The following is a 57,671-nucleotide window of genomic DNA, read 5'->3' on the forward strand; positions in this document are numbered from 1 at the left end:
CGTTTTCCAGTTTGGTGTTGAAGTACTCGACTTCCTGACCGGCATCGTTGATTTTGTACCACTTGAACTCGGCAGATTTCAGGGTCTGGCCGGTGGTGACCGCCTTGTACAGGTACGGGCTGGAGGAGTCGATTTCCTTGGTAAACAGGAACGGCGTATGGATACGCGTGCCGGTCAGTTTGCCGGTGTTGTTATCGGTCGGGATGTACAGGTTATGTTCCTGTGCGACAACTTCAATGCTGCCTTCACGATCTTTCACATCCACGGAACCTTTGATGTCCGCGCCGCCATCATCCTTGAGCCAGAGATAGACTGGTATTGCCATGTTAATTACTCCATTTCATTTTTTGACGCGCCATCATCCTGAGATGGCGCAGGTGTGTTGTCTGACGCCAGACAGGCGGTCGCCTGTGGTACCAGACTGATTTCGACACGACGGTTCAGCGCCCGGCCTTGCGGCGTGTCGTTGCTGGCGACAGGACGGCTTTCGCCATAACCCTGCACCGCAAAACAGCTCTCCGGCACATCGCCGGTGTCACGCATCCAGTTGCGCACAGATTCCGCACGTTTCAAGGACAACGCCCGGTTTGCAGCATCATGTCCGACGCTATCGGTATGTCCGGCAACTACGATAAGCCAGCCAGGTTTTGCCTTAATATTCACCAGTGAATTCACCAGCAGCCTGGTGGAGCCGGGTTTCAGCGTCCATTTGCCAATGTCAAACAACGACATGCTATTGAGACGGATAGTTTGTGGCCCTTGTATAATCTTTTTGATTACTGGCCGGGGCGGCGGCGGCGGCGTCCAGTTATTAATCGCGGTTTCAAGCAGCGGTATCAGCCGTGCCCCAGGATAGAGTCCGAGCCCGTAACGCAGCGGCTCGCCGCGCCGCTGCCAATCGTCCAGTAAACGGCTGTCGGCCTGCAGACGCCGTTGCGCCAACAGCTTGGGCGCAGGTGGTGTTCCACTAAGCTGCTGATACGCAGCCAGATGGTCGCCAATGCTATCCAGCAGCCGCTGGTTATTAATAAAAGATGCCAGCATTGCCAGCGCCAGAAAGAGGAAACATGCCCCCCCAAACAGGCGCGCGTCCTGCATGCGGCGACCGATCCCGTGATTGCGGGGTAAATAAGAAAGAAGGAGATCCGGAAGCGGTAATATTCCGCTTGTTTTAGCGCATGCCGGGGAGAGCGAGGTCACCTCAGCAAGCTGCTGTTGCCACATATTCCCGGCGCATGCCGCTACCGGCGTAAGGCAGATACCAACGGCGGAGAAGCCCAGGGGAGGAAGCTCTCCCTGCCGGACGGACAAAGGTTGAAATATATGCTTCGCCATTAGCGCCAGGATACTGTCTAACCAGAGTACGTGCCCAAGAGCTGACGCGTCATGTCCGTTTGCCCGCTGCCATTCGGCAATCGGTACCGCCACATCGTCATTCTGTCGCACCTGCATTCCCGCTAGTTCAGGCGTTACCGTGAACCAGCGGTGCTCGTCTGCGTTCTCGAGGCTTGGCGGCGAAACCCAGGACACGCACCAGACCGGCGGTTTGCCATTCAACCATGTCCGACACAGCCCAATACTACGACGCCATCCCTGCAAGAACTGCGTAAAGCGCTCAGCGCAGTCGTGAGATTCCGGGGTGATTGCCAATAGTACGGAAACCTGCGATACCAACGCAGGACGCGCCGCTGACAGACGCTGCGCCAGCAGGGGGAGCTGTTCCGTATTTGCCGCCCGTAAATACCAGGCTTTTTGAGTTTCGCGGTAAGCCGTGTTAGCTGGAAATAAAGTGAGGTTATCGCCGCAAACCAGCACCACCGCCCCCAGGAAATTCTCCGGCGGCAGGTCAACTACGCAGATCTGTCCCGCTAGCAAATGACGTCGACGATGCTGGCGCCAGAGCTCGGCGCCGCATATCAATAAAATACCGGCGCAGAGCACCGCTCGATTACCGGCGGAAAATGAGCAGAAACCCAGCACCAGCCACAGCGCCAGTATGGCGGCAACGACCGTGAGTAGACCACGGAATCCAATGCGCATGCCTTAACCTCGCCCTGCTATCTGTAATACCATTTGCGATAACACAGACGAGAAGGTGAACCATAACCCAGCCAGTACAACGATGCCCGCTACCCAGCCCAGCCAATAGCGGCGGCGACCGCTGCGTAGCCCCGCGGCCCGAACCACTACCGGCGCCTCCTGCGTCAGTGAGAATGGCGGTACCCGCTGGCTGAGCATCCGTACCACATCCTCCCGCCGTTCGTCGTCAACTGCGCGATATGCTCCGACAAAACCGAGTTGTAGCGTTCTGAACAAGCAGGTTAGCACCATGACATCAGCGGCAGGCTCACGCAAAATCGCACGAATGCGATCCCACAATTCTTCTCCGGCATTCAGAGTCCCGAAGAATTGCGCCTGCAGAGGGTCCTTGCGCCAACGGCGATAGCCGTCATCCTGTAGGTCGCGGTTCAACACGCTTTCATCAAGCAGTGCGCAGTAGGCATAGAGCATCCGTTCGCTGTTTGTCGTGCTAACCCCGGCCTTCGTCAGAGACTCGCGAGCCTCAGATATCCACCGACAGGCGCGGCGATACAGCGCATCCCCGTCTTTAATCTGCTGACCGTTACGTAACTGGCTAACCATCAACCAGCCAGGATAAAAGACTCTATTGATCATATCGATATCAGGCGTTTTCATGAGCGCAGCACCGCAAACAGTTCAAGTTTCACTTCACCGAGAGACTCCGGGGTATAAAACGTACAGTTTCCAGCTTCCAGCATGGTGCGAGCCGCATCTGTCGACAGATCCAACGCAAAGTATTGGTTTTCCAGCCGTAAGGGAATTGCAGCAGGCACATGACTCAACGGTTTTATGACTATGCCGCTGAGAGCAACATTCACGACTTCTGACACATCATCATGGCTACCAGCCTTACACAGCTGCGGAAAACGATTCTGCAACTGGTAATTTGGCATCGAAGAGCGTACGGACAGATAGAAGTCCGCGCCTTCGCGCAGCCGCGGATCGTGTAATTTCCCACGCCAAATCTCCCTGTCCGCGCCCTGCTCCAGCGCGATGGCGATGACACGGGACGGCAGGCTGGCCTCAAGTAAGCTATCCAGTAGCGCAAACAAAGGCGGGAAAACTAGCTCCGGAGATTGGTGCTGGTAAAGGGGAATATCCTCCACGTGGTGTTCGAGGGAAAATGTCAGCAAACTCCCCGCAAGTCTTACTAGTTCACGGTATAACAACTCCGGATGACGCGAGGGCGTTTGGTGTAATTCGGTCAGCACCGGCGCCATGCTATTCAGCGCGTTAAGCAACCAGAACAAAGCGACGTCCGCTACCGCAAAATCAGCCATCCGTTCGTTACTTTCCCGGCGCATAGCCATCAGGCGCCCACGCCGTATCTGCAGGCGATGCAGTAAATCGCCAAGTTCGCCGACCAAGGTTGGGCAAGCGGATAGCGCCAGCATCGGCGGAATAAATCGCCGATCGAGAGTCCATACTCCCTGCGCATTGCGGATGAGCCTCGCGACCGGGCATGTCAACCATGTGTCGTTTTCCTGAGTGGAAACACGTAGCGTTAGCCCATGCCGTAATACCGCCAGTTCGCTACGTTCGTGGCCCGCAAGTTCCTGTACGATTACCCTCTCGGATCGCCAACGATACGGACGAACGCTCTCTTGTCCGTCGTCGAGATTACCGCCGCTGGCACTGAGCAGCGGTAAGCACAGTAAAACATCAACGCTTTCCTGTTGCAGACCCGAGAGATCGCAGACCGGCGGCAAGGTATCGGCCAGATCGGTGTCAATCAGCGTACCGTCCGTAAAACGAACCACCAGACGAGTGGCATTGAGTCGGGATAACGCCAGCGCACCTTCATCAAACTCAGCCGCCAGTACCCCCCAGGGAAAACCTAGCGCCATCTTTGAGACCGTATCCGCAACATGAGCTTCCCAACGAGACTGCTGCTGGAACTGTTGCGGCGTCAGAAAGGCGCCATCACTCCATAACGGACGGTAAATCTTCATCACACCTCCTGTACGTTACGCTTTTGCCTTCGGCATCTGGCTAACCAGCGACAAATTGACGTCCATACCTTCAACCTGGAAGTGCGGTACCGCATACAGCTTCACGCGGAAGAAACCTGGATTATCCTCAATATCTTCCACTACCACTTTCGCGTCTCGCAGCGGGTGAGAAGCCTGCAGTTCATCGCCCGGATCGGTCATCTCAGTCACCAGGCCACGAATCCAGGTGTTGAGCTCGAGCTCAAGCAGGCGTCGGTCCTTAGTGGTACCGATGTTTTCACGTTGAATCAGCTTCAGGTAATGCGCGATGCGAGACAGCAAGAAAATATACGGCAGGCGCGCGTTGATACGGCTGTTGGCGGTCGCATCAGCGGTGTCATACAGCGCTGGTTTTTGAGTAGAGTTAGCCGAGAAGAAACAGGCGTAGTCATGGTTCTTGTAATAAGACAGCGGAATGAAGCCCAAATTAGCGAATTCGAACTCGCGAGTTTCCGGGATCATCACCTCAGAGGGGATTTTCACCTGGTTGCCCGTGCCGAGGTCGTAGAGGTGAATAGGCAGATCTTTCACCGCGCCGCCCGCCTGCGGGCCACGGATTTGTACGCACCATCCGTTCTGGATGAAGCTGCGGACCATATTGGAGGCAAAGGCGAATGATGCGCTGGTCCAAAGGTATTTTTCGTGATCCGGACCTTTAACCTGTTCTACGTAGTTAAAACTGCGTACCGGTACGGTATCCGGACCATATGGTAGTCGACCCAATACGCGCGGCATCACCAGCCCGATATAGCGGGCATCATCAGTTTCGCGGAACGATTTCCACTTTATATATTCGGCACGATCGAAGTAGTTGCCGATATCTTTAATCGCCGCCACTTCTTCCATGGTATCTTTCATAAAGAACGCAGGCCCAACTGCGCCGATAAACGGCATATGGGCAGCCGCGGAGACTTTAGAAATATTGCGCAGCAGCGTCATATCCTGCGGGCTGGCATCAAACTCATATGCCGAGATGACCGAACCGATTGGCTCGCCGCCCGGGGTGTCATATTCCGCCGTGTAGGTATGCCAGTACAGACCACTCTGAATCAGCTCAGGCGCGTCTTCGAAGTCCTGGCGGAGATCATCCTTTGAAACATCCAGAATTTCGGTTTTTACGTTCTGACGATAATCAGTGTTGTCCACCAGCTGTTTTAATCCCCGCCACAGAGATTCCACTTTCTGGAATTCCTGATGATGCATGACGACATCAAGCTGACGGCTAATTTGATAATCCAGTTCGGCGATATGGTGGTCTATCAGCGTCTTGTCGAGCTTTTCCACCTGTTTGCCAGATTGGCGGATGCAGTCCATAAAAACCTGCATCGCAGCCGTCAGGCGTTCGCCTGCCGTCGCATCTGACAGCACGGTATCATCTAAAAAGGCATTAATATCTCCCAGGCTTGATGCTGGGCTAAGATTAATTTTTTCAAACAGGGAAGCATATACCCCCTCTTTGTTCAGTACGGTCGTCTGCCCCTGAACGAGGCTTGTTTCAGTATTTACAGACATCAGCATATTCCCGGTTAATCCATTAAAAGAGACGATCCAGATTATTTCTCGGCAAGCGCATTCATTTCAGCGCGTAATTCGTCGGACAGTGCCGGATCTTTAAGAATTCGCTCAAGCTCTTTTCTGAAAGTTACGTTATCAAGTAGGTTTGATTTGAGATCACGCAATAAATTACGCATCGCCAGCATGGCACGGAGTTGAGGTATTTGCCGGGCCACCTGCTCTGGTTCAAAATCTTTTATATTGGAAAAGCTCAGTTTAATGCCTTCCTCTGAACCGTCTCCCGATAGCGTATTTGCAACAGTGAGGTTGACCTCCGGGTTTAATTCCGAAAGTACGTTGTTAAAATTATTTTTGTTGATATCTAGCTTCTGGCGCTCAGCTAGTGGCCGATGTTCTTTGCCATTGCTGAAATCGCCAACGGTCAGGAGTTTAAGCGGCAGCTCAACTTTCTTCTGCGCCCCTCCGGTATGTAACGCCAATTTTAAATTGATACGTGCCTTTGGCACCTCATTCTGGAATGAATCAGCCATAACGCTCCCTTTTCCTTAAGGAATGAATGTGGAGGAAATCTCATTTGGTCAAAAGTCATGTTTGAAAAAACCCGCACAATATAACAAGCGCGTCATTCTAAAATCCAGCGCAAATAAGATTACCAGTAATTTAACACAAACACTCACAGCACCAGACGCTATAAAGTAGCGACACTTCACAAAAGAATGTTGACGAATAAAATAAAGACAACATAAAAACCCAAAACAATAGTGAAAGGCAGTTTTTTATATAAACTCATTGTTTTTATTGGCACAGATCAATATTCCCATTGAGAAATAATCATGATCAATGCATTAAGTCATCACAATCTTTAAATCAATAAACATCGCAGAAAATATATAATTAAGGAAATTATTAAAACGCAGAGTTATAAAATTATTCGATGGAAACGGATTGGTTGAATTGGAGTCAGAAAAAGAACGGCCATCTAGTCCGTATAAGATAAAAGAATTAATGAACAGGCTGGCATAGGCCAGCCTGATTTTTTGTTAAATCCATCAATTTTTAGAACCATGCCTCAAACATACCGCCGATGTTCAGCGAATCCAGTCGCTCGTCGCTGGTGCCGTCTACTTTCGCGGTGTGCTCGTTATTCACCTGACCGCCGGTCACATAGAAGCGCAGCATCGGGCGGAACTCCGGCCCCATACCGATGGCGATGTTCTGCGACAGCGTCAGCTTCCAGCCGTGGTTATCCCCGCCCTGGTCGTAGTCCACGCGCTGGTAGCCCGCTTCCAGCCAGGTCGAGTGCACATCGTTCCAGAAGTACATTGGCCGGACGATCGCGCCGTAGTTTTTACGGTTATCGGTATTATCCTTGCCGTTGTCGTAGTCGTGGAAGGCCAGCAGATACTCGATCTGCGCCTGCTGAGTGAACTTATGGCTGCCCTCGAAGCTGGCGTAGACCGTGGTCAGGTCGTCGGTTTTGTTGTAGACGCTGTTATCCGAGTTGTCGGAGTAGCGCAGGATCACCTTATTCACCCCGCTGTCGTTGGTGTGGCTCAGCACCAGCCCGCCCTGCCAGGCATCGAGGCGCGCGTCGCTGTCCACCGCTTTTGAGTCAAAGCCATAGTTGGCATATACCTCTACGTCGATCGGCCCGGCCTTGATGTTGTGGGTTTTGGTGGTCAACGCGTAGTGGCCGTTATCGCCGGTATCTGAGCTGCCGGTACAGGTGATGCGCGACGGGTTGGTCTCATCGGCCATCACTTCCGGGCTACAGGATTTCACCTGCGACACCGTCGCCACGTCGAACTGCACGCCGCCGATATCGAAATTCTTCACCCCGGCGCCCTGGCCGTCGTGGTTCATCCAGAAGTAGTCGTTGATCCCCTGTTGCGGGCGCTGGTGGAAGTCGCGGCCGGCCCAGATATAGGCGTTGGGGTTGGATTCAAGGACGTTGGTGACGCCAACGTAGGCTTTTTTCAGGTTAACCTCGTCGCTCCAGTGGTCAAACATGACGTTGAGATCCCAGATGGCCCCCTGCGCGCTTTTGAACGCTTTGCTGATCTGGAATTCGCCGCCGTTGCTTTCGTTGCCGAGACGGCCAATAGCCGAGGCGCCGTTATAGGAGCCGTCGACGCCGACATATTTCTGGTCGCCGGTCTGGAAGTGGGCGCCATAGCGGGCGTAACCGCTAAATTTCAGGCCGAAGGGGATCGCCAGGTCCGGCGAAGCGGCGGTGGTTTGCGGGTTGGTAATAACATCGACCTTTTTATTGGCCGCGGCGTCGATTTTCGCCTGGCGGTCGGCCAGCGCTTTATCAACCGCTTTCGCGACGATGGCGTCGATCTGCTCCTGGGTAAACTCTTGGGCTGTTACAGAGGTAAACGGAGAAAACGCGGCGATGACCGCCATAGTTAATGGAAGCTTTCTTATCATTGTCATCATTATCTCAATAGAGGTTAATTTTATTCAGGCAATAACAACCTCACTCTGGCCACGCAGAATATGTTGCTACTGTGAGAACAATTTAATTTTTATTTTGTACGGCTACAGAGGTTTTATACGAATAACGTTCTCCTTTCCCACAATTAAATTAATGATTAGCGCTAAAACAAGCAACGCCGCAGAGACTTGCCGCATGGATTTCATTGTATGGTGAACAAAACCATTAATCGTGCTGCACTTGACCTAAGATTGCATGAACGCTCCAATATTGGTGGATGTAAGAAATGTAACAACTATGACACATCCTGTATTCTATAAACCGGTTGCTCAATTACGTTATTTCACTCAGCGATTGAGAAAACACTCAAATGTGAGCCATCTCGCAAATATCACTTTCATATAATCAACATCATAAAATCCATATAGAGTACAGAGATAATGCCAAACGACCTTTGCTTTGAGGATCACAGAAGTAAAAAAACATAATTAATTAATTTAAAAACGTAATAGATTCTTCGAGATCATTTGTGTCAGAAAGTGTTTCACATTCACACAACAAACCGGAGTCTGCTCAGAATGAGTAAAAACATAATGCAAAATCGCAATGATGAATATCATAAATTAACTCGCGGGGAACGTATTGGCTACGGTATGGGCGATTTTGCGCAAAACCTGGTTTTTGGCACGATCGGCGGCTTTCTTGCTCTACATATGTTGACGGTAAATACGATCAGTACAGCCACTGCGGGGTTCATTTTTCTTTTTGTCAGAATCATCAATGTTTTTTGGGATCCGATGGTTGGAACCTATGTGGACAAAAGGACATCCGCGGCAGGGAAATATCGTCCCTGGCTATTAAGAGCCGGCGTGCCGCTAGTGATCCTTTCCGCTTTGCTTTTTGCCCCTATTCCGGGCGTCAGAGGCTCCGTACCGTTTGCTTTTATCATCTATTTAGCGCTGGATTTAGTTTATTCCCTGGTCAATATTCCTTACGGTTCTCTTAATGCCTCGCTAACAAGAGACCCGGAGTCGATTGATAAATTAACCAGTACGCGAATGATGCTTGCTAATAGCGCCAATCTTCTGGTGTATACCCTGTTCCCAATGTTCGTGCAAATGGCGTCACCAAAAGATCGTAGCCTAAAGGATACTGGTTTTTTTGGCATAGAACTCAATCTGGGAAACTATACCGACCCATCCGCGAATTACGCATGGTTCGGCGTCTACTCCGTTTATATGTTATTAGGCGCGGTGGCACTTTTTATTTGCTATAAATTCACTAAAGAACGTGTCGTTGCAACCGCAGAGCAGACGGCAAACGTCAAAACAACCGATTTGTTTCTTGAGCTCAAAAATAACCGTCCCCTTGTTATTCTTGGATTATTTTTTATGCTGGCCTTTACCTTCATGTTCTTTATGAACACGGTTAATGGCTTTTTCAATCAATATGTGGTTGGTCACTCTGAGTGGATGGGTGCCGTTGGCCTGGTCGCCTCAATACCGGGTATTGCGTTCCCCATTTTTTGGCCAAAACTCAAGAAAATTTTTGGAAAGAAAGGCTTCTTCCACATTTTCCTGGGGATGTTTATTGTCGGTGAGTTATTAACGTATGTCTGGTCACGGGAAGGTATGCACGATGCGCTGTGGCTTGCTTATATCGCCACATTTATTAAACAGTGGGGCTTAACCTCAGCCACCGGATTTATGTGGGCACTGGTACCTGAAGTTATTGCCTATGGCGAATTAAAGTCTGGTAAGCGAAATGCGGCAATCATCAACGCCATTATGGGACTCTTTTTCAAGATTGGCTTTACCATCGGCGGGGCCATTCCTCTGTGGCTGCTGGCCGTCTATGGTTTTAATGAAACCGGCGCACAACAAAGCGCGAGCGCTATCGACGGGATCATGATGACAGCGGTTTGGATCCCCATCGCCTTAGCGGTTGTCTCGATGATCGTCATGCAAATTTATCCTATCTCAGACAAACACGTCGGCGACATTAACCGCCAGCTTGATGAGATTCGAGTGTAAAACCAATACGAATTAAATTTTAAATTTATAAAGGTGTAATGATATGTCTCTTATCCAAAACCCTATTTTGCGTGGTTTTAATGCCGACCCCAGCATTATCCGTGTTGAGGACACCTACTATATCGCCAACTCAACGTTTGAGTGGTTTCCCGGCGTCCGTTTGCATGAGTCAAAGGATCTACAGCACTGGAATCTGCTGCCGTCACCATTGTCGACCACTACTCTTTTAGATATGAAAGGCAATCCGTCTTCAGGCGGTATCTGGGCTCCGGCGCTCTCTTACGCGGATGGCAAATTCTGGTTAGTGTATACCGATGTGAAAGTCACCGAAGGTGCCTTTAAAGACATGACAAACTACCTGACTACCGCAACAGATATTCGCGGCCCGTGGAGCTCGCCGATAAAACTGAATGGCGTCGGTTTTGACGCTTCACTTTTCCATGACGATGATGGCCGTAAATATATCGTGCAACAGACGTGGGACCATCGGGAGTACCACCATCCTTTTGATGGGATTACCTTAACAGAACTTGACACAACAACTTTAAAATTAATGCCGGAAACTGCGCGTACCATCTATCGCGGTACCGCGGTGGCGCTTGTTGAGGGACCGCATCTCTACAAACTGAACGGTTATTACTATCTCTTTGCCGCTCAAGGGGGGACGGTATTTACTCATCAGGAGGTGGTTGCCCGTTCCACGACGTTAAACGCGGACAGCTTCGAAACTGAACCAGGAGAAGTATTTTTAACTAACGTTGATACCCCGGACAGCTATATCCAGAAGCAAGGACACGGCGCTTTGGTTTCGACGCCCGAAGGCGAGTGGTATTATGCTTCGCTGTGCGCGCGTCCGTGGAATCGTCCTGGGGATTCAATCTATGATCCTCGCGGCTGGTCCACGCTTGGCCGGGAAACGGCTATCCAAAAAGTGTACTGGGATGAAGATGGCTGGCCGCGCATTGTAGGCGGTCACGGCGGTAAAACGTTTGTCGAGGGGCCAAAAGACGCCATTTATACCGAAAGCGCGAAAGATAATAGCCTGCACGATGAATTTACAACGCCAACGCTTAATCTTAACTGGAATACCCTGCGGGTCCCTTTTAGCAAAAAAATGGGTACTACAGGCGACGGAAAGCTCACCTTAATCGGCCAGGGATCATTAGCGAATACCCATGATCTGTCGTTGATTGCCCGCCGCTGGCAAGCCTTTTATTTTAATGCCCAGGTTAAAATCGCCTTTAATCCTTTCAGTTACCAACAGATGGCCGGATTAACCAATTACTACAACGATCGCCACTGGAGCTTTGCTTTTGTTACCTGGAATGAAATTAACGGAAGAGTCATCGAGGTTGCCGAGAACAATCGCGGAAAATATACTTCGTACCTGAAAGATAATGCGATTAAGGTCCCTGACGACGTCGAATACGTATGGTTACGGACGAAAGTCAGAAAGCAGACCTATAGCTATGAGTATAGTTTTGACGGCGTCGGGTTTATTGAAATTCCGGTAGTTTTAGATGCCGCCGTTCTTTCTGATGACTATGTCCTACAGAGCTATGGCGGTTTCTTTACCGGGGCATTTGTAGGGCTTGCGGCAGTAGACTACTCCGGCTACGGCGCCTGTGCTGATTTTTATGATTTCAATTATCAGGAGCTTGGCGACTCGTTAATTGGCACAGATGTTTATAGTTGGGAGGCCGGGGAACGACGAGCTAATTAACCAGCACTGCGGCGGTTTAAAATCACTACAGGCAGGAACTGGCCTGGCAAGCCGGTTCCTGACCGACTGTGACACCGCCTGACTCCTCCGGCGTAAACCTGTCACCTCTGTTGCCCGTTTTGTAGGCGGGCATTAAAATTCTCCCGAGCGGAAGATCCGACCGGGAGGGAGGCTGTTTTTATTATCAGAAACGATAGCCAATGCCAACGTTAAAGCCATTAATTGAGTAATTACCTGCCAGGTCGGCCTGAGTTCCTTCATATCCGATATTAACGGAAAGGTTCTCCACAGGATTAATAATCACACCGGCGCCGTAAGCCAAAGAGGTCGATTTTTCAGAGATATCTTCATAATTAGCGGTAACATCTCCTGCATTTATCCATTTCGTCGAGCCTGTAGCTTTAACATAGGCCGCACCGCCCAGCGCATATAACGAGACATAATTGTTAATGCGGTACGCTGGCCCCACGAGTAAGGAGTAGTATTTCACATCGACACTATTTTTTATTGAGTCGCCATAGTATAAATAATTCTGCTCACCGTCGCCCTGCATATAAGAAAAAGAGGCAACGACACTTAACGTGGAGTTAAACTCATAACGATATTGCAGATTTACACCATTGATATCATCAAAGTCCTGCACGTTACTTTGCGCATAACCGATTGATACCGTATGATTATCAGCCAACGCCATGCCGCTTGCCATCGCCGTTGTCAGTAATACCGCCACACAGATTTTATTCATATGTATAGTCCCTTAACATTAATCCTTAATTATAATATCAGCAAATACATTACGCAGTACTCAGGCTTACTATTTGCGCTATGCATACTGAAATAAAACCACAAACAATTCTATATCTTTTCTCGAAAATAATAAAAATTAGGATTTCGTTTAGACGGATCTGACTATATAAAAACCATAAACAATGACGTTTTATATATTTTCGGAAGCCTGGTACTCTTCTTATCCCCTGCATTTTTTGCTGTTTTTTTAATCCCCACACGGATATCCGTAGCGATGCATTTTTTGGCTTCCGGCTGCTTTTTCTCACTTCAGCAACGTTAGTTTGAATCAGCCATGCCACGGTTTTAATCATCCGTTAATGGTTTGATGCAAAACCGCGCTGCTCCACTCATAAAAAGCGCGTACCGAAGGAGGAAGATAGCGGTTTTGCGGATAAACCAGCGAAAGCGGTAAATCAAAAGAGAGGTGCTCCATACAGAGAACGAGCGCTCCGCTTTGCACATAGGGCGCAACCAGATAGCTGGCGACACGAATCAAACCAAAGCCTTGTATTCCTGCCTGGATGTAAGCGTCAGTATCATCAACGATCAGCGTCTCTTTCATACGGAGCGCGCAGTCACCATCATCCAACGTAAAAAACCAGTCGGTGGTACGCCCGGTGCGATGATTCAGGTAGCCAACGGCATGATGTCTTTGCAGGCTGTCTACGTTATCCGGTTTACCATGGGCGGCAATATAGTCTGGCGAAGCCAGAACCATCCATCTGAAGTTCGCGAGCGGGCGGGCGACCAGCGTCGTTGAATCTTCGATCCTGCCGGCGCGGATCACGCAGTCATATCCCTCCTGAATGATGTCTTCGACGTTATCACTGGAACAAAGTATCAATTCCAGCTCAGGATACTGATGCAGAAATGCAGGCAGCCGGGGAAGTATGCAATGGCGGGCGAGCGACTGCGGCATTCCTACTTTGAAACGGCCTCTGGGTTGTGCAGACCTGCCGGGAAACGAAGACTCCATCGTCGCAATATCAGCCAGCACCTTTTTACATTCATGATAGTAACGTCGGCCGTCGGCGGTCACGCTGAGTTTGCGGGTGGTGCGTTGTAATAGTTGAATACCCAGGTACGTCTCAAGTTCCTTAACGACCCGCGATACCGTTGAACGCGGTAGTCCCAGCACTTCTGCCGCCCTTGCGAAGCTATGGACATCTACCACGCAAACATAGACCTGCATTGATTCCAGCTTATCCATATACCCACCGCGCCTGAACGCATTGATTATCCCATTTATACGAACAGTCTAACCTGCATTCATTGTCTTATCGAATACAGAACACTGACATAACCTCTCTCTACTCGCTAGTAACCGGCGATTTACCAAAAGAGGTTCAATATGAAAGAGCGTGATATTACAACGGGTGAAAAAGTATTAGTGCTTGGCGCGGGACAACTGGGCGCTGCTGTGCTGCACTATCTGCTTCCAGAGGTCATAGCGCGTAATGGCAGCATCTGCGTTATTGTGTCGCCAGGCGCCATGGATGAACAGGGCAAATTGTTTTCTGATGTTCATCAAAAACTGGCTGACGCGGGAGCTGAGTTTATCTCTCTTGATGTCGCCGCCAGCACGACTGAAACGTTAACAACCTGCTTTATGAATTTTGAGACCATTATCAACTGCATGGGCTTTGTCGCCGGTCCCGGAACACAGATAAAGATCGCACACGCCGTCGTGGATGCTGGCGTTAACCGCTATTTCCCCTGGCAGTTTGGCGTAAATTACGATGTGGTAGGTAAAGGCAGCGGTCAGCCCGTCTGGGATGAACAGTATGACGTCAGAATACTGCTGCGGGCACAGAAGACAACGGAATGGGTCATTGTTTCAACTGGCATGTTCACCAGTTTTCTCTTCGATCCCGCATTTGATGTGGTGAACCTATCTGAAAAAACCATCAAGGCATTAGGAGGATGGGAAACTCAAATCACTGTGACATCACCGGAAGATATTGGTCGGCTAACCAGCGAAATTTATTTGCATCAGCCGCGGATCGCTAACGAAGTGCTCTTTATCGCAGGAGAGACGACTTCTTATGGAAAGCTGGCTGAAACGGTTGAACGCGTGACCAAACACACCTTTGACAAGAGCGTATTAACACTCTCAGGCTTACTGGACGCCCTGCGTTTAAATCCTGACGATCCGATGCTTCGTTATCGCGCGGCTTTCGCGCGAGGAGATGGCATGTGGTGGTCGATGAGCGACACCTGGAATGTACAGCATCATATAGCGACCCAGGATATTGAAGCCTGGCTTAAAACCGTTATTTAACTCACACAATACTGTAGCTGTAGCCTGGTCCGCGACAACACCGATGCTCACGCGCAGTTTTGCGCCCCGCAGCGAGGTGTCGCGCGGACAAACCTTCTCACCCGCAGAAGCAAGGCCTGTATCACCGTGAAAGTATTTGCCGCAGCGCCAGCCCCGCCAGGCGCACGGTTTCCAGTAACCGCTCCAGGCTATCCCCTGCCCGCGCTTTCGCAGAAAGGCCGGACATCAGCGTACTCATAAAGTCAGTTAAGCGAACGGCATCCTGCGGATATTGCTCCGCAATATAGTTCCGAATACTCTCTTCGGCAGCAACATGCAATTCACAAGCCGCTTCACGTGCCTCAGGATCGTTGCAATGGGTTCCTTCCAGCACCAGGCAACCAGCAGCGCTCCGGTCGGCAACGTAGCGCCTTGCCGCCTCATGCAGAACATCAATCAAACATTCAACCACCGGACGATCGTCACGTAAAAGCGTCGCAAAAGGGATTGCGCCGGTGCGGCTATAGCGATCCAGTACGCAGGTATATAACCCAAGTTTACTGCCAAAAGCGGCATAGAAGCTGGGCGGGTTAATCCCGAACGCTTTTGTCAGGTCGGCAACGCTCACCGCGTCATAACCTCGCGAGTGGAAAAGGTGTTGCGCCGTTTCCACCGCCTGCATTGGATCGAACTTACGTGGGCGCCCTGGGGTTCGATTCGCTTTCGTCGTGCTCACGACAGTACTCCTTGAAGACATGATCTTTCGAAGCATATTGTAATCGTTATTACAATATCATAAGAAACAGGTCTACGGTCATCCAACGATACAGATGCCCTGAAGAAGTGGTGGGTTGGTTTACAACGTTCGGCTTACTTTTTCTCCGCGTTTTTGGCTGCGGTTGTCGCATTATTGCAGGCAGCCACTTTTGTACAGTGGGATAAATAGTACTCCGCTATCCGATCTCGCGCCCTTTTCTACCCGCTCAGTCATGGATTTTAACCCCCAGACAACCGCGAACAAATTCAGGATTAAAATGTTTCACCGCTTCACCCACATAGCCTAAATCCAGTGCGCTTATTTGCGCCATTTCGCTATCAGTCAATGAGAAATCCCAGAGGGAAAAGTTTTCTGCAATACGTACCTGCCGGGTAGATTTAGGAATTACCGTGACACCGCGCTGCACGTTCCAGCGCAGAACAATCTGAGCAATGGTTTTTTGATGGGCAGCGGCAATCCCCTGAAGCATTTCATCTTCATACGGTTTATGTCTTCCGCCGCCTAACGGCGCCCAGGCTTCAGGCTGAACGTTATAGCGCTTCATGGTTTCCAGCGCGGCGGGTTGCGCGAAGTAAGGATGTAATTCGACCTGGTTCACCATAGGCTTAATTCTGACGGTTTCACAGAAATTGGCTAAGACATGCGCATAGAAGTTGGATACGCCAATGGCTCTCAATTTACCGGCTTCATAAGCCTGTTCCAACGCGTGCCAGGCGCTGAAATAATCGCCCATGGCCTGATGCAACAAATAGAGATCAAAGTATTCCAGACCCGATTTTTTCAGCGACGCCTCGATACCGGCTTTGGCCATATCGCCGTTGACCATGTCCTGAACCCACAGTTTTGAGGTAATAAATAATTCCTCACGGGTACACAGCCCTTCGGCGATGGCCTCACGAACCGCGTCACCCACGGCATCTTCATTACCGTAGACGGCTGCGGTGTCAATAAGGCGATAACCGGTACGAATAGCGCTTAACACCGACTGCTTACACTCTTCCTTATCGGTGACCTTAAACACGCCAAAACCGACCATCGGCATTTTGAGGTTGTTACTTAATACTGAGTATTCCACGGCAAAGCTCCCGTTATGTTAAAACACCATTTTAGGCGAGGAACGCCACCATGATTAGCCCGTCATTTATGATTTGACCTATGCAGCGAATTCATAAATACAGACAGGTTATTTTGGTAAAAGGCGCCAGAACCCCAGGAAAGAATCAGGACTCAGCGATCAGGTTTATTACCCTGACTATAAAGTAAATGACAGAGATACTCACTCAAGGACCAACCTCTACGTTCTGTATGATCCGGCCAGGTGACCCCATTTCAGGGGTACCAGGAAATTAAGTTGGCGATGTCAGAAGCGCCGGAGAACACCACAGAAAAATGATGGCAAATAAAACGCGGATCCCCTGAAAACGCAACGGACCGATCCGCCATCAATGCACTTTTCGTTTGATTACCATCACCAGGCTCAACAGTGTAAATACCATCATGATCCACGACATTGTCCACGGCGTGCCGTCGCTCATCGCCGAGAGTAAAAGCGATGACACAATCCCGCTGCCGTACTGCAACGAGCCGATCAACGCCGAAGCCGACCCCGCCATATTGGATGGCACGGTATCCAGCGCCGCCGCCGTCGATGCTGCGGCAATAATGCCGTTCATGGAGAAAAAGATAAAAATCGTCACGACCATCATCGCCATGCCGCCAGTCTGCATTTTCGCGCCAGCGGCCAGCACAACAGTTGCCAGAGCGGCAACAAGCGCCGCAACCCGCAACAACGTATGCAACGGATGACGCTGCACCAGACGGCGATTAATGGAGCTCAGTCCCATCACACCAATGATATTGATGCTAAACAGCCAGCCGTAATGCTGTGGGTCAACATGGAAATAGCTGATGTAGACAAACGGCGAACCGGCAATAAAGGCGTAAGCGGCCACGTAGAAAAAGCTGACGCAGAGGGTATAACGCAAAAATTCGCGATTTTGCAGTAACGAAGCATAGTTTCCGAAGGCGCTGCTCAGCGGCGTTGTCAGGCGCTTTTCACCCGGCAGCGTTTCCGGTAACCACCAGAGCGCAATAAACATCGCCCCACCCAGTACCACCAACAGCCAGAACACGGCGCGCCAGGAGGCAACGGTGACAATCTGTCCGCCCAGTAGAGGGCCAATCACCGGCGCGATAGCACTGATGATGACCAGCGTCGAAAGCATTTGCGCCGCGCGCGTGCGGACATAGAGATCGCGGATCATCGCCCTTGCCAGCATTGGTCCGGTACAGGCACCAAAGGCCTGATACACGCGCCAGAAAACAATCTGCGGCATACTGGAAGACATCGCGCATCCGGCTGAACCGATCACAAACAATACCATGCCGATAAACAATGGCACGCGGCGTCCGATTCGGTCACTAATTGGTCCCCAAATCAACTGGGCCAGCGAGAACCCTATCAGAAAACCGGTAATGGTCAGCTCCACATTCCCCTGCAATTCAGAGGCCATCATCGGCATAGAAGGCAGATAAATATCGGTGGAAAGAGAGGTAAAGGCCATTAATGCGCCGAGAATAACGATAAAAAAGACGCCGGATGTCGCAGCGCGCCCGGCCGGAGAAATGTTTTTTTGCTTGTTCATAATGCCCTGATACTGTTTTGATGGGGAAAATCGTAAACGCGTTGCCAGCATTCATCGCAGGGAATAGATCAATGCGGCAGACGCTGAAGTTTTGTGAAGCCGCGACCCAACCGGGACGGGCACCGCAGACGTTCTCGCTGAGACTATGATCATCTCTTCTTTCCATCTGCATAATTTAATTGCTGAGCTGCAGATACGGTATTCGCAGAAATAAATCCTATGACCAATGTAGTAATAAGCAGTGCTTTCATCTCTAATGCCTGTTTAAAAGAATATATTTGAAACTGGACTCATATCAGGAGGAGCGTTCTCCGTATGTATATTTAAATATACAAACCTCAGCTATCATAAGACTGCCCACTATTTGACAAAATTGTCAGGCTTTTTGATTGGTTAAATTTTTTAAATAGAAATTCAGCTCGTTAATAATGCACTCAGGTTCTTCCACGAGTGGCATATTGTCCATATCTAAAACCCCATCATTTTTTTGCGGATTATCCGCCTGCAGGTCTGCAAATAGAGGCGTAAGATCCTGCTGCGCTTCGCCTCGTTCAGCGACCAGCTCAAACGTTTTATTTTTTGCCGCGTGGTTGCCCAGGGCACTGACCAGAACCCGGGCGATTTGCTCCCGGGATATCACACCATCTTCTGGTGTTCCTGTATGGCGTCGATCCCCCTGGAGCATAACGATTTTGTGCTCATCATCATTGTTGTAATCAAACCAGCCGGGCCTGACGATGGTATAGGGGTGACCACTGGCCCTGACCAGACGTTCGGCACGTCTTTTCCAGTCATGAACTTCAGTGCGTTGATTCCAGGTGCTGAGCCGTTCAGTTACGCCTATCGTGGTCATTAAGGCGATGTGAACAGCCGTCTCCCTGAACATTCGGACAATGTTACGCACACCGCCGTAATCTATCGCTCTGGCGCCAATACGCCCCTGTCCATCTGAGCCGAGCGTAAAGACGATGGCATCAATATCTTTTGGCAGATCGATGAGAGTTTCAGGCATTGAAACATCGCCGTAAAATACCTCCGTTCCACGAGGAAGCAATTTTACTTTGTGCCTATTTCTGACCAGCGCAACGGGCTGATGGCCCATTTCGATAGCGATATTGACGACATGAAGGCCAATGCTTCCTGTTGCCCCCGCCACGAGTATTTTCATGATAAACCTTCTGAAAGTTCAGACTTATTTTCGATACAGTCAGAATATCAATTATCATTATTGTCAGTAATAGGGCTAAAATGATTGTGTCTATGAACCCCCTTCATGAATGCATATTGAAGGGTATGCTCCCCTAGGAAATCACCGATGCTCAAAGAAAACTTCAATGAACTCCAGATCTTTCTTGTGGTGGCAAGAGAGCGAAGTTTTACCAAAGCAGCGGGTAAGCTCGGTGTGTCTCAGTCAGCTCTCAGCCATGCGATGAAGGCACTGGAGGAAAGGCTAAATATCCGCCTTCTGACCCGCACGACACGAAGCGTTGCCCCGACAGAAGCCGGTGAGAGAATTATTGCCTGCCTTGAACCCCGCATTGCCTCCCTTGAGCAAGAACTGGAAGCGCTGGTACAACTCAACGGCACCGCCTCCGGTAATATCCGTCTATCTGCCGGGGAACATGCCGCGCGGAGCGTGGTATGGCCAAAACTGAAACCTTTCCTCAGAGAATATCCGGAAATTAACCTGGAGCTGGTGGTCGATAACGGTTTTGTCGATATTGTCGAGGGGCGCTTTGATGCCGGGATACGACTGGGTGAAAGCGTTGATAAAGACATGATTGCGGTGCGAATTGGCCCGGACATGCGCATGGCTATTGTCGGTGCCCCATCCTATTTCGCCACGAACCCTGCACCTCACACGCCGCACGAGCTACAACATCATCGCTGCATCAATATGCGGTTACCGACTGCCGGTGGTCTTTATCACTGGGAATTTGAGAAGGAAGGAAAACCTTTACGGGTCAGAGTTGAAGGACAGGTAACGTTTAATCTGCAGGCGGAAAGGCTTGATGCTGCCTTATCCGGTTTTGGCATCACCTGTATACCTGAGGACAGGGTGCAGGACTATATAAAGTCAGGAGAGCTCATTCAGATTCTGCAGGAATGGTGCCCTTCCTTCCCTGGATATTACCTTTATTACCCCAGCCGCAAACAGCATCCACCGGCCTTTGCGCTGATGATCGATGCGCTTCGCTACCAGGAATAACGGGTCCGCCATTCGCGCGAACCCGCCCTGCTATTAACGACCCACGCGAGCCTGATGCTCAGGCGAGTAACGTTCGCCGACAATTTTAATTGATTCAAGCGCCCGGGTTATCTGTCGCAACGCATCCGACGAAAGAATGATGTCAGCAGCCCCCAGGTTTTCCTCCAGCCGGTGCAATTTCGTGGTACCAGGGATGGGAACAATCCACGGCTTTTGCGCCAGCAGCCATGCCAGCGCGATTTGCGCAGATGTCACACCTTTCTCTGCAGCCAGTTCACCCAACAACGAGACCAGCTTTTCATTGGCTGCAATCGCCTGTTCGGCGAAGCGTGGCACACGACTGCGGAAATCATCCTGACCAAACGTCGTTCCTGACTTAATCGCTCCCGTCAGGAAGCCTTTGCCTAACGGACTGAATGGCACAAAACCGATACCCAGTTCCTCCAGCAATGGCAGGACCTCCTGCTCAGGTTCACGCCACCACATGGAGTACTCGCTTTGCAGGGCTGTGACGGGTTGTACCGCATGCGCACGACGAATGGTTTGCGCACCCGCTTCGGACAGACCGAAATGTTTGACTTTGCCTTCCGCTATCAGGTCTTTCACTGTTCCCGCAACCTCTTCAATCGGGACATCCGGGTCGACACGGTGTTGATACAGCAGATCAATGACATCCGTCTTCAGGCGGCGTAATGATCCTTCCACCGCTTCACGGATATGCTCCGGACGGCTGTTTAAAATCTGCTGCTTGTTGTCTTCGCCAAAAGTAAAACCAAACTTGGTGGCAATGACCACGCGGTCACGAAACGGTTTTAAGGCAAGGCCTACAACTTCTTCATTAAGGAAGGGGCCATACACTTCGGCGGTATCAAAGAAGGTGACGCCACGTTCAACCGCAGCGCGAATAAGTTCGATAGCCTGACGCGTATCTGTCGCCGGGCCGTAGCCGTGGCTTAAGCCCATGCAGCCGAGCCCAAGCGCGGACACTTCGAGTCCTGATTGACCCAGATAACGTTTTTGCATTGATTAATTGCCTCTTTTATCGCGACTTAAACATCCAGTTTGCGACCGGCCAACCATTCAACTCTGGCAGGATCGCGGTGTGAGAAGAAAGCACTTGTTGCGGTGTCGATAGCAGTAATCTGCAACATATCTTCATCACTCAGTTCGAAATCGAGAATGTTGATGTTCTCTTCCATGCGTTCTTTTCGCACTGTTTTTGCCAGCGAAACGATGCCTCGCTGGAAAATCCACCGCAGCACAACCTGTCCCACGCTTTTACCGTACTTCTGGCCAATCGCCGTTAATACGGGATGCTCAAACAGACCATTTTTACCTTCTGCAAACGGCGCCCAGGCTTCCGGCTGAATACCCCGGCTTTGCATCCACGGCACGGGATGCAACTGCTGGTTGAAGGGGTTTACTTCAATCTGGTTTACCGCCGGGGCAACGTGGTTGAAGGCAATGAGATCGGCCAGTCGGTCAGGATGGAAGTTACTGACGCCAATGGCGCGAATTTTGCCAGCCTGTTGCAATTCTTCCATGGCACGCCATGCCCCATGGACATCACCGTAAGGCTGGTGAATCAGGTACAGGTCAACATAATCAAGTTGCAGTCGATTCAGGGAGCGTTCGAACTGGGCTTTAGCGCCTTCGTAATGAGTATCCTGAAGCCATAGCTTGGTCGTTACAAAGAGCTCGTCACGGGCGATGCCGGTCTGTTTCAGTGCATTCCCGACTTGGGTTTCATTCTGGTAAGACGCGGCGGTATCGATCAGGCGGTATCCCGTATCGATGGCATCGATAACGGCTCTTTCGCATTCAGCGGCATCAGACATCTGAAACACACCAAAGCCCAGCAGGGGCATTTCAATACCGTTGTTCAGTTTTACAGTTTGCATCACGTTATCCTTTGGCTGTTGTTCAGAAAAAGCATAACGCGAAGTGATTTATTCGATTAGATGGTGTAATTAGCTAGGGTTTATTAGGTATATTCATCAATTTGGCGATATTAGCTCTGGATATCATCAACGGAGCATTTACTTTTCATAAGGGATGCAGATATTTTTAGTCCGTATCCCTTATAGATGAATGAGACGGATTCTATTTAGCTCGATGACAGAACGTCTTGTTTTAAGGCGGTCGCCTTTACTTTATTACTTGAGTAAATGAAGAAAAGCGCGATACCTAAGCAGAGGATGGCCCCCAGACGACTCATCGAAAACGAAATGGATTGATTTCCCAACCAGCCAAAGTTATCGATTAACATGCTCATGGTTAACTGTCCGAAGATAACGGCGACTGTGGCAATCGCGGTCCCTATTCGTTGTACGGCTAAAACCATGATAACGATATAGGGTACGCCAAACATGGCACCCAGCAGTTGCCATTTAGGTACATCCATCAGTGTAACCAACTGTTTTGGTTCAAAAAAGAAAATAAGCAAAGCGGTGATAATTGCGCCTACGGAAAAGGTCAGGAACGCGCTTTTAAATACCCCTACCTGACTACCCAATTGTCCATTAATGGCCGCCTGAATACTCAACATGGAGCCGCCTATAACGGCTAAAACGATCATAATAAATGTCATAGTCTCACTTATCCTCTGGCAACCAGAATTAATGCAGCGATGATAAAAATAAGGGCAATAATTCGCTTACTGTCTATTTTTCTGGGGGGTGTACCGAGTAAACCAAAATGGTCTATTATCAAGCTCTTAAATACCTGACCTGCTAAGATACCGATCATCGTCATCGCTATCCCAATGACTGGCGTGGCCACGGTGAGAATAACGACATAAACTGGCCCGAGTACGCCACCAAGTAGCTTCCACCCAGGCAAAGAGAAAAATGACGGGCTATTGCGTGGGCTGAAAAAAAGCATCAGCAGGAAAGTCAGTGCAGCGCCTACGCCAAATATGCTGAACGTTGCCCATAAATCACCAACCTCCCCCCCTAGCGGCCCCAGTAAGCCTGCCTCGACTGACAGCCCCATACCGCCAGCGATAACTAACAAAATCAGTACCAATTGCATAGCAAACAATCTCCAGATGTGCAGGCGATGAAGACTACGCCTGAACATGAATGAGAAAAATGCCATAATGCAATAAACACCTGTGCAGGAATTGCATTAATGTATGATTTAAGCCATATCAATATTCGATCGCTCTTCATTTTCATTGCAGTGTATGAAGTGCAGAACTTTTCCACTGTGGCTCGTCGCGAAGGCATTTCTGCCTCTCAGGTTTCACGCGTCATTCATCAGCTAGAAGATGCGGTCGGTCAGCAACTTTTCTATCGCAATACGCGCGCCATTATTCCGACAGAGAACGGTCATATTTTTATCCGTTATGTTCGGGCGGTTACCAGTAGCCTGGACGCTGCCCGACGGGAACTCAATGAAAGGACGCTTGAGCCTTCCGGGCTAATACGCATAAATGCTCCCGTTTTTTTTGGGCAAAAGCATGTCGCACCCAAATTGGCGGGGCTGACGGAACGTTACCCACGCCTCAGTATTGAACTGACGTTAACTGATGATTACATTGACCCACATAAAGATGCCGCTGATGTCATTTTTCGTATCGGTGAGCTTACTGACTCATCTTTTCATGCACGCATTTTTGGACAGCAGTGCTATCGCCTGGCAGCATCACCGGCTTATCTTCAAAAGTATGGCGTACCTGATAACCCGGCGGATTTAAGCCGACATAAGTGTCTCGTTTACCGCGGTTCATCCGGACCGAATCGCTGGCTGTTGCGTCGAAAAGGTGGGGAGTGGATGCACTATCCAGTCTCTCCGTTGATGTCTTCCAATAATGCCGAGACTTTACTTATTGCAGCATTGGGCGGTATGGGGATAGTCCTTTTTCCGGACTGGTTGATTGGCGAAACGCTACAAAGCGGCGAACTTATTGAATTAATACCAGATATGGAAACAGCGATTAAGACCGAGCCACAAAATATTGCTGCTATTTATCCTCATGCTCGTCACCCAACGTTAAATGTCAGGGCCGTAATTGATTATTATGTAGAAGCTTTCGGTTCGCCGCTATACTGGCAGCTAAGCGATACTCTTTCTAAGTAATTGTGATGATATGCCTGTAAGAAATGGGTCACCCTGGCGACCCATTTCTTACTCGTGACGATTAAAAGAGAATGCAGCAAATAGTATATAGCGCGATAATAATATTCTATTATCACAATTCATTGTGAGCGCGACAGCATGTTACTGCATACCATTATGTATATACTTAACTAATTTTAATGTCATCGAAGTTGATATCTTCCTCTTCTTGATCATTGTTTATAACAACATCGCGAGGTACATCTTTTTTGATGACAGCATAGACGGTTGCTGTGACTAATATATTAACTATCAACGCCATAATACCCGCCATGGGGTTTGACATTGTTGGCAGCATCAATACACCACCAAAAGGTACAGTTGCATCAGCGCCATATACCATGGTGATTGCACCGCCACAAGCACCGCCGATTGCCGCTGCTGCAATACCGCGAACGATATCATTCATAACTATAGGTATAGATCCTTCAACAATATTCACTACCCCCATAGGAACCGCCGATTTCAGCATTTCGATTTCTTCGTTATTATAAATGTTTTTGCGAAACAGTTTGGCGATAAAAAATGCCAGTCCAAAACCGATGGGTGTTGCTGTGTTAACTAACTGCAGGGCCGTAACTGGCTCATTTATACCCTGTGCCTGGAGAGTTAAGACGAATGCGAAGCACGTCTTATTGATCGGCCCACCAAAGTCAACGATACACAACGCCCCAATAACAGCACCTAATAGTAAATTAGATGAAGTACCCATACTTCTCAGGAACGATGTGAGGGCATCGGTAAAAATACCAACAGGCGTGCCGATGATATAGACCATGAGCAGAGCACTGAAAATGGACGCAAAAAAAGGCACAATCAATGTAGGCATTAAACCCCGGGCCCAGCCAGGAACCTTTACATTTTTAATGATAGCAAGAGCAATATACCCGGAAATGTAGCCACCGATCATGCCACCGATAAAACCCGCACCAATAGCATTAGCTGCCAGACCGACAACAAAACCAGGGGCAATACCCGGCTTACCCGCGATTGAACCGGAAATTCCGATAGCAATAACGACGGGCAATAGTCCGAGCGCCTTAGCCCCCATGGTAGCGAAAGTCTGCCACAGGTCAAATTGACCCGATACTAAAGAGTCCTGAACCGTCCCTCCAAAACCCATACCGATGGCAATAATAAACCCAGCACCACAGACAATCGGAATCAAGAATGAGATGGCAGTCAGCAGATGACCTTTAGGGTTTGCTGCTTTCCATATTTCTTTTATATTCATAAATTACGCCCTTTATTTTATATAGGATACGCATAGGTAGGTGTTATGAATTGACTAATTCACCAAGCTTTTCAATAAGCTTATTTGGTGATTTAACGGCCATTTCCGTAGGTACTTTGACGACTTTCTTGCCGGCAAACCTTTCTTCACCGGAAACTTTAACATCGGCGGCTAACAGGACGATGTCGGCTTGGGCAATTTCTTCAGCGGTCAAGGCATTCTCGATACCTATAGTGCCTTGCGTTTCAATTTTTACATTGTGCCCGGCTTTTTTTGCTGCTATTTCAATTTTCTTTTGCGCAATATAGGTGTGTGCAATGCCTACGGTGCAAGCTGTAATTCCAACAATATTCATAACTATTCTCCAGAGTTGGTTGTTTTGATGCTATGGTAGATATGATAATTAAATTAAGCGCTGGCACCTTCAGCGTTCAATAGATCAATAATTTTCTGAGGGGAATCTTCCTTCAGTAATTTCTCCACTATCTCTTCATCGGCAAGTGAACCTGAAACTTGTGATAATAATCGGATGTGGGTGGCATTTTGGTCCACCAGGCATACAGCAAATAAAATAATACAGCGAACGTCGCTACCATCCATCGTTTCCCATGGGATTTGATGTTGGGTTCGTCCAATGGCCAATGCCGTACGGGTTACTCCTGAGGATTTACCATGCGGGATCGCAATATGATTTTCGAATCCAGTAGAGCCCTGCTCCTCACGTAACCAGACATCTTTCAGAAAAACATCTTTATTAATAACTGCGCCATCATGCACTAATAAGTCAGTTAATTCTTCAATTGCTTCTTCTTTACTTTTAGCCATCATGTTCAATTTGATATTTCTTACATTCAGCACACTCGAAATGTCCATAAGTCACCTTCGTTAATGTAAATAAATGATCATCAGTAATCAGCAATACCGGCTTCTACCACCACGCAGTCTGCCAAACCCGCCGGGGCCCACAGCATCAATAGAAAGCATTCGCAAGCGTGCGATGAGTCGTCACGAACTCCAGATATAAAAGGGTTACAGCGCTCTCAACCATATAAATCTAACGCGAAGGCAAAGAGACAGACCGGTTAAATAGACTCTTTGCACTGCACAATGGCTCAATACGGCTGAGCGCGCTGCAATTTTCAGGCAGCGATTTCGCGTTGATAGATATCGACCATTTTATCCCATGCATCGCTGACGTTATCCGCCAGGGAGAACAGGCCCGAGGTTCCCACAATAAAGACGTCAACGCCCGACCGGGAGATAACATTGAAGGTTTTCTCGTTACAGGAGCCGTCAATTTCGGTCAGATAGTGGTAACCATGCGCTTCGCGCATCGCAATCAGTTGTTTAATTTTATTGAGTGATTCCGGGATAAACTTCTGGCCTGCGTAGCCTGGGTCAACCGACATGACGGTCACTTTATCCAGCAGGTGGGCGTACTCTTTAATCGCATCAGCCGGAGTCGCAGGGTTCAGCACCACACCGCAGCGACGGCCCGCATCTTTAATCTGGTTCAACAGCCGGAATATTTTGTTATTCGCCGTCTCAGGATGGAAACTGATAATATCGGCCCCTGCATCAATGCACATTGGAATAATATCTTCCGGATGATTCACCATCAGATGTACGTCGATCGGCACATCGGTAATTTTTTTCAGGTTTTCGATAAAGAACGGTGATAGCGTAATGTTCTTTACATAGCTGCCATCCATAATATCGACGTGATAAAAATCAGCCCGACCGTTCATTGCCGTAATTTGCTCTCTGAACTGCGTTAAATCCATACACATTAACGAGGGCGAAAATTTAGCTGCCATACCTCACCTCTATAAAATTAGTTAGTTAAACAGTGACACGACATGCCCAAGAATGATGCCAACAACGCCAAAGTCCGCATCGCCAAAGGTGGTGGATGCAAAGCCAAGGTCGCCCATCAGAGGCAGCAAAATCGCGGGCAAAAAAGAAATCAACAGACCGTGAGCGAATGCCCCCACCACCGCGCCGCGACGACCGCCGCAGATGTTGCCGTAAACGCCCGCCGTCGCGCCGCAGAAGAAGTGCGGCACCAGGCCGGGAACAATGACGCTTAAACCAAGCAGTGGGCAGATGAACATACTCACCAGACCAGCGGCAAAACTTGACAGGAAGCCGACTATCACCGCGTTCGGGGCGAACGGAAAGACGGTTGGACAGTCGAGCGCCGGTTTAGCGTCTTTCACCAGCTTGTCGGCGATGCCTTTAAAGGCCGGAACAATTTCGGCAATAATCATGCGAACACCCGCAAGGATGATCCACACGCCTGCCGCGAAGGTCAGCGACTGGATAATGGCGAAGATGATAAAGTTCTGACCACCGCTGATGCTGGTCTCAACAAACGCTTTACCTGCGACCAGTACCAGAATCAGGAACAGGATCATCATCGTCAGTGAGATGGCCACCGAGGAGTCACGCAGGAAGTTCAGCGTTTTCGGCACCTTCAGCTCTTCAATCGACGGGCTGCCTTTACCGATCGCTTTTCCCACCAGCGCCGAAAGCAGATACCCGGTTGAACCAAAGTGGCCCAGCGCCAGGTCATCAGTGCCGGTAATTTTGCGGGTAAATGGCTGCAGAATAGCCGGAGAGACCACCATCATGATGCCGAGGATCACCGCCCCCACCAGTACCACCCAGAACGGCGACAGACCACCGACTGAGAGGATGACGGCCAGCATCGCCGACATATACAGCGTGTGGTGGCCCGTCAGGAAGATGTATTTCAGCGGCGTAATTCGGGCAAGGACAATGTTAAACAACATCCCCAGCACCATGATCATGGCTGTCGCGGTACCATAGTTTTTCTGCGCCAGCGCCGCCATGGCGTCAGTATTGGGGACAACACCCTGAATATGGAAGGAGTGCTCAAACAGCTGGCTAAACGTCGTTAACGTCGTGGCGACAATCGCCGCCCCGGATGTTAATATTACAAACCCCATAATGGTTTTGAGGGTTCCGGAAATAACGTCGGAAACTGCTTTTTTCTGCAATAATAAGCCGATCAGGGAAAACAGACCGACCAGTATTGCTGGTGTGCCCAACACATCATGAATAATAAACTGCAGCATAGAATGACTCCGTAAGGCCGCAAATAATTAATCAGAGATTCTCGGAAAGAATTTCTTTTATTTTATTGTTATCCAGCAGGTTAGATAAACCAAAAACCTGCGCAGAATGGCTGGACAGATGTTCAGCTATATCCCTGGCGCTAAGAATAATATCGGCAGTTTCGCTTTTTGCCGAAGTCAGATCGGTATGGGAAACCTCTGCTTCTTTATTCAGCTCTTTAATAATTTTTTTTACATTCATTTCAACGATAAAGCTACTACCTAACCCGTTACCGCAAACAATCAGAACCTTTTTCATCTCTACCTCACTATCCATTGATAACGGCTTGAATTTTCGTCATTGATGAGGCTTTCAGCAGTGCTGAGAGTCGTTCATCATCGCTAAAAATGTCCGCCAGGGCTGTAATCATATTGATGTGTTCATCTCCCGAAAGCGCACACAGCATAATCACGACGTAAATAGGGTCATTCTCTTCCGAGCCAAAAGAAACGCCTTTTTTAATATGCAAAAGCGATAAACCATTTTTAATTGCACCTTGCTCCGGGCGAGCATGAGGCATCGCCAGACCAGGCGCTAAAACATAATAAGGACCAAGTTTTTCATGGCTGTTAAAAATGGCCTGAATATAATCTTCAGTAATCGCCTCTTTCGCCAATAAGGGTTGAGCCGATAACGTAATTGCCTGTTTCCAGTCACTGACTGAATCCACAATCTGGATATTTTCCGTTGGTAACCAGGTCGTGATCATAAATTCCCCGATAGCATTGAAAGTGAGCCTACTATAGTGGAATCTCTTCGCGGCTTACCGTGATCTTCATCTCAAAGTTAGCGCTAACACGGCAATAATGTTAAAATTCTTGTTACCGCTAACTTTGTTATCCATACTTATCATTACTTTGCAGTTGGGCAATGCGCAAAATGCCAAACATCATTTACAATGGCTGCCCAGTCAGGCGAAAGGAGGACACCAGTGCAGACGTTAGAAGCGGACGATAGCGCGAGAGAAAAACGCAGGAAAAACACCGGTAAAATTACGCTTGCTGAAGTGGCAAAACTGGTCGGCGTGAGCACGATGACCGTGTCACGCGCGTTACGCATGCCTGAAAAAGTGAATCCTGAACTGCGTACACGTATTGAAGCAGCGGTAAACGAGCTGGGCTATGTGCCAAATCTGCAGGCCCGCAACCTTGCCTCTGCTGACTCCAGTCTGGTGATGGGCGTGGTTCCCTCTTTTTCCTCCCCGGGCTTTCTTGCCGTCTCCGAAACACTGCAGACCGTGCTCACGACCCAGGGCTATAGCATGATGTTTATCGAGTCCGGCCAGGGTGGACAGAGTGAAGAAAAAGCTTTTGCGCAAATGCTCGCTTACAACCCGGCTGCGATTGTTCAATTCAATATTGATAACATCAGCAGTTGTTCGCAAATGATAAGTAACACCGGCGTGCCGGTGGTTGAGATTGGTGCCATCAATCGCGATGCGAGCTGGGTCAGCATTGGCGTTGACTATGCCGCAGCCATCAAAAAGTTGGTCACATCGCTTGTACAGACCGGATATAAAAATATCGGCCTGCTTTGCACGGCTTCCAATAACATTATGTTTCGCCAGGTACTAAGCGGTTGGAACAGCGCGATGCTCTCCGTTAACCACTCCCCGCATCGCGTGGTGACCTCTCACCTGCCGGCAGGCATTACGACCGGCCTGAACCTGCTCGGCGATATTCGTATCACCTGGCCTGAGCTTGATGCGCTGATTTGCACATCCGATGAAATCGCCTGCGGTTGCATTATGGCCTGCCATGGCGCGGGGCAAAAAGTGCCCGACTCTCTGGCACTGGCAAGCCTGAGCGGGGGGACTCTTGCCGCCGTTTGCTCACCGGCGCTGACTGCCGTCGAATTCCCCTGGAGTGAAACGGGAACCCTCGCAGGACAAACATTGCTTGAGCTACTGGCGGGTAATTCGACGGATAAATTCATTGAATTACCCTCAGCGTTACAAGTTCGCGCCAGCACCAGAAAGCAGTAGCGTTGGCGACATATTTATTGATTTGTTATCCCGCCGAATACGGCAGGATAACTATGAGTAACTGGTTGTCCCCTGAATATGCGCAAGGCTGATTTCCTCTGCTGATAACACCACGTCCTGCCTGTTGGCTAAGCGTTCAATCGCAAGGTCGATGAAGCGGCGAACCCTGAGCGGTTGTGCGACACGACTTCCGTAATACAAAAATAAGCTGTGTATATCGGTAATAGTCTCAGGTAACAGCGGAACAAGCTGACCTGTTCGAATGTATTGCGCTGCCGTCGGCCCGGCCAGTTGCGCAATGACCTCTCCCATCAATACAGCATGTAACTCCAGCATCTCATCATTGGTCGACATGGCAGGGTTAACATGATGATCCTGCACATTGTCCCCGGACTTCACTGTCCAGGGGATCAGGCGCCCGGTTGCGGCATGGCGAAACACGCTACACCGGTGGGCGCTGAGATCGTGCAGCGTTTTCGGTACGCCATATTTACGCAAATAGGCTGGCGAAGCACAAATGATCAACTGTAGGGGGAACAAGCGACGGGCAATCAGCCCTTCCTGCGGCGAAACGCTGATACGAAAACCGACATCCACTCGCTTCTCAACCCAGTTAGTTATCCCGTCATCAAGTTGCACATCGGGCTGAACTTCCGGGTAGAGTCGGCTGTATTCAATCAGCACGGGCTTAATAACCTGCTGAACAACTGAACGCGGACCGACGATACGTAACGGTCCGGCAAACTCCTCGCGCGTCTGTTGCACCGTCGCCAGCGCCTGTTGCAGCCCCATTAATGCAGGTTTTGCCGCTTCAAAGAAACGTTGACCCTCCTCCGTTAATGACATATTTCGCGTGGTACGGTGGAACAACCTCACCCCCAGATGCGTTTCCAGTTGTTTTAAGGCCTTGCTCGCCGCCTGGGGTGATATCTGCTGAGCATCTGCGGCTTTACTCAGGCTTCCCAGCTCAACCGTACGGACAAACGTCGTCATAGAGCGCAATTCATTAATCATGGTCGCTTCCGCTTATTTACATCATTTAGTTGTAACTGATTCATCCAGTTACCGTCTAGTTGGTTGTAAATCATTTTCTTATAGTAGTGGCACTTCGCAAATATCAGGACTTAATTTCAGAGAGGCAGTGAGATGGATAACTTCAGTTTTTATAATCCGACCCGTATTGAGTTCGGCTCAGACAAAGAAAAGCTTATTGGCCAGATTCTGGCTGAACATAACGTCAAAAATGTCCTGCTGGCTTACGGCAGCGAGCGCATCAAACACGATGGCTTGTTTGCGACGATTAGCCAGAGCCTGACGCAGCATGGGATCCGCTATGTTGAGTTTGGCGGCATTGTCAGTAACCCGTTACTCTCTAAGGTTCGGGAAGGTATTCAGGCGGCGTGGGAACATCAGGTTGATGCGGTGTTGAGCGTGGGCGGCGGCTCGGTGCTTGATAGCGCCAAATCCATTGCAGCAGGTACCCTGTATGAGGGGGATGTCTGGGATCTGTTTATTGGTAAAGGGCAGATCAATGCGGCGTTACCGGTATTTTCGATTATGACGCTTGCGGCAACCGGCAGCGAAATGAACAGCGGCGCCGTCATCACCAATGACGTCACCCGGGAGAAGTTTGCTCTTCAATCTGTACATACATTTCCGAAGGTCTCTGTCGTCAATCCGACGCTGATGCAGACCGTTTCCCGTGATTATCTGGTCTATTCCGCCGCCGACATTATCGCCCATTCGATTGAAGGCTATTTCGCCGCAGCGGTACAACCCAAAATCCAGTCGCGTCTGGTTGAGTCAGTGATTGCCACGGTACTGGAGACAACAGAAATGTTGTTAAAAGATCCGGGAGATTACAACGCCCGCGCCGAATTTGCCTGGGCGTCCACGCTGGCGCTAAATGGGCTGACTTATGCCGGGACCTCGGGCTTCAGCTACCCTAACCACATGATTGAACACTCACTTTCCGCGCTGTTTAACGTCCCGCACGGGGCGGGATTGTCGGTGGTCATGCCTGCGTGGATGAAGTGGTATCACAGCCAAAACCCGACACAGTTTGCGCGCTTTGCCCGGACGCTATTTGGTAAAGGAACCGCAGAAGAAGGCATTGCCGCGCTCGAAGCGTGGTTCGATAAAATTGGCACACCGACCCGTCTGTCACAGTTAGGCATTACAGAGGCCGATATGCCAGCCATACTGGAAAACCTGAAAGGAAATACCCGCTGGTTTGGCCTGGCGGAGACCTATACTCAGGAAACGCTGACCACCATTCTTAAACTGGCGTTATAACACTAAACCGCAAAGGTGTGCGCTGGCGAAAAAGCACGGCGCACATTCGCCCATGAGATTGAGGTATTTTGCATGAAAGAAGTCATTGTTGTTATTGGCAGTGGGGCCATTGCCCAGGCGATTGCGCGAAGAGTCGGCGTGGGTAAGCATATTTTGCTGGCAGATATCAAATCCGAAAATACCCAGCAAGCTGAAAACACCCTGACCCGCGCAGGTTTCACGGTCAGTACCGCAATTGTCGATATTGCTTGCCGAAAATCCGTACAGGATCTAGTCGAGATAGCGACCCGGCATGGCGAAATTAAAGGGGTAATCAACACGGCAGGCTTATCACCTTCGCAGGCCAAAGCTCAGGATATTCTGCGTGTGGATCTGTATGGCACTGCGGTGGTATTTGAAGAGTTCGGAAAAGTCATTGCACCGGGTGGCTCCGCCGTGGTGATTGGCTCTCAGTCCAGCCACCGCCTGAATATTGATGCGCTTTCACAGGCACAGGCTGATGCGCTGGCAACCCTGTCACCGGAGGCATTGCTGGAACTGCCGCTGGTTAAAGAAATTGATGACAGCCTGTATGCCTATCAAATCTCTAAACGCGGGAATGCGCTGCGGGTGATGGCCGAGGCCGTAAAATGGGGGAAACGCGGGGCTCGCATCAACTGTATCAGCGCGGGAATTGTTTTCACCCCTCTGGCCTACGATGAACTGACAAGCGCTGAACGTGGCGATTTTTACCGAAACATGCTTGAAAAGTCACCTGCCGGGCGCGGCGGAACGCCGGATGAGATTGGCGCGTTAGCCGAATTTCTGTTCGGGCCAGCGGGAACGTACATCAGCGGCAGCGATATTCTGATTGATGGCGGCGTGACGGCCTCTTATAAGTACGGAGAACTCCGCCCCTGAATCGTTTTTGTTTACATAAAAAACTTCATTCTAAGTGGCCGAACGGGGCATCGCGGGATGTTTCGTTCGGCCATCAACTGTCGCGACCGTCCACTTATTCTTAGTAGAAATCTTTTCATCGCTGTTTCAATTCTTTGTTCCCCTGCCCGCCACTCCGCCAGACACTTTCCCTGTTTCAGGCTGATCCGATCAGCGCCCGCAGCCAGAACCGACAGGCTGCACACCATTACGGTGCGGTTCATAACCTGCGTTCATCAGAGCGCGGAATCTTCCCTTTGCCGGGGTTCTCTCCGGTTGGGGAAGAACACCGGCTTCTTTCCATGAGGATAACGATATGGACAGAAGCAACAATATTTACCAGAAAGTGACGGATGAAATTATCGAGGCACTACAACAGGGATGTCCGCCCTGGGTACGTCCCTGGCGGGATGGTGAACCGGTGTTCCCGATTAATGCAGCTTCCGGTCGGGCCTATCACAGCATCAACGTGCCGCTTTTATGGCGCAGCGCCGACAAAAACGGTTATGAAAATGACCGCTGGCTGACCTTCCACCAGGCCATTGAAGCAGGCGGAAATGTCCGCAAGGGTGAGAAATCCTCGCTGGCGGTGCTGTATCTGCCGCAGGAGAAAGAGGTGCTGGGCAGCAACGGTGCGCCGGTAGCGGATAAAGATGGCAACCCGCAGGTTCGCCATTTTGCGCTCGTACGGGAGTTCCGGTTGTTTAATGTGGCACAGTGTGAAGGACTGCCTGCCGCCTTTTTTGAGCCGATAGCCCAGGTTGATGCGCCACAGGAGACAGCAGAAGCGATCAGGCGATACTCCGGGGTGCCGGTAATCCATCGCCGCCAGCAGCGGGCATATTACTATCCTTCGCGGGATATTGTCGTACTGCCGCATCCGGAACAGTTCGAGAGTCAGGCGCACTATTACAGTACCCTGCTGCATGAACTGACCCACGCGACCGGACATGCCTCGCGGCTCAACCGGGAAGCGATAACCTCTGGCGCGGCGCAGTTTGGTAATGCGATGTATGCCGCCGAAGAGCTGACGGCGGAGCTGGGTTCTGCGTTTCTCTGCGCCCACGCGGGGATCCCCGGCAGGCTGCAACATGCCAGCTATATCGCAAGCTGGTTGCAGATATTGCAGGAGGATAATCGGGCCATCTTCCGCGCCAGCGGGCAGGCCCGTAACGCCTGTGACTGGTTGCTGAAACAGACGGAACAACCGCAACGGCTCTCTGCCTGAATTGAAAATTATGTTGTTTTTTGACTGACCGGCAGCGCGATGCCGGTCATTTTTTAAGGATAAGGGCGAAAGACAAAGGAAGGGAGGACAAGGGGAACGGGCCTTCCCGAAAAGGGGGATTATCATGATGAAATGGCTGTTCAGACACGAGGAAACACCACACCCTGCGCCAGAAGCCACGTTACCCGAAGGCTGGTTCACACCACTCCCCGCGCAACAGTTACTGGCCTCTCCGCTGCGACAGTCGCTCATCCACCAGTTGCGTCAGCTTGTCGCGCTGCCTGGCCCCTTGTTTCGCTCGCTGTATCTGACGCCAGTAGCACGCTACGCCGCACTGACACAGCAATTCCCGGCATCGGAACATCACCATCACGCTTACCCCGGCGGCCTGCTGGATCACAGTCTGGAAGTGGCCGTTTACGCCGTCCGGTTGCGCCAGAGTCGGCTGCTTCCCCCCGGTGCGCCGCCAGAAGAACAGGCCCGGATAGCCGACAGATGGACAGCGGCGGTCGCGCTGGCTGCGCTGTTGCACGACAGTGGTAAGCTCATCGCGGATGTACAAACAGAGCTCAGCAACGGTGAACGCTGGTTTCCGTGGTCAGGCGCACCAGAATTACCTTACCGGCTGAGATATTTGCCGGGGCGGGATTATCATCTGCATCCCGTCGCCGCCGGATGCCAGCTCCCTTCTCTCCTGCCGGAGGCGGTTTTACGCTGGCTGGCGGAATCGCCAGATCTGTTCGCCGCTTTTCTTTATGCACTCACCGGGCATCCCGATAAATCAGGGGCCATTGGCGAACTGGTACAACAGGCTGACTGCGCCTCGGTCTCCGCCAGCCTGGGCGGCGATATCAACACCGCGCTGAACCAGCCTCGCCCTGCTCTGCCGCAGCAGTGCCTTATTGGGATCCGCTGGTTGTTGCAGCATGAGCTGGCGCTCAATCGTCAGGCGTGCGGTTCCGATGGCTGGCTTACCGATGACGCCTTATGGCTGGTGAGCAAGACCTGCGCCGATAAGCTAAGAGCCTGGCTACTGCAACATGGGGTGAATGGCGTACCGGATAACAACAGCCGACTGTTTGACGAACTACTGGCGCAACGGTTGCTGCTGCCAAACGGCGATCGGGCCATCTGGCGCTGTGATATACGTGATGCCACTGGCTGGACGCCAGGCACGCCGCTGACGCTACTGAAACTGTCTCCCGCCACCCTCTGGCCGGACGTCTCGCTGCGACCTCACGTCTTTCAGGGGGAAGTCATCCCGGAAATGGTGTCCGGCAATACGAATGGAAATGCTGACGCTGATTGCGAACCGCTCCCGCAAAAAGCGCCAGCAATACCGGAGTACCGATTAGTGCTTCACAATATACATCGTGCGGCTGTAGGCCACGTCTTCCGGATTGGTGATCGGGTATCCTTTTAACCACGGCTTGATCAGGCGGCCGTTGGTATACTGATAGATTGGCGCAATGGGCGCTTTGGCCATGATGATTTTCTCTGCCGCGTTGTAATCATCGTTACGCGCTTTTTCCGAGGTTTCCTGCGCCGCCTGGGCGAGGATCTTATCGTAAGCCGGATCGTTAAAGCGCGAAATATTGCCCGTATGGGTTGATGTGAGCAGCGACAGGAAGGTCGACGGCTCGTTGTAATCCCCTACCCACGATGCGCGAATAACGTCAAAATTACCGGTATTTCGACTATCGATATAGGTCTTCCACTCCTGGTTTTGTAGCTTCACATCCACACCGAGATTTTTCTTCCACATCGACGCCACGGCGATGGCGATTTTCTGGTGATTTTCCGACGTGTTGTACAGCAGCGTCAGCTTCAGCGGACGGTCCGGGCCATATCCTGCCGCCGATAGCAGCGCTTTAGCCTGGGCATTCAGCTCGGCCTGGCTCATGCTCTCAAACTGCGAAGGCTGCGGGGTAAAGCCTGCGGTAACGTCAGGGGTGAATCGCCAGGCCGGTTTCTCACCGGTGCCGAGGATCTTCTCCGCCATAATCCGCCGGTCGATGGTCATACTTAACGCCAGACGCACGCGTTCATCGGCGGTTGGCCCTTTCTGGGTATTGAAGGCGTAATAATAGGTACCTAACTGCGGCGGCGTGTAGACCTGTCCGGGAATATCCTTCAGCAGTTTCTGATACATATTTTTCGGGAAGGATTCGGTGATATCAATATCACCCGCCAGATAACGTTTGGTCGCCGACGATTCCTGGTTAATCGGCACGAAAGTCACCTGCTTAATCACCGTTTTGGCGTTATCCCAGTACTGTGTATTCGGCACGACGACCAGTTTCTCATTCACCACCCGGTCTTTCAGCACATAGGCGCCGTTGCCGATAAGGCTGCCCGGGCGCGTCCAGTTAGCGCCGCTTTCGACATTCGCTTTTTGCACCGGGTAGAACGCAAAGCTGGCGGTCAGGTTGCTGAACCACGGCAGCGGTTTATCTAGCTGCACGCGGAGCGTGTGGGCATCGACCGCCGTCACACCGAGAGTGTCCGGCGCCGCTTTACCATCAATAATATTTTGCGCATTACTGATACCCGCTAAGGCGGCAAACCAGGCGAATGGCGAAGTGGTTTTCGGATCCACCAGACGCTGCCAGCTATAGACGAAATCCTGCGCCGTCACCGGAGTACCGTCGGACCAGCGCGCGTTATCGCGCAGGGTAAAGGTCCAGACGCGGTTGTCGTTGCTCTGCCAGCGGGTCGCCACGCCAGGGATGATATTGCCCTTCGCGTCCTGGTTTACCAGCCCTTCGAACAAATCGCGGATAACCTGAATTTCCGGCAGGCCGACGGCTTTAGCGGGATCTAATGAAGCGGGCTCGTCTTTTATATGGCGTACCAGCTGCTGTTTTTCAGCTAATACGGTTCCTGGAGGCACATCCGCCGCCCAGGCAAGAGAAGAAACGCTGGCTAACCACAGCGCGCCGCATGTCAATGTGACAGGATACTTCATGAGATCCCCTTTTAAATGAACAAACCAGTGCTGGCAGAGCGATAATTATTTGTTTCCCCACCTGAAATTGCAAACGGCTTATGATAGAAAATTGACATGACGAGTTTTTTCGCTAGAGAAGGAAAGCGTTTGATTCCGGGACGCTTTTCTACAACACTGCTAACAATAACCTGATGACAGGATACCCTATGCCCGTTTCACGTCCTCGCCCCCTGCGCGGCGCTTTCCCGCCAGGTACGCAACGTTACGGCCAGTCGCATCTCGGCGCGCCGTTGCTGTGGTTCCCCGCTCCGCTGGCTGATAGCCGCAGCGGTCTGATTATCGCCGGCACGCACGGCGACGAAAACTCGTCGATTGTCACCCTCTCCTGCGCGTTGCGCACGCTAAAACCGGAGCTGCGTCGCCATCACGTGGTATTAACGGTCAACCCTGACGGCTGTCAGCTAGGGTTACGCGCCAACGCCCGCGGTATCGATCTCAATCGAAACTTCCCGGCCGCTAACTGGAAGGCGGGTGAAACGGTGTATCGCTGGAATAGCGCAGCAGAAGAGCGGGATGTGGTACTGCTGACCGGGGAAAAACCGGGTTCGGAGCCCGAAACCCAGGCGCTGTGCCAGCTGATCCACCAGATCCATCCGGCGTGGGTAGTCTCCTTCCACGATCCGCTGGCCTGCATTGAGGACCCCGGGCACAGCGAGCTGGGACAATGGCTCGCCGGGGCCTTTAATTTACCGCTGGTAGGCAGCGTTGGTTACGAAACGCCGGGCTCTTTTGGCAGCTGGTGCGCCGATATCGGCCTGCCGTGCATTACCGCCGAATTTCCGCCGGTCTCCGCCGACGAAGCGACAGAAAAGTACCTCGCGGCGATGACCGATTTACTGCACTGGCACACTCACAGATGAAGCACGCCGGTGCTGAACTGCAGCGCCGGCTCCACATCCACCGCCAGCCACGTCGGACCATCGAGATCCGCGAAACGGGCCAACGGCGCCAGCGGCAGCGCGGCGGAAATGGCCCGTGAAGTACAAAGCATACAGCCCAGCATCCTCTTATACCCCAGCCGTTCAGCCTCCTGCGCCAACAGCAATGCCTCGGTCAGACCACCGGTTTTATCCAACTTAATGTTGACCATTTCGTAGCGGCCCTGCAGCGCCGGTAGGCTTTCCCGCGTATGGCAGCTCTCATCGGCGCAGATCGGCAGCGGATGAATAAAGTTTTCCAACGCCTCATCGGCGCCGGCCGGTAACGGCTGCTCCAGCATCGCCACGCCAAGATCGGCCAAAAGCTGACAGCGCGCCGCCAGACCTTCTCCACGCCACGCTTCGTTAGCATCAACGATCAACGTCGCCTGCGGCACCGCGTCGCGAATAGCAACCAGCCGCTCGCTAATCAAATGATCGTCGAGCTTGACCTTCAGCAGCCGCGCGCCTTTCTCCCACAGCGCGGCGGCGCTGGCCGCCATCTGCTCCGGCGTGCCGATAACCACGGTTTGCGCCGTCACCACTTCGCGCGGCAGATTGACGCCAAGCAGCTGCGGCAACGTTTTCCCCGCGCGGCGCGCCTCCAGATCCCACAGCGCGCAGTCAACGGCATTGCGCGCGGCTCCTGCCGGCAGTAGCTGTTGTACCTGCTCGCGGGTGGCGCCGCGCTCAAGCTGCTCGCCGATCGCCATAATCTGCGCCATCACCGAGGCGATGCTTTCCCCGTAGCGCGGATAAGGCGTACATTCTCCGGCCCCTTTTACGCCATCCTCTTCTATTTCCACCACCACCACTTTGGCCTCGCTGCGTCTGCCGCGAGAGATAACAAACGGCGTGTGTAGCGGCCATGATTCTTCAAAAACTCGAAGGTTGCGCATTCCCTGGGCCTCTTAGGTAAATGTTAAATAGAGTTTGCCGTGTTGCTGGCTGATGTCATACACTAACTACGACGTTAACTATATGTAAACAGGAAGATAACCATGTCGCAAACCGTACATTTCCAGGGTAACCCAGTGTCTGTTCAGGGCTCCATTCCGCAGGCTGGCGCGAAGGCGCAGCCGTTTACGCTGGTCGCCAAAGATCTCTCTGACGTCACGCTGAGCCAATACGCTGGTAAACGTAAAGTACTGAATATTTTCCCAAGCATCGATACCGGCGTCTGCGCGGCATCGGTTCGCAAATTCAACCAACTGGCTTCTGAGCTGAACAACACCGTCGTGCTGTGCATCTCCGCTGACCTGCCGTTCGCGCAGTCCCGTTTCTGCGGCGCAGAAGGCCTGAGCAATGTGATCACCCTGTCTACCCTGCGCGCGCCGCAGTTCCTGGCAGATTATGGCGTTGCTATCTCCGCAGGCCCGCTGGCCGGTCTGGCAGCACGTGCAGTCGTTGTTCTCGATGAAAACGACCAGGTGGTTTACAGCCAACTGGTTAACGAAATCACCGAAGAGCCGGATTACGATGCGGCGCTGGCTGCGCTGAAAGCGTAATCGCCCTCTTTCTGTTATCAAGCCTCCTTCAACGGAGGCTTTTTTCTTTGCGCGGCGCATAGCGCGAAATCAACCGCGCGGTGGCCGGGCCGGTGAGCAATATAGTAAACAGGCGCAGCGTTTGCATCGCCATGATAAAGGACATATCCGCCCGGGTACCGACGGCAATTATCGCCACCGTATCCAGACCGCCGGGGCTGGTCGCCAGATAGGCGGTGAGAAAATCCAGCGGCAGCAGGTGCGTCAACGCTAAAGCCATCAGCGCGCATAATGCGATCAAGCCGACGATGGCGACGATGATTTGCGGTAGCGTCTTCAGCGCCAGCATAAAAATATCGCGATTAAACTGCAGGCCAACCGTCCAGCCGAGCGCAGTATAGGCCAGCACCAGTAACCATTCCGGTAGCTCCAGCAACAGCACGCCTTCGCCCTGGGCCAGCGCGCCGGCCAGCATCGGTAACAACATTGCCCCGGAAGGGATGCGTAAACGTAACCCCAACCAACCGGCGACCGCGGTCAATAGCAGCGTTAACGGTAGATTAAAAGTCAACGGCGGGAACCAGACGATATGCTGAGTCATTTCCTGCGCCTCGCCGCCGAGCGCCAAACGCACCACCATTACCGCCGCGCCGACCACGAACAGTACCCGCAGATACTGCATCAGGGCCACCAGACGAACGTCGGCGCCATACTCTTGCGCCATTACCACCATCGCCGATGCGCCGCCCGGCGAGCTTCCCCACGCGCCGGTTGCCCCGGGTAGCGAACTGTAACGCACCAGCAGCCAGCCGGTCAGCGCGCTGATAGCCAGCGTGGAAAGGAGGATAATCAACACCAACGCCCAGTTATCGGCCAGAACGCCGAAAATAGACGGGGTTAGCGCGCGGGCGATCATACAGCCGATGATAGCCTGAGCGGAGATGAAGAATGGACGAGGGAGACGAATCGTGGCGCCGCGCAGACTAAGGGTAATTCCGGCGATAAGCGGGCCAAGCAGCGGCGCGGCAGGAAGGTGGAGCCAGAACAGCACAAAGGAGAGCACGGCGGAGAGTGCCAGTAATATCATCCACTGAGGCCAATCCCGTTGCAGCACCAACCGTCACCTTCCCGGAAAAAGAATAATAAAATAAGTATATACAGAATTATCGCTGAAAAAACGCCGATAATTGCGGCCGCGCCGAGCCGGCCGCAAGCAGTGATTTACTCTTCGCCTTTCTTCTGACTCAGACCATACTCGCGCAGCTTGTTAGCAATCGCGGTATGCGAAACGCCGAGACGTTTGGCTAATTTACGCGTGCTGGGGAAGCTGCGATACAACTGGGTCAATACCGAACGCTCAAAGCGGCGGGTAATATCGTCGAGCGATCCTTCCATCGCCTCTTCGCCAACCGGCAACGACGACACATCGTGATCTGGCAGCAGGATGTCCTGCGGACGCAGTTCGAAGCCATCAAGCTGGGTTAACGCCCGGTACACTGCGTTTTTCAACTGACGCACGTTGCCCGGCCAGCTATAGCGGGTCAACACGGTATTAAGGTCGGCAGAAAGTTTTGGCCGCGGGATACCCTGCTCGTCGGCAAAGCGCGCGACGAACAGTTCGGTGAGCGGCATGATGTCCTGCGGACAATCACGCAGCGGCGGCAGGTTCAGCGTCAGCACATTCAGACGATAATAAAGATCTTCGCGGAACAGCCCTTTCTGCACCAGTTCGACGAGATTTTTTTGCGTCGCGCAGATAACCCGAACATCGACATGCACTTCGTGATCTTCACCGACGCGACGGAAAGTACCATCGTTGAGAAAGCGCAACAGCTTCGTTTGCATGCCAGGCGACATTTCGCCTATCTCATCCAGCAGCACAGAGCCGCCGTTGGCCTGCTCAAAGAAACCTTTTTTCCCCTGCGACGCATCGCCGAATAGCTCGCTCTCCACCGCATTTTCCGGAATCGAACCGCAGTTCAGCGCCAGATACGGTTTGCTGGCGCGCGGGCTGGCCAGATGGCAGGCATGGGCCAGCAGATCTTTACCGGTACCGGTATCGCCGACAATCAGCAACGGGGCGCTAAGCATCGCCAGCTTGCGGGCCTGTTCAACGACGTGGCGCATTTTCGGCCCAACGGCGAGGATCTGGCTAAAGGCGCTGGTATCCTGGGTCGTTAGCGTTTGCAGTTGACGCCCCATACGTACGGTGGAGCGCAACATCACCACGGCGCCGGTCAGCACGCGTTCGGCGTGTTCGCCTTCCAGATACACCGGCGTTACTTCCAGCATAAAGTTTTGGCCATTCACGACCACATGCTCGGTATGCGACTCCAGCGGGTTACCTTCCAGCCAGCGCTGCAGGTTGAAATCAGTAATGAGCTGCGCCACCGGATGGCTGCGTAAACGAGCCTGAGTTTGACCAAACAGCTGGCAGCTGGCCGGGTTGGCAAGTTCTACTTTGCCTTTGGCATCCAGCGACAGCACCGGTTCCGGCATTGCCACCAGCAGCGCGCTCAGCGCCAGATGTTCCCGCTCTGACGGCATCCACGCCACGGTTCGAACATCGGTTACGCCGGAGATACGGCGGATTTCCGCCATTAAACTGCTGAAACTGGCGAACTCCAGCTCGGCGAAATTAAGGTAGATTCGGCCAATCGGGTCGATATCGATACCGCGCAGATCAATACCGCGCAGCACCAGCAAATCGAGTAATTCACGGGTCAGACCAAGACGGTCCTGACAAAAGACTTCCAGACGCATAGGAGTTTTCACCCTAAAAAGGCCAATGACGGATGAATGATAGGACAGATATGTGCTTACGGGAAGATAGCTGTCAACAATTATTGACAGTATGGCGGAAAAATGGGCTTTATGCCGTAAAGTTATGCGGGCATTTCTTTTGCGTTATGGCTCGCATGGCACAGAGAGCGCACAGAAGGCTCTGGTCGCCAGGGGTTTTCCCGGAGGCGGCGCGTTGCGCCTTCTCCGGGCTACCAAATCGCAAAGCGCTGTAGCCCCGGTAAGCGGCAGCGCCACCGGGGGATCCAGCGTGGTGAAGACATTAAAGGCAGGTCGCACGAACCGTAGATACTGTTATCGGTTTGCAACTTTTTTAAAGGGTTTTCCCGGAGGCGGCGCGTTGCGCCTTCTCCGGGCTACCAAATCGCGCAGCGCTGTATCCCCGGTAAGCGGCAGCGCCACCGGGGGATCCAGCGTGGTGAATAAATTAAAGGCAGGTCGCACGAACCGTAGGCCGGGTAAGGCGCAGCCGCCACCCGGCATTTACGCTTGCCGACGTTATTTCTCCGCGCCGGTTTTGCTTTTCTGCAGCGTCTCTTTCAACTGGCCGATCAGCTCTCGGCGGAAATCGCCAAGCCGCGGTTTATCATCCGCGATCCACGGCAGCGGACGGCACAGCTCCATCGCTTTAATCCCCAAACGGGCGGTCAACAACCCGGCGCCGATACCCTGGGCGGCGCGCGCCGACAGGCGGGCCGCCAGATCCTGCGACATCCAGTCCATTCCGACTTCGCGCACCAGTTCGCTGGCGCCGGCAAAGGCGATATTCAGCAACACCAGGCGGAATAAACGCAGGCGGCTATAATAGCCAAGTTCAATACCGTAGAGGGTGGCGATACGGTTAATCAATCGCAGGTTACGCCAGGCGATAAACGCCATATCGACCAGCGCCAGCGGGCTGACGGCGATCATCAGCGTCGATTCCGCCGCCGAACGGCTGATTTCCCGCCGCGCCTGCGCGTCCAGCACCGGCTGCACCAGTTGCGCGTACAGGCTCACCACTTCGCGATCGTTTTGCGTTTCATGGATCGCCGCATACCAGCGCTGCAGCGCCGGATGCGATTGATCCAGCCCGGCCTGCTGCGCCAGTTTCTCACAGAACGCGCGCCCTTTGCCCACCGCGTGACTATGCATCAGATCCCGCGCTTCATCGCGTTCGTGCGCGCGCTGGCGCAGCCGCCACAGGCGACGCCATTCGGTCGCAACCGATCCCACGCCCGCGCCGACAATCAGCGCCCCGGCCGCACAGCCGCCAAGCGCAATCCAGTCCTGGGTCTGCCAGGCCGTCACCGTCCACTGCACGCCCTGCGCCACCACGCTAATGCCAAAAATCGCCAGCCCGGCGCTAACCATCCGTCGCCACAGGCTGCGTTTCGGGCGCAGTACCGATTCCACCACCGCTTCGGCGGCCCCCTCCTCTTCAGCGACCATTTCAGGCAGCATCGGAGCGAAGGTTTGCGCATCGGCCGCGTCAAAGGCGCGGGCCGATTTTAAGGTCTGACTCTTTTCCGTTTCCAGAGGGCCATCGAAATCGATCCGCGGTTTTATCGGCTCGCTCATCGCAATTTATCTCCAATCAAAAATTCCAGCGCCGCGTCGAGGCGAATATGCGGCAGCGGTTTATCGACATCCATCGCTCTCGGGCGGAAGTTCTCAAACTGGAAACCCTGCTGTTCCCAGAAGGCCTGACCCGGCAGCCGCGCCGGCACCTCGCCTGGGAAAATGGTGAGCGGCTGCCCATCGCTCAGACGATCGCCACGCAGCGCCGGGATCTTCTCGCCGTTAACCTCGATAAGCCCGCCCTGGGTGGCCTGAATGGACGCCAGCCCCAGACAATCCATGCTGATGCCCTCAAAGGCGGCATTCTGCCAGGCGTCCTGAATCAGTTGCTGAAGTAGCGACACCATGTTGCCGTGCTGATCGACGGTCACGTGATCGGCTTTGGTGGCGGCGAACAGTAGCTTGTCGATAACCGGTGAAAACAGGCGACGGAACAGCGTTCGCTGGCCGTAATGGAAACTTTGCATCAACTGGGTCAGCGCCAGACGCATATCGTTAAACGCCTGCGGCCCGCTGTTTAACGGCTGCAGGCAGTCCACCAGTACAATCTGGCGGTCAAAGCGCAGGAAGTGGTCTTTATAAAAGCCTTTCACCACTTTCTCGCAGTAGTATTTGAAGCGCTCGCGCAGCATCCCCGCATTGGTGTGTTTATCAGCCTGCGCCAGCCTGGCTTCGCCAGCCGCATCGACATCCGGCCAGGGGAAAAACTGCAGCGCCGGCGCGCCCGCCATGTCGCCAGGAAGCACAAACCGCCCCGGCTGAATAAAGTGCAACCCCTCGCGCTTGCAGGCGTGCAGATAATCGGTCCAGGCGGCGGCGATCTCCGCCAGCCGGGTTTCGTCGGCGGGCGCCAGCGGATCGAGCCCCTCGCACAGCTGCCGCCAGCGGGCAGACCACTCTCCGCGCTGCCCCTGTAACAGCCCGGTCATCTGCCGCGACCAGCTTAAATAATCTTGCGCCAGCATCGGCAGGTCGAGCAGCCATTCGCCCGGATAATCCACGATTTCCAGATACAGGGTTGAGGTGTCTTTGAAATGACGTAGCAGAGAATCGTTAGAGCGATAGCGCAGCGCAAGGCGAATTTCGCTCACCCCGCGGGTTGGCGTCGGCCAGGCCGGGGGCTGGCCATAAAGCTGCGCCAGGCCTTCATCATAGGTAAAACGCGGAATGCCGAAATCACGCTGCGGAACCCGTTTCACGCCCAACAGACGTTCTTCGCGCGCCGCGCTCAGCAGCGGCAACCGGGCCCCGGCGTGGATATTCAGCAGTTGATTAACCATCGCGGTGATAAAAGCCGTTTTACCGCTACGGCTTAGCCCGGTTACGGCAAGACGTAAATGCCGGTCAACCCCGCGGTTGACCAGCGCATTGAATTCAGTTTTGAGTCGCTTCATCGCCAGTCCGTTATGCCCAGAAGGAATGTCGTTTAATGATAAGCTAAATAGATGGGGATAATCAGGGTCAATATAAAGCGCGCCGGTATTCCTCCCCCTGAGGAATTATTTCATTCCGCGGGCAAAACGATTGGCCAGCCGACTGAGCAGCGGCTCAAGCGCTACCGCCAGCAACATTTTCAGCGGCCGACGCGCCACCGATTTCACCGCCCAACCGGCAACGCCCGCCGGGCCGTAACGCAGCGCGGTCAGCAGCACCAGCTTACCGGCGATCTTAAGACCCGGTTTCACTTTTTGCCCTGCCTGTTGCCATTTCATATTCATGCGTTGCCTCGTGGTTATATGGAAAAAGTTTTACAGTTGACGAAAACGGCTGCGCAGCGTGAAGGTATCGGAGGTGATATAACGCTCCATATCACGCAGGCGCTGTTCGCCGGAAGCCAGTTCGGCATCCACGGCGGCCAGTAAATCACCATTGCTCGGCCCTTTTTCGCCGTACAGTTCGCTATCCGGTATCGGATCCAGCGCGAAAGTCAGAATGATGTAGGCCACCAGCACGAAAAAGAAGAGGCCAAAAATCATCGCCAGCACGGTTATCAGACGCACCAGCTTCACCGGCACATCCAGGTGCTGCGCAATACCGGCGCAGACCCCCTTCACCATTCCGCGCTGCGGAATGCGCCACAGTTTTTTATTAAAGTCCAATCCGGCCATTATTTGTCTCTCCAGTTCGGATGTTCCGCATCAAGGATCGCTTCCAGCGCCTGAATACGCTCGCGCATCCGTTTCGCCTCATCGGTCAGCTGCAGCAGGCGCTGCTGTTCGTTCTGGGTTAACGCCCCGTCCGCCGAGCGATTGTTGTAGTGCAGCCATAACCAGACCGGCAACACGAACAGCACAAACAGCGTGAGCGGGATGGCAAGAAAAAGCATGCTCATGTGTACTCCTTACAGGTGGTGAGCCGCGGCGCAACACCGCGCCGCGCAATATGCATTACTGGTTATTCTGATTCATTTTGGCTTTCAGCGCCGCCAGTTGCTCGCTGATTTCATCATCCGCTTTCAGTTCGGCAAACTGCTGATCCAGCGATTGTTGTTTGCCAAAACGATGGCTCTCCGCCTCGGCTTCCATTTGGTCAATTCGGCGTTCGAAAGACTCAAAACGCGCCATCGCTTCATCCATTTTACCGCTATCCAGCTGGCGGCGAACATCACGCGAAGAGCTGGCCGCCTGATGGCGCAGCATCAGCGCCTGCTGACGAGCGCGGGTTTCGCTGAGCTTATTCTCCAGCTCGCCAATCTCTTTTTTCATCCGCGCCAGGGTTTCATCCACCAGTTGCGCTTCGTGTTCCAGGCTGCCGATAAGGTCAGTCAGCTTCTGTTTTTCGATCAGCGCCGCACGCGCCAGATCTTCTTTCTCTTTACGCAGGGCCAGCTCGGCCTTTTCTTGCCATTCCACCTGCTGCGCCTGCGCCTGTTCGATACGGCGGGTCAGCTGTTTCTTTTCCGCCAGCGCGCGGGCGGAGGTAGAACGCACTTCAACCAGCGTGTCTTCCATCTCCTGAATCATCAGACGGACCAGCTTCTGCGGATCCTCCGCTTTCTCCAGCAGAGAGTTGATGTTGGCGTTCACGATGTCGGCAAAGCGAGAAAAAATACCCATAATTTCAATCCTCATAGTTCTGATAGCAGGCAGCGGCCTGTGTAGTAGTTAATACAAATGGCGTGCCAACTTTTATCTTATTGATTTTAAACAAGGTGGTTGAGATATGGCCGCCTGCTTGCTACAGTGAGTTGGCGAATCACACTACTTAATGGCGAAATTCATCATGGCGGAATACAAGGATAACCTGCTGGGCGAGGCAAACAGCTTTCTGGAGGTGCTCGAACAGGTCTCGCAGCTGGCACCGCTGGATAAACCGGTGCTGGTGATCGGCGAGCGCGGGACCGGCAAAGAGCTCATTGCCAACCGACTGCACTTTCTCTCTTCGCGCTGGCAGGGACCGTTTATTTCGCTGAATTGCGCGGCGCTGAATGAAAACCTTCTCGATTCCGAATTGTTTGGTCATGAAGCCGGCGCCTTTACCGGCGCCAGCAAACGGCATCCGGGGCGCTTTGAACGTGCCGACGGCGGCACGCTGTTTCTCGATGAGCTGGCCACCGCTCCGATGCTGGTGCAGGAAAAATTGCTGCGGGTAATTGAATACGGCGAGCTCGAACGCGTCGGCGGCAGCCAGCCGCTGCAGGTTAACGTACGGCTGGTGTGCGCCACCAACGCCGATCTGCCCAAAATGGTCGAGGAAGGTCATTTCCGCGCCGACCTGCTCGACCGGCTGGCGTTTGATGTCGTGCAACTACCGCCACTGCGCGAGCGCCAGAGCGACATCATGCTGCTTGCCAACCAGTTTGCCATTCAGATGTGCCGCGAACTGGGGCTCCCTCTGTTTCCCGGCTTTAGCGAGCGAGCCGTCGACACGCTGCTTGCATACCGCTGGCCGGGCAATATTCGTGAGCTGAAAAACGTGGTTGAACGTTCAGTTTACCGCCACGGCAGCAGTGATAGCGAGCTGGATAATATCATTATCAACCCATTTAACAGCGCCGCTCCTGCGCCTGCTCCGGTCGCCGAACATGCGCTTCCCGCGTTGCCGCTGGACCTGCGCGCCTTTCAGCTGGAGCAAGAAAAAAGCCTGCTGCAGTCAAGCCTGCAGCAGGCGAAGTACAATCAAAAGCAGGCGGCGGACCTGCTGGGGCTTACCTACCACCAGCTACGCGCATTACTGAAGAAGCATCAGCTATGAGCGACGCGCGGCAGCATCGCCGCGCTGACCAGCATTGAGCCTAAACACAGCGCGGCGTTAAACCACAGCGCGTACTGCGCGGCGCTGGCCATCCCCAACGGCAGGAACAGCGCAAAAAGTGACGCCGTCACGGCAATACCCATCGCACCGCCAAGCGAGCTTCCCATCTTATAAACCCCTGACGCGACGCCAATTTTATTCTCCGGCGCATTGGCGACGGCGGTATCGGTCGAAGGCGTGGCATAACAACCAAGACCGAGGCCAAACAGAATATTGCTGAAGAAGACGGTCCCGATATACAGCGACTTATCGAGGAAGGTACAGGAGATCAGCAGAATACCGATAGCGGTAAACACCGGCCCGGTCATCATCGGCAACCGCGCGCCATAGCGCTGGAGCAGTTTTTCTCCGACGCGAATCATCGCCAGTACCGTCACCAGATAACCCAGCGTCATCATGCCGGTTTCCAGCGGGGTGAGATGATGCCCCTGCTGTAGCCAGATGCTGGTGATCATCATCGTGCCGATAGCGCCATTAAGCATGAAGTTCGACAGCACCGCCGCGCCGTAGGCTCGGTTGCGAAATAAAGCGAAGTCGATCAGCGCCGCTTCACCTTTGCGCAAACCGCTGCGAATAAACAAACCTCCCATAACCACCGCGCCGCCCAACATCGACAGCGTTAAACCGCTGCTCCAGCCCCATTGATGACCCTTGCTGATAAACAGATTAAGCAGCACCAGCGAAGCAATCAGGCTTAATAATCCGCCCACATCCAGCTTATGCCGCTCGGCGCTGGCGCTGCGGCTCTCCGGGGTGCCACGTAGCAGCAATAACGCCAGCAGCGCCACCGCAATCGAAAACACGAAGATCCATCGCCAGCCAAGACCGGTGGCAATCGCGCCGCCGACAAACGAGCAAAGCCCGCTGCCGCCCCAGGAGCCAATGACCCAGAAACTCACCGCCCGCTGCCGCGCCCTACCTTCATACCAGGTTTTGATCAGCGCCAGCGTCGCCGGCATAATGCAGGCCGCCGAGAGCCCCTGCAGGATACGGCCGGTGATAAATAGTCCCGGCCCCTGCGACGCCGCCAGAAACGCGCTACCGATAATACTCAGCGCCAGGCCGAGATAGGTCATCCGCACCCTGCCGAATTTATCCGCCAGCCCGCCGCTGGCCACCACAAAACAGCCGCTGAATAAAGCGCTGAGACTCACCGCCAGGGTTAACGTCTCCAGTGAAATATCGAGGCTGCTTTTCATCGCCGGAACAACATTGATAACCGATTGCGCAAACAGCCAGAACGTCAGCACGCTGAGCACAATACCCGCTAGCAGGCGATCGCTGCCGACGAACTGAGATTCGCTTAACGATACAGAACTCATAATCGGGTCCCCCCGTCGCGATAGGTTAACGCAGATAGCGTTCCGTCAGGCCGCACCACAGCGCCGCACCGGTAAGCAGGATTTGATCGTTAAAATCGTATCCCGGGTTATGCACCATACAGCGGTCGGCTTCATCACCCGCGCCGATAGTGAAGTAGCAACCGTTTGGATTGCTCTCCAGCATGAAGGCGAAATCTTCGCTACCCATGAATGGATTCACGGTACCAACCTGTTCTTTGCCAAAAAGCGAGGTCGCCACTTCACGAACCAGCTCATTAGCCGCCGGATCGTTACGCAAAACCGGGCTACCGTTGACGTGGGTTAAGGTAGCGCTGGCGTTAAAACTTTCCGCCTGAGCGACCGCAATATCATGAATACGCTGCAGCACCGTCTCGCGCACCTGCTGGTTAAGGGTACGTACGGTTAGCTTCATCAATACCTTATCGTTGATGATGTTCGGCGCATGGCCCGCCTGAATGCTGCCGACGGTGACTACCGCGGGTTCAAATGGCGTGATGTTGCGTGAAACGATTGATTGCAGCGCGAGGGTAATGTGGCAGGCCACCAGCGTCGCATCGACGGTATGTTCCGGCACTGCGCCATGGCCGCCAACGCCCTTCACCTCGATATGCAGCGTATCGGAAGAGGCCATCATCGCGCCGTCGCGCAGGCCGATTTTGCCCAGTTTCTGGCCCGGCATGTTATGCAGGCCAAAGATGGCGTCGCAGGGGAATTTTGTGAACAGGCCATCTTCGACCATCACCCGTCCGCCGTACAGCAGCTCTTCTGCCGGTTGGAAAATTAACTGCAGCGTACCGTTAAACTGACGCGTGCGCGCCAGATATTCCGCCGCATACAGCAGCGTGGTGGTGTGACCGTCATGGCCGCAGCCGTGAAAACGCCCGTCGACCTGGCTTGCCCATGCTTTACCGCTCATTTCCTGCATCGGCAGCGCATCCATATCCGCGCGTAGACCCAGACGTTTTTCGCCGCTGCCGACTTTCAGCGTCCCGACCACGCCGGTACCGGCGAGGCCGCGATGCACTTCATATCCCCACTCAGCAAGCAGCCTGGCGACTTCATCGCTGGTTTTATGTTCTTCAAAGCCAATCTCGGGCTGTTGATGGAAGCGGCGACGTAACGCCACAAACTGCGCTTCATTAACTTGCAAAGATTCAATCAATGGATGTGTCATTTTTATTATTCCTGTGTTGTGTTGGCACGACACTTTCGAGTTTATGCGCCCCACCCGGCTTTAAAATGCGCTTTTTTGTTTTATATTGACGAATTATCAATGACTGTTTTCTATACAATTCTGTTATGACAAAAAAAACCCTGTTATTTTTTGTCTTTTAAGGAGCGGCGCATGGAACACCATCTCGGCGATTTCATCCTCACGGTGCGCGATATTCGCCACCTCAGCCCGCCGGAAAGCGACGGATTAACGCTGCTGTGGCTGCTGGAAGGCAGCGCGCGGTTGCAACTCGGCGAAGCGCCGCAACCGATGCGGGTTGATGAACTGGCGATCGTTAACCGCCGCCAGCGCTGGCAGATTACCGGCGAAGAGGCCAATGCGGTCATGATCCTCAACCTTGCCGCCGGTTGGCTCACCCGCCTTGATAGCGATTTTTTTGCCTGTGATTATCGGGTTAACGGCGAAAATAAGGATGCGGCAGATAACCTGCGTCAGCTGATGCGCCAGCTGCTGGTGGCAGGGCTGGTCAATCATCATTCGCGCTACCGCTTAGAGGCCAACCGCTGGCTCAGCGAAATCGCCCTGCTGCTGGCGACCCGCTTTACGCAGCCCATCGTACCCAGCCTGCGCCGCGGCGCCGAAAACTGGAGCCGACGAATTATCAACGTAGTAGCGCGCATCGAAGCCAACTATCAGCGGCGGATCTCGCTGCAGGAAGTGGCCGCCGCTGAGTTTGTCTCGGAGGCCTGGCTTTCCCGCCTGTTTCATAAAGAGGTCGGCGTCAGCTTCGTGCAGTACATTACCGCCCTGCGTCTCGGCAAGGCCGCCGAGCAACTGCTGACCACCCGACGCTCGGTGCAGCAGGTGGCGCAGGACAACGGCTTCGCCAGTACCCGCATCATGAGCGATCTGTTTAAGCGCCAGCATGGCGTCACGCCGCGGCAGTTTCGCCAGCAGCAGCCGCAGTCCGCCGCTCGTCCGCGGGTCAACGCCAGTGAAGTCTGGCATCCGGTCGCGGTCGAACGGCTTTACGCCCGCCTTAACGAGGCGGAAAAAAGCAGCGATGATACGCCTCCGCTACTGCTCAACCCACGTCAGACACGGCAGGTGGATATCCGCCAGCTGCCAGCGCGCGCGCCGGTATTGCGCCATACCCGTACCATCGTTACCGTCCGTGAACTCGATGATTTACTCCGCGAAGATGTCCGCCGCGAGCTGGAGCAACTGCAGCAGACGCTACCCGTCTACGGCATTGATATTCACGATCCGTTTCTCAGCAGCCGCTTGTTTGGCGAAGGCTGGGACGACCCGACGCTCGCGGGCTATGCCTGCTGGTACAATCTTCAGCAGCTGTTTAGCTGGCTGGCGCAGAAAGGCTGGACGGTGCTGCTCCATACCGGTTTAACCACCCGCTGCGATTTATTGCAGCGTTTTCTTCGGCTCGCCGCCAATCACTTCCCACCCGCGACGCTTGCGAGCTGGCGCTTTGTCTGGCACTGGTCGCCGCAGGCCGGTGAAGCCGCGCGACAGCTGGCCTGGCGACAACAGCGCGAAGTGCTTGCGTCCACCTTGCAACAACCGCAAATGGGTATCTGGCATCGTTTCCCGCAAAGCGGTATTGCCGACGATCCGCTACTGTCTTCCCCGCTGCTCAGCGAGGCCGATTTTCTCGCCTGCCAGGCGGATGCTAATGAACTGCTTGACCTGGCGCAGGCCGATAGCAGCAAGTTAGCCGCCAGTGAAAGCTATCCGCGACAGAAATTACGCCAAATCCATAATGCCCTGCGGCAACGGCAGCTCTCGTTGCCGCTGTGGCTGCTATCGTGGAATACGTTAACCGGCGATACCCGCGATACCAACGGGCGTTTTTTTCGCGGCGCGCTGTTGATGGATAACCTGCTGGGCATTGCCGAACAGGTGTGGCTGGCAGGCTTCTGGCTTAATTCCGGGCTGCAGGGGGAGGCGCGGGACAACGGTAAACTCGACACCTCAAGCCTGGCGTTGCATTACCTGCATGGTCTGCCGCGCCCGGTTTACTGGGTATTATGGCTGTGGCGGCGTCTGCGCGGCGAAGTCTTAATCAATGACAAAAACCTGTTGTTGTTACGTCATAACGGACATTACCAGTTGCTGTTGCGCAATACGGTGATTTTCAACCCCTGGCTGTCGAGCGAAGAGGCCTTTACTCAGCGCTTTCGCCAACCCTATACCCTGCGGCTTGCAGGACTGGAGGGACGCTGGCGCATCAAACAGCATTTGTTCGATCAACATCACGGCGCGCTATTTCCGCTGTTCGAGGCATTCCGTAGCCGCAGCGGCCCGGACGAAGAAGATTATCGCTGGCTCCAGCACCACGCCCGTCCGGCGCTGAGCGTGCATGAGGAACAACTGGATTATGGCTGGCTACGGGTGGATTCATTGCAGAGCAATGCGCTGGCATTATATGAATTCACACCGCTGAATGATTGAAGCGTGACAACGTCACTATCATTTCATGTATGAAAACGCGAGGAGTTAATAATATGTAACTGGTAAGATGTCTTAATGTGAATTATCATCGACGGCAATTATATTCAATGGACTGAAAATTCACGTGATTCCGGTTAATTCTCATACGCTAACCCGCTATGCCGCCCACGCCAGTCTGATTCACACTATGAAAAATCATCATGCGCCAGCCCTCTCTTTAATGATGATTTTTTCGGATCTCTGCGTGCGCTCCACGCGTGATGCCTACAGCGAACAAGGCTGGGAAATATCAGAACGTAAAAGCGGACTGGTACTGCGTACTTTCGTCGCCATCCATCGCGACGGCGGAGAACTGGAGATCACGCCAAAAGATTATATTGCCCGCTACAATCAGCTCCTTCCGCTCTGATCCCCGCCACTCGCGCCCGCCGGTTGCAGAACGCCAGCAGATGGCTAACTGGAGAAATTGGCGATAAAAAGATACCATGTTTCATAATACTGGTTTATTTCCGACACTAAATTGACCAACTGGCTGGACAACATGCGCTGCCGGTGACCGCATTATCCCCCTCGATGTCGTAAAGGTGGTGGTAAATGTCATTTAATATTAATAAGATAGAGCTCTGCTCTATGATCAAAAAGAAAATATGCGCCTGAAATTGTCCTCTCTTTTAGCGGCAGCCTCGATGCTGTGCGGGCAGGCTTTTGCCGCACCGGCCTTGACTCCGGCGCTGCCAGCTAATGCCGATATCCGCGATAGCGGATTTGTCTATTGCGTCAGCGGGCAGGTAAATACCTTTAACCCGCAAAAAGTCAGCAGCGGCCTGATTGTCGACACCCTAGCCGCCCAGATCTACGATCGCCTGCTCGACGTCGACCCCTATACCTATCGTCTGGTACCTGAACTGGCGGAAAGCTGGGAAGTGCTTGATAACGGCGCCACCTACCGCTTCCATCTGCGCGATAAGGTCCAGTTCCAGACCACCGACTGGTTTAAACCGACCCGCGCCTTTAACGCTGATGATGTCATCTTTACCTTCGGGCGCATCTTTAACCGCGACGATCCGTGGCACAGCGTTAACGGCAGTAGCTTCCCCTATTTTGATAGCCTGCAGTTCGCCGATACCGTAGAAAGCGTTCGTAAGCTGGATAACCATACCGTCGAGTTTCGCCTGAAACGGCCGGATGCTTCGTTCCTGTGGCATCTGGCAACACACTATGCTTCGGTCATGTCGGCGGAGTATGCCGCGCAATTGACCAAAAGCGACCGCGAAGAACAACTTGACCGCGAGCCCGTCGGCACCGGTCCGTTTAAGCTGGAAGAGTATCGCACCGGGCAGTACATCCGCCTGCAGCGTCACGCGGCCTACTGGCGCGGCAAACCCTTGATGCCGCAGGTGGTGGTGGATCTCGGTTCCGGCGGCACCGGTCGTCTGTCAAAACTGCTAACCGGCGAATGCGACGTGCTCGCCTGGCCGGCCGCCAGCCAGCTCACCATCCTGCGCGACGATCCGCGCCTGCGTCTGACGCTGCGCCCGGGTATGAATATCGCCTGGCTGGCTTTCAACACCGCTAAACCGCCGCTGGATAACCCGGAAGTTCGCCACGCGCTGGCGCTGGCGATCAACAACCAGCGTCTGATGCAATCGATCTACTACGGCACCGCGGAAACCGCGGCCTCGATGCTGCCTCGAGCCTCGTGGGCCTACGACAACGACGCTAAAATTACCGAATACAACCCCGCGGAGGCGCGTCGTCGCCTGCAGGCCCTGGGTTTGAGTAATTTGACTTTAAAACTGTGGGTGCCGACCAGTTCCCAGGCGTGGAACCCCAGCCCATTGAAAACCGCCGAGCTGATACAGGCGGATATGGCGCAGGTGGGTGTCAAAGTGATTATTATTCCTGTTGAAGGCCGTTTCCAGGAGGCGCGATTGATGGACATGAGCCACGATTTAACGCTTTCCGGCTGGGCCACCGACAGTAATGATCCGGACAGTTTCTTCCGCCCGCTGTTAAGCTGCGCGGCGATTGGTTCGCAGACCAACCTCGCCCACTGGTGCAACCGCGAGTTTGATGAGGTATTACAGAAAGCGCTGATTTCGCAGCAGCTGGCCTCGCGCATCGAAGCCTATAAAGAGGCGCAGCATATTCTCGCCCGCGAGCTGCCGGTGCTGCCGCTGGCCTCTTCGCTGCGGCTGCAGGCTTATCGTTATGATATGAAAGGACTGGTGCTGAGTCCGTTTGGCAACGCCTCCTTCGCAGGCGTGTCGCGCGAAAAAGAAGAGGTGAAAAAACCATGATTATTTTTACCCTGCGCCGCCTGCTGCTGTTACTTGTGACGCTGTTTTTTCTCACCTTTATTGGCTTTAGCCTCAGCTACTTCACCCCGCATGCGCCGCTACAGGGCGCATCGCTGTGGAATGCCTGGCTGTTCTGGTTCAAAGGGGTTCTGCACTGGGACTTTGGCGTCTCCAGCATCAACGGCCAGCTGATTTCCGAACAGCTGAAAGTGGTCTTCCCGGCCACGATGGAGCTATGCATTCTGGCGTTTGGTTTTGCGCTGCTGGTCGGCATTCCCGTGGGGATGATTGCCGGAATTATGCGTAATAAATGGCCGGACACGCTCATTAGCGCCCTGGCGCTGGTGGGGTTCTCCATTCCGGTGTTCTGGCTGGCGTTGCTGTTCACTCTGTTCTTCTCGCTAACGCTGGGATGGTTCCCGGTCTCCGGCCGCTTTGATCTGTTGTACGAAGTGAAGACGGTGACCGGCTTCGCGCTCATTGATGCCTGGCTCTCTGATTCGCCCTGGCGCCATGAGATGATCGTCAGCGCCGCGCGGCATATGGTGCTGCCGGTGTTGACGCTGGCCGTCGCGCCGACCACCGAAGTGATTCGCCTGATGCGTATTAGCACCAGTGAAGTCTACGATACTAACTATGTTAAAGCGGCGGCGACCCGCGGCGTTACCCGCAGGACGATTCTGCATCGTCACGTGTTGCACAATGCCCTGCCGCCGGTGATCCCGCGCCTGGGACTGCAGTTCTCCACCATGCTAACGCTGGCAATGATTACCGAAATGGTCTTCAGCTGGCCGGGACTGGGGCGCTGGCTGATCAACGCCATCCGCCAACAGGATTACGCAGCGATTTCCGCCGGAGTGATGGTGATCGGCGCGCTGGTCATTATCGTCAATGTGATCTCGGATATTTTAGGAGCCATGGCTAACCCACTGAAACATAAGGAATGGTATGCCCTACGATAGCACCTA

54 protein-coding genes and 1 pseudogene (1 of these 55 cut by a window edge) are annotated in these 57,671 nt (G+C 52.9%); 17 read left to right on the plus strand and 38 right to left on the minus strand.

Annotation, left to right across the window (positions count from 1 at the left end; all coding sequences use genetic code 11):
- The 7 genes from hcp to ABLV17_RS24390 form a co-directional block, all read right to left on the minus strand.
- Positions 1–325, minus strand: the 5' portion of a protein-coding gene (hcp, locus tag ABLV17_RS24360) for a type VI secretion system effector Hcp (protein WP_047067878.1). Its footprint begins 167 nt before the window's first position; only the first 325 of its 492 coding nucleotides appear in the window; the start codon lies at positions 323–325; its stop codon lies off the left edge, out of view.
- A 5-nt stretch (positions 326–330) separates the two neighbouring features.
- Positions 331–2,040, minus strand: a complete 1,710-nt coding sequence (locus ABLV17_RS24365) for an OmpA family protein (RefSeq protein WP_348854739.1) — start codon at positions 2,038–2,040, stop codon at positions 331–333.
- A 3-nt stretch (positions 2,041–2,043) separates the two neighbouring features.
- Entirely contained in the window at positions 2,044–2,697 is a 654-nt protein-coding gene (gene tssL, locus ABLV17_RS24370) for a type VI secretion system protein TssL, short form (protein ID WP_087859419.1), read from the minus strand.
- Positions 2,694–4,034 carry a type VI secretion system baseplate subunit TssK gene (gene tssK, locus ABLV17_RS24375; RefSeq protein WP_348854740.1) on the minus strand — a complete coding sequence of 447 codons (1,341 nt, stop codon included), beginning with the start codon at positions 4,032–4,034 and terminating at the stop codon, positions 2,694–2,696. Before tssK ends, tssL begins: the two co-directional genes overlap by 4 nt.
- A 15-nt stretch (positions 4,035–4,049) precedes the next feature.
- Positions 4,050–5,585, minus strand: a complete 1,536-nt coding sequence (tssC, locus tag ABLV17_RS24380) for a type VI secretion system contractile sheath large subunit (RefSeq protein ID WP_308958870.1) — start codon at positions 5,583–5,585, stop codon at positions 4,050–4,052.
- Between the two features lie 41 nt (positions 5,586–5,626).
- Entirely contained in the window at positions 5,627–6,118 is a 492-nt protein-coding gene (gene tssB / locus ABLV17_RS24385; protein WP_087859417.1) for a type VI secretion system contractile sheath small subunit, read from the minus strand.
- Between the two features lie 526 nt (positions 6,119–6,644).
- Complete coding sequence (locus ABLV17_RS24390) at positions 6,645–8,027, minus strand: carbohydrate porin (RefSeq protein ID WP_113373186.1); 1,383 nt, start codon at positions 8,025–8,027, stop codon at positions 6,645–6,647.
- Positions 8,028–8,621: 594 nt separating this feature from the next.
- Here ABLV17_RS24390 and ABLV17_RS24395 point away from each other — a divergent pair.
- On the plus strand, positions 8,622–10,061 hold the full coding sequence (locus ABLV17_RS24395; protein WP_308958413.1) for an MFS transporter: 1,440 nt from the start codon (positions 8,622–8,624) through the stop codon (positions 10,059–10,061).
- Positions 10,062–10,104: 43 nt separating this feature from the next.
- Entirely contained in the window at positions 10,105–11,784 is a 1,680-nt protein-coding gene (locus ABLV17_RS24400; RefSeq protein ID WP_308958377.1) for a glycoside hydrolase family 43 protein, read from the plus strand.
- Between the two features lie 184 nt (positions 11,785–11,968).
- Here ABLV17_RS24400 and ABLV17_RS24405 read toward each other — a convergent pair whose 3' ends face one another.
- Both ABLV17_RS24405 and ABLV17_RS24410 read right to left on the minus strand, forming a co-directional pair.
- Complete coding sequence (locus ABLV17_RS24405; RefSeq protein ID WP_308958379.1) at positions 11,969–12,529, minus strand: Ail/Lom family outer membrane beta-barrel protein; 561 nt, start codon at positions 12,527–12,529, stop codon at positions 11,969–11,971.
- A 351-nt stretch (positions 12,530–12,880) separates the two neighbouring features.
- Entirely contained in the window at positions 12,881–13,783 is a 903-nt protein-coding gene (locus ABLV17_RS24410) for a LysR substrate-binding domain-containing protein (RefSeq protein WP_308958380.1), read from the minus strand.
- A 141-nt stretch (positions 13,784–13,924) separates the two neighbouring features.
- Between ABLV17_RS24410 and ABLV17_RS24415 the strand changes: the two genes are divergently transcribed.
- On the plus strand, positions 13,925–14,854 hold the full coding sequence (locus ABLV17_RS24415; RefSeq protein WP_308958381.1) for an aromatic alcohol reductase: 930 nt from the start codon (positions 13,925–13,927) through the stop codon (positions 14,852–14,854).
- 121 nt (positions 14,855–14,975) lie between these two features.
- Here the strand turns inward: ABLV17_RS24415 and ABLV17_RS24420 are convergent, their stop codons facing one another.
- The 4 genes from ABLV17_RS24420 to ABLV17_RS24435 all read right to left on the minus strand — a co-directional run bounded on the left by ABLV17_RS24420 (position 14,976) and on the right by ABLV17_RS24435 (position 19,424).
- Complete coding sequence (locus ABLV17_RS24420) at positions 14,976–15,569, minus strand: TetR/AcrR family transcriptional regulator (protein WP_308958382.1); 594 nt, start codon at positions 15,567–15,569, stop codon at positions 14,976–14,978.
- Positions 15,570–15,816: 247 nt separating this feature from the next.
- Positions 15,817–16,686, minus strand: a complete 870-nt coding sequence (locus tag ABLV17_RS24425; protein WP_308958384.1) for an aldo/keto reductase — start codon at positions 16,684–16,686, stop codon at positions 15,817–15,819.
- Between the two features lie 367 nt (positions 16,687–17,053).
- The gene (locus ABLV17_RS24430) at positions 17,054–18,256 is read right to left on the minus strand and encodes a multidrug effflux MFS transporter (RefSeq protein ID WP_308958385.1); all 1,203 of its coding nucleotides are present in this window, start codon (positions 18,254–18,256) and stop codon (positions 17,054–17,056) included.
- Positions 18,257–18,632: 376 nt separating this feature from the next.
- Positions 18,633–19,424, minus strand: a complete 792-nt coding sequence (locus tag ABLV17_RS24435; protein WP_113373178.1) for an SDR family oxidoreductase — start codon at positions 19,422–19,424, stop codon at positions 18,633–18,635.
- 147 nt (positions 19,425–19,571) lie between these two features.
- On the opposite strand from ABLV17_RS24435, the gene ABLV17_RS24440 reads away from it, so the two are divergent.
- Positions 19,572–20,465 carry a LysR family transcriptional regulator gene (locus ABLV17_RS24440; protein ID WP_308958386.1) on the plus strand — a complete coding sequence of 298 codons (894 nt, stop codon included), beginning with the start codon at positions 19,572–19,574 and terminating at the stop codon, positions 20,463–20,465.
- Positions 20,466–20,498: 33 nt separating this feature from the next.
- Here the strand turns inward: ABLV17_RS24440 and ABLV17_RS24445 are convergent, their stop codons facing one another.
- From ABLV17_RS24445 to ABLV17_RS24460, 4 genes are all read right to left on the minus strand, one after another.
- Positions 20,499–21,488: an aldo/keto reductase gene (locus ABLV17_RS24445; RefSeq protein WP_348854741.1), complete on the minus strand. Its 990-nt coding sequence runs from the start codon at positions 21,486–21,488 to the stop codon at positions 20,499–20,501.
- 26 nt (positions 21,489–21,514) lie between these two features.
- Positions 21,515–22,366 carry an aldo/keto reductase gene (locus ABLV17_RS24450; protein ID WP_113373176.1) on the minus strand — a complete coding sequence of 284 codons (852 nt, stop codon included), beginning with the start codon at positions 22,364–22,366 and terminating at the stop codon, positions 21,515–21,517.
- A 206-nt stretch (positions 22,367–22,572) separates the two neighbouring features.
- Positions 22,573–23,055 carry a DMT family transporter gene (locus ABLV17_RS24455; RefSeq protein ID WP_087859403.1) on the minus strand — a complete coding sequence of 161 codons (483 nt, stop codon included), beginning with the start codon at positions 23,053–23,055 and terminating at the stop codon, positions 22,573–22,575.
- A gap of 8 nt (positions 23,056–23,063) precedes the next feature.
- The gene (locus ABLV17_RS24460; RefSeq protein WP_271032397.1) at positions 23,064–23,498 is read right to left on the minus strand and encodes a DMT family transporter; all 435 of its coding nucleotides are present in this window, start codon (positions 23,496–23,498) and stop codon (positions 23,064–23,066) included.
- 99 nt (positions 23,499–23,597) lie between these two features.
- On the opposite strand from ABLV17_RS24460, the gene ABLV17_RS24465 reads away from it, so the two are divergent.
- Entirely contained in the window at positions 23,598–24,548 is a 951-nt protein-coding gene (locus ABLV17_RS24465; protein ID WP_308958390.1) for a LysR family transcriptional regulator, read from the plus strand.
- Between the two features lie 166 nt (positions 24,549–24,714).
- Here the strand turns inward: ABLV17_RS24465 and ABLV17_RS24470 are convergent, their stop codons facing one another.
- From ABLV17_RS24470 to ABLV17_RS24500, 7 genes are all read right to left on the minus strand, one after another.
- Positions 24,715–25,821 (minus strand): PTS fructose transporter subunit IIC, encoded by a 1,107-nt coding sequence (locus ABLV17_RS24470; RefSeq protein ID WP_308958391.1) that lies wholly within the window; start codon positions 25,819–25,821, stop codon positions 24,715–24,717.
- A gap of 43 nt (positions 25,822–25,864) precedes the next feature.
- On the minus strand, positions 25,865–26,176 hold the full coding sequence (locus ABLV17_RS24475) for a PTS fructose transporter subunit IIB (protein WP_001028229.1): 312 nt from the start codon (positions 26,174–26,176) through the stop codon (positions 25,865–25,867).
- Positions 26,177–26,229: 53 nt separating this feature from the next.
- Positions 26,230–26,694: a PTS sugar transporter subunit IIA gene (locus tag ABLV17_RS24480; protein WP_308958393.1), complete on the minus strand. Its 465-nt coding sequence runs from the start codon at positions 26,692–26,694 to the stop codon at positions 26,230–26,232.
- Positions 26,695–26,960: 266 nt separating this feature from the next.
- Positions 26,961–27,638 carry a D-allulose 6-phosphate 3-epimerase gene (gene alsE / locus ABLV17_RS24485; RefSeq protein WP_308958395.1) on the minus strand — a complete coding sequence of 226 codons (678 nt, stop codon included), beginning with the start codon at positions 27,636–27,638 and terminating at the stop codon, positions 26,961–26,963.
- A 21-nt stretch (positions 27,639–27,659) separates the two neighbouring features.
- Positions 27,660–28,922, minus strand: coding sequence for a PTS ascorbate transporter subunit IIC (locus ABLV17_RS24490; RefSeq protein ID WP_308958396.1), 1,263 nt, complete (start codon positions 28,920–28,922; stop codon positions 27,660–27,662).
- Between the two features lie 31 nt (positions 28,923–28,953).
- Positions 28,954–29,220 (minus strand): PTS sugar transporter subunit IIB, encoded by a 267-nt coding sequence (locus tag ABLV17_RS24495; RefSeq protein WP_087859397.1) that lies wholly within the window; start codon positions 29,218–29,220, stop codon positions 28,954–28,956.
- A 10-nt stretch (positions 29,221–29,230) separates the two neighbouring features.
- Positions 29,231–29,671 (minus strand): PTS sugar transporter subunit IIA, encoded by a 441-nt coding sequence (locus ABLV17_RS24500; RefSeq protein ID WP_020078611.1) that lies wholly within the window; start codon positions 29,669–29,671, stop codon positions 29,231–29,233.
- A 222-nt stretch (positions 29,672–29,893) separates the two neighbouring features.
- On the opposite strand from ABLV17_RS24500, the gene ABLV17_RS24505 reads away from it, so the two are divergent.
- The gene (locus ABLV17_RS24505) at positions 29,894–30,946 is read left to right on the plus strand and encodes a LacI family DNA-binding transcriptional regulator (RefSeq protein WP_086630286.1); all 1,053 of its coding nucleotides are present in this window, start codon (positions 29,894–29,896) and stop codon (positions 30,944–30,946) included.
- Between the two features lie 51 nt (positions 30,947–30,997).
- On the opposite strand, the gene ABLV17_RS24510 is transcribed toward ABLV17_RS24505, so the two are convergent.
- Positions 30,998–31,960: a LysR family transcriptional regulator gene (locus ABLV17_RS24510; RefSeq protein ID WP_216655603.1), complete on the minus strand. Its 963-nt coding sequence runs from the start codon at positions 31,958–31,960 to the stop codon at positions 30,998–31,000.
- Between the two features lie 132 nt (positions 31,961–32,092).
- Between ABLV17_RS24510 and ABLV17_RS24515 the strand changes: the two genes are divergently transcribed.
- The 4 genes from ABLV17_RS24515 (at position 32,093) to mobH (ending at position 36,810) form a co-directional block, all read left to right on the plus strand.
- A complete protein-coding gene (locus tag ABLV17_RS24515; RefSeq protein WP_308958401.1) occupies positions 32,093–33,241 on the plus strand; it encodes an iron-containing alcohol dehydrogenase in 1,149 nt (382 codons plus the stop codon).
- A 72-nt stretch (positions 33,242–33,313) separates the two neighbouring features.
- The gene (locus ABLV17_RS24520; protein WP_308958403.1) at positions 33,314–34,141 is read left to right on the plus strand and encodes an SDR family oxidoreductase; all 828 of its coding nucleotides are present in this window, start codon (positions 33,314–33,316) and stop codon (positions 34,139–34,141) included.
- Between the two features lie 334 nt (positions 34,142–34,475).
- Complete coding sequence (locus tag ABLV17_RS24525; protein ID WP_308958404.1) at positions 34,476–35,387, plus strand: zincin-like metallopeptidase domain-containing protein; 912 nt, start codon at positions 34,476–34,478, stop codon at positions 35,385–35,387.
- A gap of 124 nt (positions 35,388–35,511) precedes the next feature.
- On the plus strand, positions 35,512–36,810 hold the full coding sequence (gene mobH, locus ABLV17_RS24530) for a MobH family relaxase (RefSeq protein ID WP_308958406.1): 1,299 nt from the start codon (positions 35,512–35,514) through the stop codon (positions 36,808–36,810).
- On the opposite strand, the gene ABLV17_RS24535 is transcribed toward mobH, so the two are convergent.
- Both ABLV17_RS24535 and ABLV17_RS24540 read right to left on the minus strand, forming a co-directional pair.
- A complete protein-coding gene (locus ABLV17_RS24535) occupies positions 36,739–38,355 on the minus strand; it encodes an ABC transporter substrate-binding protein (protein WP_308958408.1) in 1,617 nt (538 codons plus the stop codon). The genes mobH and ABLV17_RS24535 overlap by 72 nt on opposite strands.
- 35 nt (positions 38,356–38,390) lie before the next feature.
- A pseudogene (locus ABLV17_RS24540) lies at positions 38,391–38,453 on the minus strand (hypothetical protein); the annotation flags it as partial.
- Positions 38,454–38,543: 90 nt separating this feature from the next.
- Between ABLV17_RS24540 and mpaA the strand changes: the two are divergent.
- On the plus strand, positions 38,544–39,257 hold the full coding sequence (gene mpaA / locus ABLV17_RS24545) for a murein tripeptide amidase MpaA (RefSeq protein ID WP_015366282.1): 714 nt from the start codon (positions 38,544–38,546) through the stop codon (positions 39,255–39,257).
- On the opposite strand, the gene ycjG is transcribed toward mpaA, so the two are convergent.
- The gene (gene ycjG, locus ABLV17_RS24550; RefSeq protein ID WP_308958409.1) at positions 39,248–40,213 is read right to left on the minus strand and encodes an L-Ala-D/L-Glu epimerase; all 966 of its coding nucleotides are present in this window, start codon (positions 40,211–40,213) and stop codon (positions 39,248–39,250) included. The genes mpaA and ycjG overlap by 10 nt on opposite strands.
- Positions 40,214–40,315: 102 nt before the next feature.
- Between ycjG and tpx the strand changes: the two genes are divergently transcribed.
- The gene (gene tpx, locus ABLV17_RS24555; RefSeq protein WP_087859393.1) at positions 40,316–40,822 is read left to right on the plus strand and encodes a thiol peroxidase; all 507 of its coding nucleotides are present in this window, start codon (positions 40,316–40,318) and stop codon (positions 40,820–40,822) included.
- A 28-nt stretch (positions 40,823–40,850) separates the two neighbouring features.
- Here the strand turns inward: tpx and ABLV17_RS24560 are convergent, their stop codons facing one another.
- The 8 genes from ABLV17_RS24560 to pspA all read right to left on the minus strand — a co-directional run bounded on the left by ABLV17_RS24560 (position 40,851) and on the right by pspA (position 48,219).
- Entirely contained in the window at positions 40,851–41,888 is a 1,038-nt protein-coding gene (locus tag ABLV17_RS24560) for an AbrB family transcriptional regulator (RefSeq protein WP_308958410.1), read from the minus strand.
- A 134-nt stretch (positions 41,889–42,022) separates the two neighbouring features.
- On the minus strand, positions 42,023–43,564 hold the full coding sequence (gene tyrR / locus ABLV17_RS24565) for a transcriptional regulator TyrR (RefSeq protein WP_045374638.1): 1,542 nt from the start codon (positions 43,562–43,564) through the stop codon (positions 42,023–42,025).
- Between the two features lie 537 nt (positions 43,565–44,101).
- Positions 44,102–45,163 carry a TIGR01620 family protein gene (locus ABLV17_RS24570; RefSeq protein ID WP_045374644.1) on the minus strand — a complete coding sequence of 354 codons (1,062 nt, stop codon included), beginning with the start codon at positions 45,161–45,163 and terminating at the stop codon, positions 44,102–44,104.
- On the minus strand, positions 45,160–46,557 hold the full coding sequence (locus tag ABLV17_RS24575) for a YcjX family protein (protein WP_113373168.1): 1,398 nt from the start codon (positions 46,555–46,557) through the stop codon (positions 45,160–45,162). Before ABLV17_RS24575 ends, ABLV17_RS24570 begins: the two co-directional genes overlap by 4 nt.
- A gap of 105 nt (positions 46,558–46,662) precedes the next feature.
- Positions 46,663–46,881: a phage shock protein PspD gene (gene pspD / locus ABLV17_RS24580; protein ID WP_015366275.1), complete on the minus strand. Its 219-nt coding sequence runs from the start codon at positions 46,879–46,881 to the stop codon at positions 46,663–46,665.
- A gap of 30 nt (positions 46,882–46,911) precedes the next feature.
- A complete protein-coding gene (gene pspC / locus ABLV17_RS24585; protein WP_015366274.1) occupies positions 46,912–47,271 on the minus strand; it encodes an envelope stress response membrane protein PspC in 360 nt (119 codons plus the stop codon).
- On the minus strand, positions 47,271–47,495 hold the full coding sequence (gene pspB / locus ABLV17_RS24590) for an envelope stress response membrane protein PspB (protein ID WP_045393114.1): 225 nt from the start codon (positions 47,493–47,495) through the stop codon (positions 47,271–47,273). The genes pspC and pspB overlap by 1 nt, the downstream gene beginning before the upstream one ends.
- A 55-nt stretch (positions 47,496–47,550) precedes the next feature.
- Positions 47,551–48,219: a phage shock protein PspA gene (gene pspA, locus ABLV17_RS24595; RefSeq protein WP_015366272.1), complete on the minus strand. Its 669-nt coding sequence runs from the start codon at positions 48,217–48,219 to the stop codon at positions 47,551–47,553.
- Positions 48,220–48,370: 151 nt separating this feature from the next.
- Here pspA and pspF point away from each other — a divergent pair, with 151 nt between their 5' ends.
- The gene (pspF, locus tag ABLV17_RS24600; protein WP_271032392.1) at positions 48,371–49,357 is read left to right on the plus strand and encodes a phage shock protein operon transcriptional activator; all 987 of its coding nucleotides are present in this window, start codon (positions 48,371–48,373) and stop codon (positions 49,355–49,357) included.
- Here the strand turns inward: pspF and ABLV17_RS24605 are convergent.
- A complete protein-coding gene (locus tag ABLV17_RS24605; RefSeq protein WP_348854743.1) occupies positions 49,348–50,739 on the minus strand; it encodes an MFS transporter in 1,392 nt (463 codons plus the stop codon). The two genes, pspF and ABLV17_RS24605, sit on opposite strands and share 10 nt — an antisense overlap.
- A gap of 25 nt (positions 50,740–50,764) precedes the next feature.
- On the minus strand, positions 50,765–51,934 hold the full coding sequence (locus ABLV17_RS24610) for a M20 aminoacylase family protein (RefSeq protein WP_015366269.1): 1,170 nt from the start codon (positions 51,932–51,934) through the stop codon (positions 50,765–50,767).
- 171 nt (positions 51,935–52,105) lie between these two features.
- Between ABLV17_RS24610 and ABLV17_RS24615 the strand changes: the two genes are divergently transcribed.
- The 4 genes from ABLV17_RS24615 to sapB all read left to right on the plus strand — a co-directional run bounded on the left by ABLV17_RS24615 (position 52,106) and on the right by sapB (position 57,665).
- Positions 52,106–54,403 carry a helix-turn-helix domain-containing protein gene (locus ABLV17_RS24615; RefSeq protein ID WP_348854744.1) on the plus strand — a complete coding sequence of 766 codons (2,298 nt, stop codon included), beginning with the start codon at positions 52,106–52,108 and terminating at the stop codon, positions 54,401–54,403.
- A gap of 124 nt (positions 54,404–54,527) precedes the next feature.
- On the plus strand, positions 54,528–54,812 hold the full coding sequence (locus tag ABLV17_RS24620; RefSeq protein WP_015366267.1) for a hypothetical protein: 285 nt from the start codon (positions 54,528–54,530) through the stop codon (positions 54,810–54,812).
- 238 nt (positions 54,813–55,050) lie between these two features.
- Positions 55,051–56,703, plus strand: a complete 1,653-nt coding sequence (gene sapA, locus ABLV17_RS24625) for an ABC transporter substrate-binding protein SapA (RefSeq protein WP_087859384.1) — start codon at positions 55,051–55,053, stop codon at positions 56,701–56,703.
- A complete protein-coding gene (sapB, locus tag ABLV17_RS24630; RefSeq protein WP_020078599.1) occupies positions 56,700–57,665 on the plus strand; it encodes a putrescine export ABC transporter permease SapB in 966 nt (321 codons plus the stop codon). The genes sapA and sapB overlap by 4 nt, the downstream gene beginning before the upstream one ends.
- The last annotated feature ends 6 nt before the right edge of the window (positions 57,666–57,671 follow it).

The organism is Klebsiella sp. CN_Kp091, from assembly GCF_040065095.1.
GTDB lineage: Bacteria > Pseudomonadota > Gammaproteobacteria > Enterobacterales > Enterobacteriaceae > Klebsiella > Klebsiella aerogenes.

Coding starts and splice junctions, on each gene's coding strand:
- pspA (WP_015366272.1), bottom strand. CDS start 48,219: ATGGGTATTTTTTCTCGCTTTGCCGACATCGTGAACGCCAACATCAAC.
- ABLV17_RS24605 (WP_348854743.1), bottom strand. CDS start 50,739: ATGAGTTCTGTATCGTTAAGCGAATCTCAGTTCGTCGGCAGCGATCGC.
- ABLV17_RS24465 (WP_308958390.1), top strand. CDS start 23,598: ATGTATGATTTAAGCCATATCAATATTCGATCGCTCTTCATTTTCATT.
- ABLV17_RS24535 (WP_308958408.1), bottom strand. CDS start 38,355: ATGAAGTATCCTGTCACATTGACATGCGGCGCGCTGTGGTTAGCCAGC.
- pspF (WP_271032392.1), top strand. CDS start 48,371: ATGGCGAAATTCATCATGGCGGAATACAAGGATAACCTGCTGGGCGAG.
- tssC (WP_308958870.1), bottom strand. CDS start 5,585: ATGTCTGTAAATACTGAAACAAGCCTCGTTCAGGGGCAGACGACCGTA.
- ABLV17_RS24470 (WP_308958391.1), bottom strand. CDS start 25,821: ATGAATATAAAAGAAATATGGAAAGCAGCAAACCCTAAAGGTCATCTG.
- ABLV17_RS24500 (WP_020078611.1), bottom strand. CDS start 29,671: ATGATCACGACCTGGTTACCAACGGAAAATATCCAGATTGTGGATTCA.
- sapA (WP_087859384.1), top strand. CDS start 55,051: ATGCGCCTGAAATTGTCCTCTCTTTTAGCGGCAGCCTCGATGCTGTGC.
- tssK (WP_348854740.1), bottom strand. CDS start 4,034: ATGAAGATTTACCGTCCGTTATGGAGTGATGGCGCCTTTCTGACGCCG.
- tpx (WP_087859393.1), top strand. CDS start 40,316: ATGTCGCAAACCGTACATTTCCAGGGTAACCCAGTGTCTGTTCAGGGC.
- ABLV17_RS24460 (WP_271032397.1), bottom strand. CDS start 23,498: ATGCAATTGGTACTGATTTTGTTAGTTATCGCTGGCGGTATGGGGCTG.
- ABLV17_RS24515 (WP_308958401.1), top strand. CDS start 32,093: ATGGATAACTTCAGTTTTTATAATCCGACCCGTATTGAGTTCGGCTCA.
- ABLV17_RS24430 (WP_308958385.1), bottom strand. CDS start 18,256: ATGAACAAGCAAAAAAACATTTCTCCGGCCGGGCGCGCTGCGACATCC.
- ABLV17_RS24520 (WP_308958403.1), top strand. CDS start 33,314: ATGAAAGAAGTCATTGTTGTTATTGGCAGTGGGGCCATTGCCCAGGCG.
- ABLV17_RS24495 (WP_087859397.1), bottom strand. CDS start 29,220: ATGAAAAAGGTTCTGATTGTTTGCGGTAACGGGTTAGGTAGTAGCTTT.
- ABLV17_RS24560 (WP_308958410.1), bottom strand. CDS start 41,888: ATGATATTACTGGCACTCTCCGCCGTGCTCTCCTTTGTGCTGTTCTGG.
- ABLV17_RS24480 (WP_308958393.1), bottom strand. CDS start 26,694: ATGGACATTTCGAGTGTGCTGAATGTAAGAAATATCAAATTGAACATG.
- ABLV17_RS24440 (WP_308958386.1), top strand. CDS start 19,572: ATGCTCAAAGAAAACTTCAATGAACTCCAGATCTTTCTTGTGGTGGCA.
- ABLV17_RS24410 (WP_308958380.1), bottom strand. CDS start 13,783: ATGGATAAGCTGGAATCAATGCAGGTCTATGTTTGCGTGGTAGATGTC.
- ABLV17_RS24435 (WP_113373178.1), bottom strand. CDS start 19,424: ATGAAAATACTCGTGGCGGGGGCAACAGGAAGCATTGGCCTTCATGTC.
- ABLV17_RS24395 (WP_308958413.1), top strand. CDS start 8,622: ATGCAAAATCGCAATGATGAATATCATAAATTAACTCGCGGGGAACGT.
- sapB (WP_020078599.1), top strand. CDS start 56,700: ATGATTATTTTTACCCTGCGCCGCCTGCTGCTGTTACTTGTGACGCTG.
- ABLV17_RS24610 (WP_015366269.1), bottom strand. CDS start 51,934: ATGACACATCCATTGATTGAATCTTTGCAAGTTAATGAAGCGCAGTTT.
- ABLV17_RS24455 (WP_087859403.1), bottom strand. CDS start 23,055: ATGACATTTATTATGATCGTTTTAGCCGTTATAGGCGGCTCCATGTTG.
- alsE (WP_308958395.1), bottom strand. CDS start 27,638: ATGGCAGCTAAATTTTCGCCCTCGTTAATGTGTATGGATTTAACGCAG.
- ABLV17_RS24450 (WP_113373176.1), bottom strand. CDS start 22,366: ATGCAAACTGTAAAACTGAACAACGGTATTGAAATGCCCCTGCTGGGC.
- ABLV17_RS24570 (WP_045374644.1), bottom strand. CDS start 45,163: ATGAGCGAGCCGATAAAACCGCGGATCGATTTCGATGGCCCTCTGGAA.
- ABLV17_RS24525 (WP_308958404.1), top strand. CDS start 34,476: ATGGACAGAAGCAACAATATTTACCAGAAAGTGACGGATGAAATTATC.
- ABLV17_RS24390 (WP_113373186.1), bottom strand. CDS start 8,027: ATGACAATGATAAGAAAGCTTCCATTAACTATGGCGGTCATCGCCGCG.
- ABLV17_RS24405 (WP_308958379.1), bottom strand. CDS start 12,529: ATGAATAAAATCTGTGTGGCGGTATTACTGACAACGGCGATGGCAAGC.
- tyrR (WP_045374638.1), bottom strand. CDS start 43,564: ATGCGTCTGGAAGTCTTTTGTCAGGACCGTCTTGGTCTGACCCGTGAA.
- pspB (WP_045393114.1), bottom strand. CDS start 47,495: ATGAGCATGCTTTTTCTTGCCATCCCGCTCACGCTGTTTGTGCTGTTC.
- ABLV17_RS24510 (WP_216655603.1), bottom strand. CDS start 31,960: ATGATTAATGAATTGCGCTCTATGACGACGTTTGTCCGTACGGTTGAG.
- mpaA (WP_015366282.1), top strand. CDS start 38,544: ATGCCCGTTTCACGTCCTCGCCCCCTGCGCGGCGCTTTCCCGCCAGGT.
- mobH (WP_308958406.1), top strand. CDS start 35,512: ATGATGAAATGGCTGTTCAGACACGAGGAAACACCACACCCTGCGCCA.
- ABLV17_RS24575 (WP_113373168.1), bottom strand. CDS start 46,557: ATGAAGCGACTCAAAACTGAATTCAATGCGCTGGTCAACCGCGGGGTT.
- ABLV17_RS24365 (WP_348854739.1), bottom strand. CDS start 2,040: ATGCGCATTGGATTCCGTGGTCTACTCACGGTCGTTGCCGCCATACTG.
- ABLV17_RS24400 (WP_308958377.1), top strand. CDS start 10,105: ATGTCTCTTATCCAAAACCCTATTTTGCGTGGTTTTAATGCCGACCCC.
- ABLV17_RS24475 (WP_001028229.1), bottom strand. CDS start 26,176: ATGAATATTGTTGGAATTACAGCTTGCACCGTAGGCATTGCACACACC.
- ABLV17_RS24490 (WP_308958396.1), bottom strand. CDS start 28,922: ATGCTGCAGTTTATTATTCATGATGTGTTGGGCACACCAGCAATACTG.
- pspD (WP_015366275.1), bottom strand. CDS start 46,881: ATGAATATGAAATGGCAACAGGCAGGGCAAAAAGTGAAACCGGGTCTT.
- ABLV17_RS24445 (WP_348854741.1), bottom strand. CDS start 21,488: ATGCAAAAACGTTATCTGGGTCAATCAGGACTCGAAGTGTCCGCGCTT.
- tssB (WP_087859417.1), bottom strand. CDS start 6,118: ATGGCTGATTCATTCCAGAATGAGGTGCCAAAGGCACGTATCAATTTA.
- pspC (WP_015366274.1), bottom strand. CDS start 47,271: ATGGCCGGATTGGACTTTAATAAAAAACTGTGGCGCATTCCGCAGCGC.
- tssL (WP_087859419.1), bottom strand. CDS start 2,697: ATGAAAACGCCTGATATCGATATGATCAATAGAGTCTTTTATCCTGGC.
- ABLV17_RS24415 (WP_308958381.1), top strand. CDS start 13,925: ATGAAAGAGCGTGATATTACAACGGGTGAAAAAGTATTAGTGCTTGGC.
- ABLV17_RS24615 (WP_348854744.1), top strand. CDS start 52,106: ATGGAACACCATCTCGGCGATTTCATCCTCACGGTGCGCGATATTCGC.
- ycjG (WP_308958409.1), bottom strand. CDS start 40,213: ATGCGCAACCTTCGAGTTTTTGAAGAATCATGGCCGCTACACACGCCG.